This window comes from Streptomyces sp. NPDC025638 (genome assembly GCF_055558775.1).
Genome location: NZ_JBVHLX010000017.1, coordinates 1 through 55,953, shown reverse-complemented (window position 1 = coordinate 55,953; position 55,953 = coordinate 1). Strand labels below are relative to the sequence as shown.

The window sequence follows — 55,953 nt, the reverse complement described above, 5'->3', positions numbered from 1 at the left end:
ACTTGATGACGAAGTTGGCGCCGCTCTTCGAGGCCACCGTCGAGGAGCCCGCGTAGTACGCGTGCAGCGTGTGCTTGCCACGGCTCAGCTTCGGCAGGGTGATGGTCACCTTGCCGCCGCTCAGCGTGCCGGTGGCGATGACCTTGGTGCCCTCGTAGATGCGCACGGTGCCGGTCGGCGTGGTGCCGGTCGCGGTGACCTTCACGGTGACCTTGGCCCGGGCCGTGTGGCTGACCGAGGCGGGCGCCGTGGTGCTGATCGACGGGGCCGCCTTGGTGATCTTCAGGGAGGCGGTCGTCGACGAGGCGTTGAGCTTGGCGTTGCCCGCGTAGGAGACGGACAGCGTGTGCGTGGCGACCTTGAGGTGGTTCGACAGGCCGATGGTGACCTTGCCGGAGGCGTCCAGGGTGCCGGTGCCGAGGACGGTGGAGCCCTCCTTCACCGTGACCTTGCCGGTCGGGGCGGCACCGTGCGAGCCGGTGACGGTGACGACGACCTTGGGCGTCTTGCCGTACGCCGTCGTCGCGGCGGTCGCCGTGGTCTTGCTCACGTACTTGACGGAGCCGCTCCAGGTGGCGGCCGTGCCCGTGCCGGCGACGTTGGCGCCGGCGACCGTGGCGGTGTAGCTGCCGTTGGTCAGGCCGGTGAAGGTGTACGAGGTGGTGCCGGCCGGGAGGTCCTTGACGGCCACGACGGCGCCGTCCGAACCGGTCAGGGTGACCCGGTAGTCGGTGAGCGGCAGGGCGGTGGCGGCCGGGGCGGTCCAGGACAGCTTCAGGCTCGCGTCGCCGGGGGCGGCCTTGAGGGCGGGCGCGGCGGGCGTGGAGGTGTCGGCGCCCGTCCCCTCCAGGCCGCCCAGCTTGGCGTGCTTGGCCACGCTGATCGAGCCGTTGTACGACTCGTTCACGAAGCCGAAGGAGGCGATGACCTTCTCGGCGTCGTCCGAGGCCAGCTTGGCGGTGTGGCTGCCGCTGGTGACGAAGACGTCGTAGAGGTCCTTGTCGAAGAAGATGCTGGTCGGGTCGATCGCCCGGCTCGGGACGACGTTGTAGACGTCACGGCCGAAGGTGGCGTTCTCGTAGTAGGCGCTGACCGGGGCGATCTTGCCGTTGACCGTGGTCACCGGGCTGGTGGCACCCGTGTCGCCGGGCAGCTGGACCGACGCCAGGTGCCCGCCGGCCGTGACCGAGTCCTTGCTGTAGTCCGGGGCCACGCCGTTGTTCTGGGCGATCCAGCTGCCGACCGAGAACGGTACGAGCGCGCCGTCCTCGGTGAGCGCGGCGTTGCCCTGGTTCTCCTGGACGACCGGAATGTCCGCGGGGACGTCACCGGCGGCCACGCCGATCGCGTTGAGGAAGAAGTTGCGGGTGCCGGAGCCGCTCTGCGGGATCTTCGGGTGCACGGTGTGGCCGTTCACCTGGGTGAGGACGCCCGTGTAGATGTCGTGCAGCTGGGCCACGGTCAGGTTGTCGATGCCCGCGCCGCGCACCGCGACGCCGACGGCGTCCCGCGCCATCGGGATGTAGGTGAGCGCGGTGCCGGAGGCGGACGGGCCGCCGGAGGAGCGGGCGAAGTCGACCTGGCCCTTGGTGGAGACACCGTTGGAGTCCGGGAACTTGTCGCCGGTCAGCGACGCGCTCAGGGCGAAGCGGCCCTTGCCGGAGCCGTTCGGGCGCAGGAAGGACGGGCCGCCGGAGCGGGTGGTGATGGTGGAGGTGGTGGAGCCGGTGCCGGGCTCGATCGCGTCGTACGAGGCGATGCCCGCGCCGCTCGCGGACTTCACGGCGGTGGCGGAGTAGCCGGTGCCGTTGACGGTGTCGCCCGCGAGGGCGTTGAGCACGTCCTGGGTGGTGTCCGAGCCCACGCCGACCAGCTGGCGGAAGGTGCCCGCGGGGGTCGGGTCGGCGGACGCGGGGGAGGCGAGAGCCAGGCCGCCGGCCACCACGGCCGCGGCGACGAGCGCCGCAGAGTAGCGCGTTGTGCGCATCGAAGTTCTCCTGACGAGAGCTTGGAGGAGAGAGGGAACGGGAGGAATCTGGCAGGGTGGTGCAGGCCGTCCGCCCCGACTGCCTTTCGGGGCGGGCGGCCGTCTGTGGGGGCGCCCGGGTGGGCGCCCCGGTCTCAGGGGAGCCGCTTGCGAAGCCGCTCCGGGAGGGTGAACTCCGGCAGGACGGTCACCGTCCGCCCGCCGGGCAGCGGCACCCGCAGGGGAAGCCGCAGCCTGCGGCCGCCCGCGAAGGGCGCGCCCACACCGGCGACGGCGCCGAGCGCGGCCCCCACCGGGACGGCGTACCGCAGCGGGTTGGCCGGGTCGGCCGGGGTGTTCCCGGCGGCCGTGGTCTGCACGGCCTTTCCGCCGTCGAACGAGGCCTGGGCGCTGGGCTTGCCGCTGCCGCCGCCCGCTCCCGCGCCGCCGTCGCCCGACGGGCCGCCGGAGACGCCGCCCGAAGTGTCGCCGGTGCCGCCGGTTCCGGTGCCGCCCGTGCCGCCGTCGGTGCCGGTGCCGGTGCCCCCGCTGCCGGTGCCGCCGTCCGAGCCGGAGGAGGTAGGTCCGGTGTAGTGCAGCAGCGCGTCGGCGGCGCGCACCGCCTGCTTGCGCAGGCCCGCGGAGAGCGGGGCGTAACCGGCCGGCAGGCGGCCCGGGTCGGCGCCGCTGACCTGACCGGCACCGGCCGCGTACTTCAACAGCGCCGCGTAGTCCCTGCGGGCGTCCGCCTTCAGCGCGCCGGGCCGGACGGCCGCGTACACCAGGTGGGCCAGCGGATAGGCGCCCTTCGCCTTGTCGCCGCCCGGGGGGATCTCGGTGAGGTCCTTGCCGGCGGCGCCCTTGGCGGCCGTGCTCAGCGAGTCGGCGGTGGGGGCGACATAGCGGCCGGCGTTGTTGCGCAGGCTCGCGGTCTGCAGGCCGTAGCGGGCGGCGGAGGCCGCGTCGGTCACGGTGATGACGAAGCGGGAGCCGACCATCTGCGGGCCCGAGCCCTTGTAGGCGGGCGGGGTGGCCAGCGGGTCCCAGGTCGACTTCCACAGGGTGTCGGCACGGCGGGTGTGCAGGGCTCCGGCGTGCATGTCGTCGACGTACGGGTGGAAGTCCGTCATGCACTGCGGCTGGTCCTTGGGCGCGCCGGAGCTGGGCGTGACCGTGCACCAGGGGTCGTTCTTCGGGTACTCGTCCGTGTGCGCCGGATCGAAGGCCAGGCCGGCGGGGTTCACGTCCGCGTTGGTGCTGTAGTACGGGTTGACCCGCATGCCCCAGTCGTCGGAGACCCCGACGAGGAACCGCCGGGCGTCCTTGTCGGCGAGGATCCACTGCCACAGCGCGCGGGCGCTGTCGCTGTGGCCGAGGGAGGTCATCAGGTCGGTGTCGGTGTTGGGTGTCTCGGCGACCGAGAGATCCGCGAACTCCGGGTTGAGGGAGATGAATTCGGGGTCGGTCGCCAGGCCGGCCGGGTTGTTCTTCACCCAGTCGTAGCCCTTGGCCGCCTTACCGCTGAGCACCGAGCCCCACAGGGAGTTGCGGTACGACTCGGTGAGCAGCTTGGCGACCAGGCGGGCGTTCAGTTTCAGCGACTCGACCTTGGTGCCGGCGAGCCGCTCGACGCTCGCCGGGGCCCCGGCCCTGGGTCTGCGCTCGACGGTGAAGCCGATGACGGTGCCGCTGAGCGCCACGGGTGCGTAGGTGGTCGTCCCGGTCGGCGGGCTGCTGCCGTAGTCGGCGCCCAGGGCGCGGGTGGTGAAGCCCAGGCCCAGGGAACCGTCGTTGGTCAGCCGGGAGCGGGTGTCGGGCTCGCCCATCTCCGTGTAGCCGAAGACCTTGCCGCTCGGGCACAGGGCCGCCTGCCAGCTGGTCATGGCGTCGGCGGCGAGCTCGCTGCCGACGGTGGCGCGCTCCTTGGAGCCGAGGGCGCAGTTGCTGCCGACCGAGTTGAAGCGCAGCGGGATCGCGATGCGGTTCTGCCAGTTGGTGGAGGACACCGGGGAGCCCGCGTTGACCTGGCTGTGGTCCTGGTACGGCTTGCCGTCCAGGTCGAGGCGGCCCTGCGGGACGATCACCAGCCAGCAGGAGCGCGGCCTGCTGACGCCGTTCTCGTCGACCGGTGCGCCGCAGCCCAGGTGCGGGGCCTCGTTCGCGGTCTGTACCTCGAAGAACTCCTTGCCGGTGCCGTCGGCGCCGGTGCGGGCGAAGTCGACCTCGTTGGTGGTGTTGCGGTTGAAGAACGCGTTGTTCTGGGTGCCGGTGGTGATCGTCGTGCCGTCCACCGACTTGAAGGGCACCTCGCCGGGGGCGTTGGGGTTGGCCGCCCCGTAGCGGTTGTCCTGGCCGTAGTTGGTGGGATCGGCGCTGTAGAAGATCTGGCGGGTGTCGTCCAGCCCGTTGCCGGGCCAGTTGCCCCGGTCGGTGGTCGGGGAGGCGCCGAACTGGCACTGGGTGCGCGGCGGGCCGGGGTTGGCCGGGACGGTGCCGTCGTCGTCGCCCCAGCACTGCATGATCTGCACGAAGTCGGTGTTGAACTGGCTGCCCGCGAGGGCGGTGGGGGTGCCGCCCTTCCAGGAGACGGTGATCGCCTGGCTGGTGAGGTGGCTGGTCTGGTCGACCGTGAACCTCATGTCCTTGAACTCGCCGCGCCCGGAGACGGTGACGGCGGAATCGGTGGCGGGCGCTGCGGTGGCGGTCGGGGCCGCCTGGGCGACGGCGAGTCCGGCGAGGGCGCCGACGGTGGCGCCCGCGAGCAGGCGGACCAGGGCGTTGCGGATGCGGCTCATCGCGAACTCTCCTTCCCGGCGCCGTCGTTGTCCCGGGCGCCGGCCACGAGACGTGAGACGACCGAGGGGAGCAGGAGCAGGCCGAGGACCAGGAAGGCGGCCAGCAGCATCAGCGTCTGGGTGCTGGTCCAGCCGTGCTCCGCGGACACCGCGACGGGCTGGGCGAGGGCGACCGTGCCGTCGGCGGCCGTACCGCTGCCGCCGGAGCCGCTGCCCGAGCTGCCGCCCGGGGCGATGGTCTGCCCGGTGTCCGGGTCGATGGACGGCTGCCCGCCGCCACCGGTGCCGGAGCCCCCCGTACCGCTGCCGCCGGTGCCGCCACCGGTCGCGGAGCCGCCGGCCGCACCGCCGGCCGAGCCGCCCGAGGCACCGCCCGAACCGCCGGACCCGCTGCCGCCCTTGGCGCCGCCGCTGCCGGTGGTGCAGGGCGCGGCGCCCTTCTTGTCACAGGGCTTCGGGTAGGGCGCGGTGTCGGCGAGCTTGTTGTGCCCGTCGGGGGAGAACGTCGGGTTGTTGCAGCCCTTGATGTTGATGTTCTGTGCCTGCACGCCCGGGATCCGGCGGATCTGGTCGAAGCCCGCCTTGACGAGGTTGATCGGCAGCGGCGAGTAGCCGAGCTGGGGTGCCTGCTGCTGGCCCTGGCACATGAAGTAGTAGGAGAACGCGCCGAGCGTCTTGCCCTTGGCCTTGGTGAAGGTGCCCTGCACCTTCATCGGCAGGATCATGTACGAGTAGCTGGACAGCGGGTAGTTGCGCTTGTCGCTGTCGTTGTAGACGTCCTGCAGTTGCTGGGTGAGGTAGTCCGGCGAGCTCCTGTCGGTGTTGATCTTCGCCTTGAGCAGCGAGACCGCGACGTTCTGCGGGGTCGGCTCGGTGTAGTAGCCCGAGTGGTTGAGGACCTTGGCGACCGGGTAGTGCGCGTTGAGCGCGTACGAGTAGTTGACGTAGCCGATCGCGCCCTCGCCGTAGTTCTGGGCGACGTAACCGGCCACACCGAGGTCGCCGGACTGGGCGATCATCCCGGAGACGGTCGGGTAGTACGAGGTCTGCCCACAGGCGCCCGAGCGGCCGACGCGGCCGCAGTACGCCTGCCACAGCGACTTGTGCTGGTTGGCCATCCACATCGTGAACTGCGCCGTCGAACCCGAGCCGTCGGAGCGGACGACCGGGACGATGGTGCGGTGCGGGAGCTGGAGCCCCGGGTTGTCGGCCTTGATGACCGGGTCGTCCCAGGTCTTGATGACCCCGGTGAAGATCTTGGTGACCACGTCGCCCGACAGGCGCAGGTTGGTGACCCGCTTGCCGTTGACCGTCAGGTGGTACATGAAGACGGTGCCGCCGGCCACGATCGGCATGTAGGCGTACGACCCCGCGCCGGGCCGTTCCGCGGCGGAACCGTCGGTCGGGTGGGTCTGGAACGGGATGTCCGACACGGCGAAGTCGACGGTCCCGCTGAGGAACTGCCGGCGTCCGTCGGAGGATCCGGTACCGGCGTACGAGATCCGCATGCCGTACTGGTTCACGGCCCGGCGCCACTCGTCGACGGCGTTCTCCGCCCAGGTGGAACCCGCGCCGGCGATGGGTGTGTAGCTCTCGGCGGCGGCCGGCGCGGCCATGGGGCCCGCCAGCAGCCCGCAGAGCACGCCGAGCGTCGCGCCCAGCGTCCCCAGCGCCCGCAGGCGCCGGAGCCGTGTGGTGAGGTGACCGAGCATCAGACGTTGTCTCCGGTGGTCTCGCCGGGGTCTCCGGCGGCGGGGTCGGGGGCAGGAGGCGTGGACTTGCTGAGCGGCCCGGTGGCCGCGGGGGGTGTGCTTGCGGGCTCGGTGGGTGCCGCGCCCTCGAACAGGGACAGTCCCGGTGCGTGCAGTTCCGCGAAGCGGGCCGCGTCGCGGCGGGAGGCGCGGGCCGAGCGCCGGGCCTGGCGCTTGCTCTGGTGGCCGGGGCCGCGGCCGCCGATGATCCGGGCGATCGCGAAGAGCACCAGCACCAGGGCCATCAGCACGGCCGCCGCGCCGAAGCCGCGCGCGATCATCGTCGGCTCGGGCGACTTGACGAAGTTGAAGACGGCGAGCGGCAGCGAGATCATCGGCCCGCTCGCCGGGTTGGGGTTGAGCGCGGCCGTGAAGCCCGCGGTCAGCAGCACGGGTGAGGTCTCGCCGATGCCGCGCGCGGTGCCGAGGATGACGGCGGTCGCGAGGCCAGAACGGGCCGTGGGCAGGACGACGTGCCACACCGTCCGCCAGCGCGGGGCGCCCAGCGCCTCCGCGGCCTCGGTCAGCGTGCCCGGCACCAGCCGCAGCACCACGTCCGCCGCCCGGATCACGATCGGCAGCATCATCACGCTGATCGCGAAGCCCGCCGCGAGTCCCGACTTCTGCATGCCGAGGCCCAGGATCCAGGTGGCGTACACCATCAGACCGGCCACGACCGAGGGCAGCGCGGTCATCGCCTCGACGATGGTCCGTACGAACCGCGAGAAGCGGCCGGGGATCTGGTTGAGGTAGACCGCGCAGGCCAGCCCCAGCGGCACGGTGATCAGCAGCGCGATGGTGATCATGATGAGGCTGCCGAGCATCGCGTGGGCGATACCGCCGTTGCCGAGCGGGTCGAGCGGGCCCGCCGCCTGCATGTCCTGGGTGAAGAAGTTGCCGTGCGGCAGCGCCTCGCGGCCGCGCCAGGCGGTGAAGCCGACGACCAGGGCGAGCGCGGCGAACAGCAGCGCCGCCGCCGTCCACAGCACGACGCTCATCACCCGGTCGAGCACGGCCTGCCCGTTCTCCTCCAGGCCGGTCAGCACCGCGTAGACGACGAGGAAGGCGAGGTACGCGGTGACGGTGAAGCCCAGCACGCCGGAGAACGGCGCGAGTTCGCCGAACAGCAGCACGGCGACGCACAGCCCGGAGGCCGCGGCACCGCACAGCGACAGCACGCCCGACCGGGTGGGCCCGCCGATACGGCGCGGCACGTCGGGGACATCGGGGAGTCCGGCGGACGCGGAAGCCGGTGCGGGGACGGCCTCGACCGGTGCGGGAAGGGGCGCGGTCTCTTCTACGACGGTCATCTCATGCCTCGCTCTGCGCGCCGGACCGGGAGCGGGCCACGATGGAGGAGGCGGTGAAGTTGACCGCCAGGGTGAGCAGGAACAGCGCCAGGCCCGCCGCCATCAGCGCCGACATTCCGAAGGTCGAGGCATCGCCGTAGTGCAGGGCGATCAGGGAGGAGACGGAGTTCGAGCCGGTCTGCAGGATGTGCGGCTGGATGGTGAAGACCGGCGAGATGATCAGGTACACGGCGATGGTCTCGCCGAGCGCCCGGCCGAGCCCGAGCATCGTGCCGCCGATGATGCCGCCCTTGCCGTACGGCAGGACGACCGCGCGGATCATCCCCCAGCGGGTGGCGCCGAGCGCGTACGCGCCCTCCCGCTCACCGGCCGGGGCCTGTGCGAACACCTCGCGCATCACCGAGCACTGGATCGGCGCGACCATCAGCGCGACGACGATCCCGGCGACGAACGTGGACGCCGTGTAGACGCTGTCGGAGGCCAGCGGCTCGCCCGGCTGGGTGCCGTCCACCTTGAGGAACGGGATCCACCCGAACCAGTCGGAGAGCCACCGGGACAGCCCGATGACGTGCTGCTGGAGGAAGAAGAGCCCCCACAGGCCGTACACCACCGACGGCACGGCCGCCATCAGGTCGACCATGGTCACGAGGGTGCGGCGCAGCGGGCGCGGTGCCACGTCGGAGATGAACAGCGCGGTGCCCACGGCGAGCGGCACGGAGATCGTCACCGCCACGACGGCGATCAGCAGCGTGCCGGTGAGCACGGCCGCGATCCCGAAGTTGTGGACGTCCGGCTGCCACTCGGCGGTCGTCAGAAACGCCCAGACGCCCCTGGTGCGCAGCGCCTGCCCCGCCCTCAGGAGCAGGAACAGCCCGACGGCCGCCATGATCCCGAGGACCACGACACCCGTGGCCGTCAACTGGAACCGGAAGATCCGGTCACTGAGCCCGCTGGCCGCGTACGGCCGTCTGGGCACGGGTCTCGCGGGCTCCGGCCCGCCGAAGCCCTCTTGCGCGGACACCACGTGGGTCCCCCCAATACGGAAACGACTCTCCCCGCACGGCACCGACCGGTCGCCGCGCGTGGAGAGTCAATGGCCGGATCCTTGCGTTGCGACGCGTCGAACCTGGCCGAAGGGTGAACGGTCCATGCCATTTCGGTGGGAGAGATGTGCGCGACCGTGCCAGGCGGTGGCAGCGGGGGCTGCGGTGACGCCGCTCAGGCCCCGCTGCCCCGCGCGCCCCCGCCCGCGATCCCGCCGCCGACCGTGAACCCGATGACCGATCCGCCCCCCTCGCGCCGGAAGGCGAACGGTGCGCCGCCATGAGCCATGGCCACCTCACGGACGATGGACAGGCCGAGACCGGAGCCGGGCAGGGAGCGGGCGTCGGCCGCGCGGTAGAAGCGGTCGAAGATGCGCATCAGGTCGCCGTCGGCGATCCCGGACCCCCGGTCGAGGACCTCGACGCGGACCGTGCCGTGCCGGGCGGGCCCGGTGACGTTGACCTCGATGGGAGCCCCGCCGCCGCGGTCGAACTTCGCCGCGTTCTCGACGAGGTTGGAGATCGCGCGCTGGAGCATGGCGGGCCGGCCGTCGGTGGTCGTGTCGCCGCTCGCCCGCAGGACGATCTGCCGCCCGGTACGGCGCTTTGCGAGCCCCACGACGTCCTCGGCGATGTCGGCGAGGTCCACCCGCTGCGGGGGCTCGGTGTCGGACTGCCCGGCGGCGAGATCGACGAGTTCGTTGACCAGGTCGGTCAGCTCGCGCGCCTCCTGACCGAGGTCGGCGACGAGTTCTTCCCGGGTGGCGGGCGGAAGCTCGTCGATCCGCCGCAGCAGCGAGATGTTCGTGCGCAACGACGTCAGCGGGGTGCGCAGCTCGTGCCCCGCGTCCTGCACCAGCCGGCGCTGGTCCTCCTCCGACTGGGCCAGACGCCCCAGCATGCGGTCGAAGGCGCGGCCCAGGCGCCCCACCTCGTCGAGACCCGCGACGGGCACCTCGATGCCCAGCCGGCGGGTGCGGGCGACGTCCTCGGCGGCCGAGGTGAGGACGACCAGGCGCCGGGTGATACGGCGGGCCAGCCACCAGCCGAAGAGCCCCGCGGCGACCACGACGGCGGCCATGAGCATCAGCGTCCGCTGCTGCAGGGCCCGCAGCAGGTCCTCGGTGTCGCTGAACTCCTGCGCGACCTGCACCGCGCCCCGCCCGTCGCCGAGCGACACGGTGGCGATGCGGAAGAGGTCCTCGCCGACGCGGACGTCCTTGTACTGGACGGTCCGGCCGGCCTCGCCGGCGGTGGCCGTGGCCCGGTCGCGGGCGGTGACGGGGAGCACGGGACTCCCGTGGTCGACGATCTGCCCCTTCGCCCCGAGCACCTGTACATCGGTACGGGCGGGCCGCACCAGATCGTGCCCCGGCCGCGAGGAGCTGAAGTCCTCCGGCACCATCTCGTGCTGCCGCACCTCGTCCTGCACGTCCTGCACGACCTGGGTGAACACCGACTGCTGGTCCACCCGCACCAGCCGCGCGGCGGCGCCGTAGGACAGGATGCCCACGAGGATGGTGACGACCGCGGTGACGGCCGCGAAGGACACGGCGAAGGTGGTGCGCAGCGACACGAGCTTGGGCCGGCGCCGGGCCAGCAGCCGCCTGAGGCGGCCCACTCAGTCCTCCCGGAGCACGTAACCCACGCCCCGCACGGTGTGGATCAGCTGCGGCGCGCCGGGCTCGTCCAGCTTGCGGCGCAGGTAGCCGACGTAGACGGCCAGGTTCTTGGAGCCGGGCCCGAAGTCGTAGCCCCAGATCCGGTCGTAGATGGTGGAGTGGTCGAGGACGATCCCGGAGTTGCGGACCAGCAGTTCCAGCAGCTCGAACTCGGTGCGGGTGAGCTCCAGCTCCCGCTGGCCGCGCCAGGCCCGGCGGGCCTGGAGGTCCATGCGCAGCCCGGCGGCCTCGATCTGCCGGTCGGAGATCTGCGGCTCCCTGGCCAGATCGCTGCCGCCGCCGAGGCCGTTGCCGCTGACCGCGTTCACCGGGCTGGTGCGGCGCAGCAGGGCGCGGAGCCGGGCGAAGACCTCCTCGACATCGAAGGGCTTGACGACATAGTCGTCGGCCCCGGCGTCCAGGCCCGCGATGCGGTCGGCGGTCTCCACCAGCGCGGTGAGCATCAGGATCGGCGTGCGGTCGCCCTCGGCCCGCAGGACGCGGCACACCTGCAGCCCGTCGATGCCCGGCATCATCACATCGAGCACGAGCACGTCCGGCGGGGTGCGGTGGGCCTGCGCCAGTGCCTCCACGCCGTCGGCGACCGCCGTCACCTGGTAGCCCTCCAGGGTCAGGGCACGCTCCAGGGCATGACGGATGGCACGATCGTCTTCGGCGAGCAGCACAGTCTGGGGCACGGACCCAGTCTGCCAAGGCCGGTGCCGGTTCGGCCGGGGCGAGCGGGCCTACGATCACCCTTTTTACCTGGCTCTCACCCTCACAGAGGCAACCCGGGGCGGGCCCCTACCGTCCTCTCACCGTCGGCTCATGCACTGGCGAGCCGCGCGAGCCGATCCTCGAAGGGCACCACATCCATGGCGCCCTGGGCCTCCGGCCTGGCAGCCGACAGCCCGGTCATCAGCCGCGCCAGCTCCTCCGCCGCCCGCTCGATCCGCTCCGGCAGCCCTTCCGCGCCCCAGTCCTCCGAGGCGGCGTACACCCCGGTCGGGACGACCACGGCCCGCAGATGGGCGAACAGCGGGCGCAGGGCGTGCTCCAGCACCAGGGAGTGGCGGGCGGTGCCGCCGGTGGCGGCGATCAGCACCGGCTTGCCCGCGAGCGCGTCCTTGTCCAGCACGTCGAAGAAGGACTTGAACAGTCCGCTGTACGACGCCGAGAACACCGGCGTGACGACGATCAGCCCGTCCGCCTCCGTGACGGCGTCCAGGGCGGCGGACAGGCCGCGGCCCGGGAAGCCGTTGGTGAAGTTGTGCGCGATCTCCACGGCGAGCTCGCGCAGCTCGACCACCTGGATCTCCACCGGCGCCTGCCGGTCGACGGCGGCGGCCAGCCGGTCGGCGAGCAGCCGGGTGGAGGACGGGACGCTCAGTCCCGCCGAGACGACGACGAGCTTCATACGGCGGTCACCTCTTTCTTCTCGAGGAGGGATGCGTGGGTGGGGGCCTCGGGCACATCGGCCGGGCGGCCCTTGGCGAACTCCTCGCGCAGCACCGGTACGACCTCCTCGCCCAGCAGGTCCAGCTGCTCGAGGACGGTCTTCAGCGGCAGTCCGGCGTGGTCCATCAGGAACAGCTGGCGCTGGTAGTCACCGGCGTACTCGCGGAAGCCCAGCGTCTTCTCGATCACCTGCTGCGGCGAGCCGACGGTCAGCGGGGTCTGGTCGGTGAAGTCCTCCAGGGAGGGCCCGTGGCCGTAGACCGGCGCGTTGTCGAAGTACGGCCGGAACTCGCGCACCGCGTCCTGCGAGTTCTTCCGCATGAACACCTGGCCGCCGAGCCCGACGATCGCCTGCTCGGGCGTGCCGTGCCCGTAGTGCGCGAACCGCTTGCGGTAGAACTCGACCATTCGCCTGGTGTGGTCGGCGGGCCAGAAGATGTTGTTGTGGAAGAAGCCGTCGCCGTAGTAGGCGGCCTGCTCGGCGATCTCCGGGGAGCGGATGGAGCCGTGCCAGACGAACGGCGGCACGTCGTCCATCGGCCGCGGGGTGGAGGTGAAGCCCTGCAGCGGCGTGCGGAACTTGCCCTCCCAGTCGACGACGTCCTCGCGCCACAGCCGGCGCAGCAGGGCGTAGTTCTCGATGGCGAGGTTGATGCCCTCACGGATGTCCTGGCCGAACCACGGGTACACCGGCCCGGTGTTGCCGCGGCCCAGCATCAGGTCCACCCGTCCGTCGGCCAGGTGCTGGAGCATCGCGTAGTCCTCCGCGATCTTCACCGGGTCGTTGGTGGTGATGAGGGTCGTGGACGTGGAGAGGACCAGCTTCTCCGTCTTCGCGGCTATGTGGCCGAGCATCGTGGTCGGCGACGACGGCACGAACGGCGGGTTGTGGTGCTCGCCGGTCGCGAAGACGTCCAGGCCGACCTCCTCGGCCTTCAGCGCGATGGCGACCATGGCCTTGATGCGCTCGCGCTCGGTCGGCGTGCGGCCCGTGGTGGGGTCCGGGGTGACGTCGCCCACGCTGAAGATCCCGAACTGCATGGTCGCTCATCCTCCAAGTTGTTGACGATTCAACTATACCCCTCCAACCGTCACCCATGCCCCGGTATTCCGCCCCTTGTCAGTGCCCCGTCCTACGATCGCGACATGGCCGCCCCCCGCCGTGACACCCGAGGCATCGTCGACGCCGCGGAGCTCTTCGCGCGCGTGGACTTCCGCCGCCGTGAGCCCGCGGAGCCGCTCCGCCCCTACCTGGAGCACTACTGGCTGATCGACTGGGAGCTGACCCAGCCATACGCCTCCCATGTCGTCCCGCACCCGTCCGTGAACATCGTCTTCCAGCGGTTCGAGGGGCAGGAGCCCTTCGCCGAGGTCGCCGGGATCGGGCTCGGCCTGTTCACACAGAAGCTGGAGGGCAGGGGCCGGGTCTGCGGGATCCAGTTCCGGCCGGGCGGCTACCGCCCCTTCGCCCCCGACCACCCGGTCTCGCGGTGGACGGGCAAACGGATCCGCCTCCCCGACACCGACCCGGCCCCCGTCCTCACCCCCGACGACGAGGACGCCCGCGTAGCCGCCCTCGACGCGTACCTGCTCTCGCACGACCCCCGCCCCGACCCCCAGGCCGACCTGGCCATGACCCTGGTCGACCGCATCCGCACCGACCGCACGATCCGCCGCGTCACGGACTTCGCCCGGTCCGAGGGCATGTCCGTACGCCTCCTGCAGCGCCTCTTCGCCGCGTACGTCGGCGTGGGCCCGAAGTGGGTCATCCTCCGCTACCGCATCCACGAGGCCCTGGAACACGCCGAGACCGACCACACGGTGGCCTGGGCCACCCTGGCAGCCGACCTCGGCTACGCGGACCAGGCACACCTGGTCCGGGACTTCACAGCAACGGTGGGAGTACCCCCGACGGCCTACGCCACCAACCCGGCCACCTCCCGCACGACCCCCTGAGGAACCCCGGCCGGGTCACGGCAGGGGTGCCGCCCCGGCCCACGTCCCGGCCACCTCCGGCACGCGCCCCCCACGGAAACACCACCCCTACGGGACGAGCACCAACCGCCCCCGCACCCCGCCCTCCCCCAGCCGGGCGTGGGCCTTGGATGCCTCCTCCAGGGGGTAGGTCTCGGCCACCCGCAGGGTGAGTGCGCCCTCGTCCACCAGGTCGGCCAGTTCGGACAGGCGGGTGCCGTTCGGGCTCACCTCCACCGCGGTGGTCCGCACTCCGCGCACCGAGGCGGGCTGGGCGCCCGGGATGACGCCCACGAAGGCGCCCCCGTCGCGCACCCACTCCCGCGCCCGCTCGCCGAGGAGCGCCGCGTCCAGGACGGCGTCGACGCTGCCGGGTGCCACCTCTCCAGTGCTGAAGCGGGCCGCGCCCAGGGACCGTACGAGCTCCTCGTCGGCCTCGCGGGCGACCGCGGTCACCGAAATCCCACGGTGCGCGGCGAGCTGGACCGCGAACCCGCCGACCGCACCCGCCGCACCCGTCACCAGCAGTGACTGTCCCGGCTCCAGCTCCAGCAGATCCAGCGCCTGCGCGGCGGTCAGCGCGTTCAGCGGAAGGGTCGCCGCGTGCACGGCGTCCACCGTGGCCGGCGCCTTGGCCACCGCGTCCGTGTCCACGACGACGTACTCGGCATGCGTGCCCAGCGGCTTCACCATGCCGTAGTGCAGCGCCACCACCTCGTCGCCCACGTTCCACGGTCCCCCAAGCTCTCGGCTTCGCTCGAGCAGGGAGGTGCCCCCAGCGCCGCCCACCGCGTCGACCGTCCCGGCGACGTCCCAGCCGAGCCCGATCCCCTGGCCCGCCCCGCCGAACGCACCGGCCCGGACCCCCGCGTCCACCGGATTCAGCGCCGCCGCCGCGACCTTGATCCGCACTTGCCCCACCCCCGGCTCGGGCACCTCACTGTCCACGACCTCCACGGCCTCGGGCCCACCGAACGCCGTCACCACAGCAGCACGCATGACTCACAACTCCCCTTGTCGGGCTGATCGCCTCGGTATCTCCTCAGCTGCCGGCAACCCTAGGAAGAGCTACTATCCATCGGTAAGTAGTTACCTCAGAGTGCGTAGGTCCCCCGGAGGTGAGCCATGGCGACCATGACCGCGGCACAGCGACGCGAGCAGGCGCGCATCGAGTACGACGCGTTCATCCGCAGCTGCCCCACCAACCAGCTCCTCGGCCGCATCAGCGACAAGTGGGTCGGCCTCGTGGTCGCCGCCCTGTCCACGGGCCCCATGCGCTACAGCGACCTCGGCCGCAAGATCGCGGGCGTGAGCCCCAAGATGCTCACCCAGACCCTGCGCACCCTGGAACGCGACGGCATCCTCACCCGCACGGTCACCCCGTCCGTCCCGGTCCGCGTCGACTACGAGCTCACCCCGCTGGGCAGCAGCCTGGCCTGCCTGCTGACGGCCGTGAAGGACTGGGCGGAGAACCACTTCGACGAGGTGCGCGAGGCCCGCGACCAGTACGACACCGAGAACCAGGACGTACAAGGCAGGACCTAGCCCCGCTCCCCCCGCAGCCTGGCGATCTGCTCCGTACTGAACTCCACCGTCCGCCGCATGTGCCGCACGATCACGCCGAGTTCGACGTCGTCCAGGTCGGAGAAGAGCGCGGACCAGTCGCCGCCCAGCCGCTCCCACATCTGCCCGAACTCGGCGATCTTCTCCGGCACGGTCGCCACCAGCACCCGCCGCCGGTCGGCCGCGTCCCGCTCCCGGACCACGTACCCGGCCTTCTCCAGCCGGTCCACCAGCCGGGTCGCCGACCCGGTCGTCAGCCCCGTCAGCTCCGCGACCCGGCCCGTCGTCACCGGTCCCCGCTCCAGCGTGAGCAGGTTCAGGCACTGCAGGTCGGTGGGGTGCAGACCGATGCTGTCGGCGACGGCCTGGTTGAACAGGGCGTACGACGCCATATAGCGGCGGGAGACCGTGGACAGCTCGTCCAGCAGCCGCGACCGCGCGGTACCGGTCCCGTTCGCGCTCCCGGACATGCCCTGCTCCCTTTCGTCTGCGTCGTGCAGAGATCGTACGACGCACCGATCCCGCCCCCGGCCAAAACCTCCGGCCCCGGTCAGAAGGAGTACGCGTCTCCGGTGTTGAGCACCAGCACCCGCGCCCGGTCATTGCCCCGGTTGCGGTCCACCGTGCCACCGCTCCACTCCGTCTCGACCTCCAGCGTCACCTCCGGCGGACTGTCCCTCAGCACCACGCCGACGTCGGTCGCCTGTCCCAGCCCGTCCGCGGGCAGCGCACCCGTCCCGCACACCAGCTCCCGCTCCCCCGTGCGGGCACACCCGGCCGGCAGCCGCTGCCCGTCCGCGAGCGGCACCGACCAGGTCAGCCGCACGCTGGAGTCCGGAACGGCGGACGGCCCGTGGTTGGCCGGGGTGAGCCGGACGTACATCCGCTCCCCGGTCATCACCGCCGAACCGTGATACGACAGGTCGGCCTCCGGCACACCGCCCGCCCGCACGGGCCCGGCGACGGCGACCACGGCCGCGACCGCAAGAGCGGCCGGCACCGCACTGAACGCAGCAAACATCCTCGTCCTCACCATGTAGGGATGTATCCCACGCGAAGCCCTGAGCAGGCGCCATCCAACAGGTGACACGCACGTGCGAAGCTGCCCGCATGCTCATCCTCCGCTCCGCCGCCCTCTTCGTCGTCGCCGCGATCTTCGAGATCAGCGGCGCCTGGCTGATCTGGCAGGGCGTCCGCGAGCACCGCGGCTGGCTGTGGGTGGCCGGCGGGGTCCTCGCCCTCGGCGCCTACGGCTTCGTCGCCACCTTCCAGCCGGACGCCCACTTCGGCCGCATCCTCGCCGCGTACGGCGGGATCTTCGTCGCCGGTTCGATCCTGTGGGGCGTGGTCGCCGACGGCTACCGCCCCGACCGCTGGGACATCGCCGGGGCACTGATCTGTCTCGCCGGTATGGCCGTGATCATGTGGGCGCCGAGGAGCGGGAGCTGACCGCCGCCTACCCTGGTCGGAACGAACGTACGCACGCACGAGGACCCGAGGAGCAGCCCATGGCCCCCGCAGCACCGCCCGCCGCCTCCCGCATCGCCGTCGTCACCGGTGCGAGCAGCGGCATCGGCGCCGCCACGGCCCGGGGGCTCGCACAGGCCGGCTACCGGGTCGTCCTCACCGCCCGCCGCAAGGACCGCATCGAGGCGCTGGCGGAGGAGATCGAGGCGGCCGGCCACTCGGCGACGGCGTACCAGCTGGACGTCACCGACCGCGCGGCGGTCGACGAGTTCGCGACGGCCTTCAGGACCATCGGCGTCCTGGTCAACAACGCGGGCGGCGCTCTCGGCGCCGACCCGGTCGCCACCGGTGACCCGGCGCACTGGCGCGCGATGTACGAGACGAACGTCATCGGCACGCTGAACCTCACCCAGGCCCTGCTCCCGAAGCTGGTGGCGAGCGGGGACGGCACCGTGGTCGTGGTGTCCTCCACGGCCGGGCTCGGCACGTACGAGGGCGGCGCGGGCTATGTCGCCGCCAAGCACGGCGAGCACGTCCTGGCCGAGACCCTGCGTCTGGAGATCGTCGGGCAGCCGGTCCGCGTCATCGAGATCGCGCCCGGCATGGTCAAGACCGACGAGTTCGCGCTGACCCGCTTCGGCGGCGACGCGGACAGGGCGGAGAAGGTCTACGCGGGCGTCGCCGAGCCGCTCACCGCCGAGGACGTGGCGGAGACGATCACCTGGGCGGTGACCCGCCCCAGCCATGTCAACGTCGACCTTCTGGTGCTGCGGCCCCGCGCCCAGGCGTCCAACACCAAAGTCCACAGGGAGCTGTGATGAGCGAGCCTCAGGAGACGGGCCCGGAGCCGATCCAGGAGCCGGGCCGGGCCATGGACGCGTCCATGGAGAAGCGCCGTCTGGCCCAGGAGACGAAGAACGAACGCCAGGTCTGGTACTTCCTCGCGTACTTCCTCTTCGGCATTCACTTCGTGGCGTTCGTGATGATCTACGCCGTCCGCCATGCACACTGAGGCGTGGACCGACACATAGCCTTCGAAGACCTGCACAACTTCCGTGACCTGGGCGGCTATTCGACCCCGGACGGCCGTCGGCGCATCCGCCCGGGCCTGCTGTACCGGGCCGACTCCCTGGGCAAGCTGGCCGAGGGCACAAAGGACTGGGACCGCTTCCTGTCCCTGGGGACAGGCACGGTGCTGGATCTGCGCCACCCCTGGGAGGCCGAGGCCAGGGGCCGCGTCCCCGAGCACCCCTCCCTCGCGTACCACAACCTGAGCATCGAGCACCGCCCGTACGACCAGCCGTCCCTGTCCCCCGACACGGCCCCGGGCCCCTATCTCTCCGAGCGCTACCTGGAGGTGGCGCAGGACGGGACGAAGGAGATGGCCACGGCCCTGGAGCTGATCGCGGAATCGGCCGCCTCCGGCACTCCCCTGGTCTTCCACTGCGCCTCGGGCAAGGACCGCACGGGCCAACTGGCGGCGATGGTGCTGACGTTGCTCGGCATCGACGAGCCGACCATCATCGAGGACTTCACCCTCACGGAACTCGCCACCCCGGCTCTCCTTTCCGACTGGCGGCGCGGAAACGAGGGCCGCACCCCGAGATGGCCGTTCGTCGGCCGGGCCCCGGCATCCGTGATGCACCTGTTCCTGACGGCCATGCGGGAGCGCTACGGCTCGATCGACTCCTACGTCACCGACACCCTGGGCCTGGACGCAAAGGCACTGTCGGAATCCCTGCGCACAAGCCTCCTGGAACCGGCCCCCACGTCCTGGCCCCCGCTGACCTACCGCAGGGCGACACCGGCCGACACCGCCCTGCTGGTCCGCCTCCGCGACACGGCGGCCCTGTGGCAACTGGCCCGGGGCATCGACCAGTGGAAGCCGGGCGAGAAGGACGAGGCCCACTTCCGCACCCGGATGCGCGAGGGCGAGGTCTGGCTGGCGCACACGGGCGGCCACCTGGCGGGCGCCTGGGAACTCTGGTGGGACGACCCCGCGGCCTGGGGCCCCCGCCCGCCCGACGCCGGCTACATCCACCGCCTGATGACCACCCCGCACACGTCCCCACCCGCCACGGGCCGCCACATGCTGACGGAAGCGGAGTCCCGCATCACGGCAACGGGCCGCCCCTACGCCCGCCTCGACTGCCTGACCTCCAACCCCCGCCTGCGCGCCTACTACGAGTCGGCGGGCTACACGGTGGTCGGCGAACAGAGGGCCAAGGAGGACGGATCGGGCAGCCCGTACGCGGTGACACTGCTGGAGAAGCGGCTGTAGGGCAGGTCAGCCCTTCACACACACCACCTGCTTGAGCTTCGCCACGACCTCGACGAGGTCCCGCTGCTGGTCGATGACCTGCTCGATCGGCTTGTAGGCACCCGGGATCTCGTCGACGACGCCGGAGTCCTTGCGGCACTCCACGCCGCGGGTCTGCTCCTCCAGGTCCTTCGTCGAGAAGCGGCGCTTGGCCGCGTTGCGGCTCATGCGCCGACCGGCGCCGTGCGAGGCCGAGTTGAAGGACTTCTCGTTCCCGAGGCCCCGCACGATGTACGAACCCGTGCCCATCGAGCCCGGGATGATCCCGTACTCGCCGGAGCCCGCGCGGATCGCGCCCTTGCGGGTGACGAGCAGGTCCATGCCCTCGTAGCGTTCACGGCTCACATAGTTGTGGTGGCAACTCACCTCGGGCTCGAAGGTCACCTTGGCCTTCTTGAACTCCTTGCGGATCACGTCCTTCAGGAGCGCCATCATGATCGCCCGGTTGTACTTCGCGTACTCCTGGGCCCAGTAGAGGTCGTGCTCGTACGCCGCCATCTGCGGGGTGTCCGCGATGAAGACCGCGAGGTCACGGTCGATCAGGCCCTGGTTGTGCGACAGCTTCTGGGCCACACCGATGTGGTGCTCGGCGAGTTCCTTGCCGATGTTCCGGGAACCGGAGTGGAGCATGAGCCATACACAGCCGTCCGCATCCGTGCACAGTTCAATGAAATGATTTCCGGATCCAAGCGTTCCAATCTGCTTCTCGGCGCGATCGTGTCGGAATTTCACCGCTTCAGCGACCCCGTCGAACCGCCCCCAGAACGCGTCCCACCCGCCGACGGCGAACCCATGCAGTTGACCCAGGTCGACGGGCTCGTCATGCATCCCCCGCCCCACCGGAATCGCCTGCTCGATCTTCGACCGCAGACGGGACAGATCGCCCGGGAGGTCGTTCGCGGTCAGCGACGTCTTCACCGCCGACATTCCGCAGCCGATGTCCACCCCCACCGCCGCGGGGCACACCGCACCCCGCATCGCGATGACCGAGCCGACCGTGGCGCCCTTGCCGAAGTGCACGTCCGGCATCACGGCCAGGCCCTTGATCCACGGCAGGGTCGCCACATTGCGCAGCTGCTGCAGCGCGACGTCCTCGACCGTCGCGGGGTCGGTCCACATACGGATCGGGACCTTCGCGCCCGCCATTTCCACGTACGACATATCTTCCTCATTCCCCCGGATACCAAAGCAAAAGTCTTAATGACGGCAAAGCGCAAAAGCGGGGCCAAGGTCTACGAAACAGGACATGGGACCGGCGTCCACAGCAGTGCGTGCGATACACATTGTCTTCAGGGAGCGCCCCGCTGCGGCAAGCGATTAACCAGCGGGGACACTGGAGGACCCACCGTCGAGAGGAGCCTGCCCGTGCAGCGGAAGGCATACGTAACCGGCATCGCCGCCCTCCTGGCGGCTCTGCTGGCCGGCTGCACCGGAGGCTCGGACGGAAGCAGTCCGACGGACAACGCGAACCCCGGCGAGCCCGGCACGGCCACCGTCGCCGCCCAGCCCGGCAAGTACCGCACGCTTCCGGAGCCCTGCGGCGCTGTGAGCCACGACACGCTCGACTCCCTGCTGCCCGGCATCAAGCAGATCACGGACCCGGACCAGCGGGACCGCGCGTACCGGGGCGAGGCGACGCTGACGTACGACACCGACCGCAAGGTCGGCTGCCGCTGGAAGGTCGAGTCCGCCGACGCCACCGATCATCTGCTCGTCGACTTCGAGCGGGTCGTGTCCTACGACAACGCGATCAGCGACGACAACGAGGCCGAGCAGCTCTTCGCCACCAGGCAGACCGCGGCCGACCTGCCCGCACCCAGCGCGTCGACCTCCTCGCCGACACCCACGGCGTCGGCGTCGGCATCGGCATCGGGTTCGAGCGACCCCAGCCCGTCCTCGTCCTCGTCCTCGTCCGCCTCCACCGAGGCCGCCGCGGCCGACCTCCAGCCCCGCACCCTCGACGATCTCGGCGACGAGGCGTTCCTCGACGACCAGCTGAGCAGCTCCGGTTCGACGGCCGAACAGCGAACGGTGACTGTGGTGTTCCGCACGTCCAACGTGATCGTGACCATCCAGTGCGACGAGCAGCCGACGGCCCTCGGCACGGTCCCGGACAGCAAGGAAATGCAGGACAGGGCCCGGAATCTGGCCGGACGGCTGGACGACTCGCTCAACGGCTGACGGCCCCGCCGACCCCATCGGCGGCCGTCCGCAAAGCGCGTGAACCGGAACCGCACAGCTCACTCACCGCGTACCGTGGCCCCTCGGACCCGATCCGACCGCAGGAACCCCGAGCGTCATGAGTGAAGGAACCATGCAGCGAGCAGCCCAGCGAGACGACCGAGACGACCAGCGCGACCGGCGAGCGGGGCGACTCCGCCGCGTCCTTGTCTGCGCGGCCGCCGTCCCCGTGGTGTTCGTCGCCGCCGGCTGCTCCTCGGACTCCGGCTCCGACGGCAGCGGCAGTGGCAGCGCCGGGCAGAGCGCGAGCGCCGACAGCTCCGGCAAGGGCTCCGCGAGCGCCTCGCCGACCGTGCAGGCGGCCAGGTACCAGAAGCTGCCGAAGGCGTGTGACGCGCTCTCGAACAAGACTCTGGGCGAACTGGTACCGAAGGGCTCGAAGTCGGGCAAGGAGGGTACATCGGATGATGTGGACTCCCGTGCCAGCTGCTCCTGGAACAGCCTCGACAGCAACGGCGTGAAGGGCTCCCAGTTCCGCTGGCTCAACGTCTCCCTCCTCCGCTTCGGCTCCGATGTCAGCCGCGGCTCGGGCGAGAGCCAGGCCAAGGCGTACTACACCAAGCAGGTCCAGGGCGCCCAGGGCGTGACCGGCGCCAAGAACTCACAGTCGGTGCCGGTCTCCGGCGTGGGCAACGAGGCAATGGCGGTGCGCTACGACCTGAAGAAGAAGGAAGGCAGCTTCAAGCAGACGACGGTCGTGGCACGCGTCGAGAACGTCGTCGTCACCCTCGACTACAACGGCGCGGGCCTGGCCGGCGAGTCGACCCCCGACGCCGCCGACCTGACGAAGGACGCGGAGAAGGCGGCCAAGGAGGTCGTAGCCGCCGTGACCTCGGCGAACGGCACGGGCAGCGGCTCGGACGCGGGCACGACGAAGCCCTCGCCTTCCAAGTCGGCGTCGAAGCCGGCGGGCGGATCTTCGTCGAAGACCGCGAGCGCCTCTCCGTCGAAGTCAGCGTCCAAGAAGAGCTGACCGTCACACCTGGCACACAACTCCCAGCTCAGCCACGCTTTTTGCCGGAGCCCGGCCCCCTCGGGGACCGGGCTCCTGGCAGTCCGACAACGCGTTCGCCGCACTCATGTGCCACCCTGTTGCGCGCAACAACACGCAAGGGGAGGGGAGTAACGGGTGGCCGCGCCACTGCAGCTGACTCGGATGCACCGCGTTCTCATCGGCGTGGTCGTGTCCGGCGCCGTGATCATCGCCGGCATCGGCTTCGCCGGTTCGTACGCCGCCGTCCGCGAGCTGGCTCTCAAGAAGGGCTTCGGGAACTTCTCCTACGTCTTCCCGGTCGGCATCGACGCGGGCATCTGCGTCCTGCTCGCCCTCGACCTGCTCCTGACGTGGATCCGGATCCCCTTCCCGCTCCTGCGCCAGACGGCCTGGGTCCTGACGGCGGCCACGATCGCCTTCAACGGCGCGGCCGCCTGGCCGGACCCGCTGGGCGTGGGCATGCACGCGGTGATCCCGGTCCTGTTCGTGGTCGCCGTCGAGGCGGCCCGGCACGCGATCGGCCGGATCGCCGACATCACCGCCGACAAGCACATGGAGGGCGTCCGCCTCACCCGCTGGCTGCTCTCCCCGGTGCCCACCTTCCTGCTGTGGCGCCGTATGAAGCTGTGGGAGCTGCGCTCCTACGAGCAGGTCATCAAGCTGGAACAGGAACGCCTCGTCTACCAGGCCCGCCTCCAGGCCCGCTTCGGCCGGGCCTGGCGCCGCAAGGCCCCGGTCGAGTCCCTGATGCCCCTGCGCCTGGCCCGCTATGGCGTCCCCCTGGCGGACACGGCCCCGGCGGGCCTGGCGGCGGCGGGCATCGAACCGGCCCTGCTGCCTCCGGCGCCGGCGCAGTCCACCGGAGCGGGCGCACGGGAACTGGCGGCGGCGGACGCGGTCGACGCATCCGCCATAGCTGCGGGCAGTCGTGCCGCTGGGGCGGCGCCCGTCCCACAGAACGCGGCACCCTCCAGCGAGCAGCGCCCCGAGTTCGCCAACCGGAACGCCGGGCACCCGGAAACGCAGGCCGCCGACGACCAAAGCCCCTGGTTCCAGTCGGTCGACCCCCAGCAGATCCCCTACTACGGCGACTACGACCCGGCCTACGACCCGGACCAGCAGTACGCCCAGTGGTACGCGGAACAGCAGCAGGCCGAGCAGTACTACCAGGAACAGGGCCAGGAGCACGAGCCGCAGCAGTACCAGGAGCCCTCTGGGGAGGAGACCGGCAGCTTCCCCATCCCGGTGGGCCCGGGCCGCACCCGCGAACTCGGCGAGGGCGGCGGCTCCGAGCCGGACGAGGAGGCCTACTACCAGGTCTTCAAGCAGTCGATCAACGGCAGCTACCCGACCCCGCGCGAGTTCGGCGAGAACGTCGACGCGGAGTTCAGCATCGCCCTCCCGGTGGAGGAGGCCAAGCGCATGGTCAACCGCTTCACGAACCGCTACAACGCGGAGCTGGAAGAGGACCACATCGCGTAGGAAGCCGTACGAGCACAAGAAGCCGTACGACGACAAGAAGAGGGGCCCTCAGCCGAGGGCCCCTCTTCTTCACATCAGTACGCCGTCCTACTCCCCGAGCAGGGCCCGCACCCGGTCCTGCCCCACCGCCAGCAGCAGCGTGGGCAGCCGCGGACCGGTGTCACGGCCGACGAGCAGGTGGTACAGCAGCGCGAAGAACGTCCGCTGGGCGGTCTTGATCTCCGGCGGCAGCTCCTTGGGCGTGGCGTCGGCGGCGAACCCGGCCTGGACCTTGGGCACGCCGTACACGAGATGGGTCAGCCCGTCCAGGGACCAGTGCTCGGCGAGCCCGTCGAGCAGCAGCCGCAGCGACTGCTGGGAGGCCTCGTCGAGGGACTTCAGCAGCTCGACGTCCGGCTCCTCGCGCACGATGGTCCGCTGGTCGGCGGGCACGTGCGTGTTGATCCAGGCCTCGGCCCTGTCGTACCGCGGCCGCGCCTCGTCCAGCGAGCCGAGCGGGTCGGCCGGGTCGAGCTCGGACAGGATGCGCAGCGCCTGGTCCTGGTGGCCGGCGGTGATGTCGGCGACGGAGGCCAGCGTCCGGTACGGCAGCGGGTGCGCCGTCTTCGGCAGCTCGCCGCCCGCCGTACGCACCGCGCGCGAGTGCGCGGCGATGTCGGCCGGGAGGGCGGAGCCGTCGGCGACCTTGCCCTCCAGCTTGTCCCACTCGTCGTAGAGCCGCTGGATCTCCTGGTCGAAGGCGATCTTGAACGACTGGTTGGGCCGACGACGGGCGTACAACCAGCGCAGCAGCTGCGGCTCCATGATCTTCAGCGCGTCGGCCGGGGTCGGCACCCCACCGCGGGACGAGGACATCTTGGCCATGCCGGAGATGCCCACGAACGCGTACATCGGGCCGATCGGCTGCTTGCCGTCGAAGATCCCGACGATCTGGCCGCCGACCTGGAAGCTGGAGCCGGGCGAGGAGTGGTCGACACCGGAGGGCTCGAACACGACCCCTTCGTACGCCCACCGCATCGGCCAGTCGACCTTCCAGACCAGCTTGCCGCGGTTGAACTCGCTGAGCCGGACGGTCTCCGAGAAGCCGCACTCGTTGCAGGTGTAGGCCAGCTCGGTGGTGTCGTCGTCGTACGAGGTGACCGTGGTCAGGTCCTTCCCGCAGTTGCCGCAGTACGGCTTGTACGGGAAGTACCCGGCGGCGCCGGAGCTGCCGTCGTCCTCGCTCGCCGCGCCGGAGCCCTCCTCGGCCTCCAGTTCGGCCTCGTCGACGGGCTTCTGGCCCTGCTTCTTGGCCTTCGGCTTGGTCCGGTACTGGCCGAGGATCGCGTCGATGTCACCGCGGTGCTTCATCGCGTGCAGGATCTGCTCGCGGTAGACACCGGAGGTGTACTGCGCGGTCTGGCTGATCCCGTCGAACTCCACGCCCAGCTCGGCCAGCGACTCGACCATGGCGGCCTTGAAGTGCTCGGCCCAGTTCGGGTACGCGGAGCCCTTCGGGGCGGGCACGGAGGTCAGCGGCTTGCCGATGTGCTCGGCCCAGGACTCGTCGACACCGGCGATGCCCGCGGGCACCTTGCGGTAGCGGTCGTAGTCGTCCCAGGAGATGAGGTGGCGCACCTGGTACCCGCGGCGCCGGATCTCGTCGGCGACGAGGTGCGGGGTCATGACCTCGCGCAGGTTCCCCAGGTGGATGGGGCCCGAGGGCGACAGCCCGGAGGCGACGACGACCGGTTTGCCCGGGGCCCGACGCTCCGACTCCTCGATGACCTCATCCGCGAAACGGGAGACCCAGTCGGTGGTCTCGGTGCTCTGAGCCACGTTCGGCACGTCCTCTTGTCCTGGAACTCTTGATGGACCTCCATACTCCCAGACCGACCCGTGACCGGGAAAACCGCTTTACCTCCCATGGGATACTGGCTGGGTCTATCCATCCCCACGAGGAGAACGGCACCCATACCTATGGCCCCGGTCACGTCCCTCAGCGACTCAGTCCAGCAGCACCTCGCGACGGCACTCTCGGCAGCCCTGCCGGACGCCGGCTCCGCGGACCCGCTGCTGCGACGAAGCGACCGGGCCGACTTCCAGGCCAACGGCATCCTGGCGCTGGCCAAGAAGGCGAAGGCGAACCCGAGGGAGCTGGCCACGCAGGTCGTCTCCCAGGTCGTCACAGGTGACGTGATCAAGGACATCGAGGTCTCCGGCCCCGGCTTCCTGAACATCACGATCGGCGACAGGGCGATCATCGAGACCCTGGCCGCGCGGTACGCGGACACGGACCGCCTGGGCGTGCCGTACGCGGAGCAGCCGGGCACCACGGTGATCGACTACGCCCAGCCGAACGTGGCCAAGGAGATGCACGTCGGCCATCTGCGCTCCGCCGTGATCGGCGACGCGGTGGTCCACCTCCTGGAGTTCACCGGGGAAACCGTCGTCCGCCGGCACCACATCGGCGACTGGGGCACCCAGTTCGGCATGCTCATCCAGTATCTGGACGAGCACCCGCACGAGCTGGACCACAAGGCCGACGACGTGAGCGGCGAGGAGGCGATGTCCAACCTCAACCGCCTCTACAAGGCCGCGCGGGGTGTCTTCGACTCCGACGAGGAGTTCAAGACGCGCGCCCGCCGCAGGGTGGTCGACCTCCAGGCCGGCGAGCCGCGGACGCTGGCCATGTGGCAGAAGTTCGTGGACGAGTCGAAGATCTACTTCTACTCCGTCTTCGAGAAGCTGGACATGGAGATCCGGGACCCGGACATCGTCGGCGAGTCGGGCTACAACGACATGCTCGCCGAGACCTGCCGCCTGCTGGAGGAGTCGGGCGTCGCGGTCCGCTCCGAGGGCGCCCTGTGCGTCTTCTTCGAGGACATCAAGGGCCCGGACGGCAAGCCGGTCCCGCTGATCGTCCAGAAGTCGGACGGCGGCTACGGCTACGCGGCCACCGACCTCTCGGCCATCCGGGACCGCGTCTTCAACCACAAGGCCAGCACGCTGCTGTACGTGGTCGACGTCCGCCAGTCGCTGCACTTCCGCATGGTCTTCGAGACGGCACGCAGGGCGGGCTGGCTGAACGACGGCGTGACGACGCACCAGCTGGCCTTCGGCACGGTCCTCGGCAAGGACGGCAAGCCGTTCAAGACGCGTGAGGGCGAGACGGTCCGGCTGGAGGACCTCCTCGACGAGGCGGTCGAGCGCGCGACGACCGTGGTCCGGGAGAAGGCCGAGAAGGTGGGCCTGTCCGAGCAGGAGATCGTCGAGAACGGCCGGTACGTCGGCATCGGCGCGGTGAAGTACGCCGACCTGTCGACCTCCGCGGTGCGGGACTACAAGTTCGACCTGGACCAGATGGTGTCGCTGAGCGGCGACACGTCCGTCTACCTCCAGTACGCGTACGCCCGTATCCAGTCGATCCTCCGCAAGGCCGGCGAAGCCCGCCCCGCCGCCCACCCGGAGCTGGAACTGGCGCCCGCCGAGCGTGCCCTGGGCCTGCACCTGGACCACTTCGCGGAGACGGTCCTGGAGGTGGCGTCGGCGTACGAGCCGCACAAGCTGGCGGCGTACCTGTACGAGCTGGCGACGCACCTGACGAAGTTCTACGACCAGTGCCAGGTGCTGAGCACCGAGAACGCGCCGGAGGTCGTGGAGAACCGCCTCTTCCTGGTCGACCTGACCGCACGCACCCTGCACCGGGGCATGGCACTGCTGGGCATCCGGACACCCGAGCGCCTCTGAGGCGACGCACGAAGTCGACGGCCCCGACGGTCACTGGTGACCGTCGGGGCCGCGGTCATTTGCGAACTCCGCCCACACCAGTTTCCCCAAGTCCCGCTCCCCCACGCCCCACTTGTCGGAGAGCGCCGCCACGAGCAGCAGCCCACGCCCGCCCTCGTCCGCCTCGTCGGCGACCCTCGGCACGCCGGGCCCGCTGTCGTGCACCTCGACGCGCAGGACCTCCCCGTCGTACCGGAGCCGCAGCAGGAAGCCCCGCCCGGCCGGTACCCCGTGCACCAGCGCGTTGGTCGCCAGCTCGCTCACGCACAGCGACACGTCCTCGGCGCGTTCCCAGTCGTCGAGTCCCCAGTACTTCAACGACCACCAGGCGAACCGCCTGGCCGCGGGCACGGATCGGCGGTCACGGCCGTAGAACTGGTCGCGCTGGTGGGGAAGTTCGGTTTCGACGTTCACGAGACGAAGGTCGCGCAGAGTGACTAGCGTGGATCACCGAGTGAGCCCGTACAGATTATTTGTACGGGTTCGTACGGGGTCGCGTAAGGGCAGGCGTGGGGAGTTGGACCCGCATGAACTCCAGGAAGCTTCCGCGGAAGAAGAACCTCTCGGCCATGAAGATGCTGGGCGCGCAGCTCGCCACGGCGCGCCGGGCGGCCGGTTTCACGCAACGCGCGCTCGCCGAGCGGCTCATGGTGGACGAGGAGACGATCGCGTCGATCGAGCAGGGCCGACGACCACTGAAACGGGACCTCGCCGAGCTGCTGGACGAACTACTCGACACCAAGGGCTTGTTGAGCGCCGGAGTGGACAACCTGCCGGAGATCGACCAGTTCCCGCTGTACGCCGAGCAGTACATGGCGCACGAACGGGAGGCCATCTCCCTGTCCTGGTACGACGCGCTGGTCGTCCCGGGCTTGCTCCAGACCCGCGAGTACGCCCGCGCGGTGCTGTGCGAGCGGGTACCGGCGTACGACGAGGACGAACTCGCCACCAAGACGGAAGCCCGAGTGGCACGGCAGGAGATCCTGCAGCGCAAGTGCCCGCCGACGATGAGCTTCGTGGTGTGGGAGCCGGTGCTGTATCTCGGCTTCGGATGCGAGAAGGTACGCAAGGACCAGCTCCGATGGCTGCGCCAATGCGCCGAACTCCCCGGGCTGTCATTACAGTTCCTGTCGCGCACCTCCGCGCACGCGGGAGTGAACGGGCCCTTCACCCTGCTGGAGACACCCGATCACCAGCACCTCGCCTACACGGAGGGCCAGCGCGGCAGCCAGTGGGTTTCTGACCCGGATGAGGTGTCCATCCTGGCGCGCAAGTATGCGATGCTGCGGTCACAGGCCATGTCCCCTCAAGAGTCGAAGGGCCTGCTCAACCGCCTGCTAGGAGACACATGAGCACCGCACTTGAGTGGTTCAAGTCGAGCTATAGCGGCGATGAGGGCGGTCAGTGCCTCGAAGTCGCGTACGCGTGGCGGAAGTCGAGCTACAGCGGCAGCGAGGGCGGCCAGTGTCTCGAAGTCGCCCCCACCCCCCACACCATCCACATCCGCGACTCCAAGAACCCCCCCGAAACCGGCCCAACCCTCCAGGTCAGCCCAACCAGTTGGACCGCCTTCACCACGTCCCTCAAGTAGCCCCCGGGGCCACTGTCAGTGCCTGCGCCTACAGTCACTGGCATGGCGACTCTTCCCAACCCGCTGCCCACACTGGCGACCGACCCGAGCGGCCGCTCGCTGGGGCTTCAACTCCCGCCTGGGCGTGTGATCGACGAGCTGTTGTGGTACGCCGACGGCCCCGCGGCGCTCAGCGGCTGGGCCGCGCTCCAGCGTGCCCCACGGAAGGCCGGACTCCTCCCGCTGCTCATAGACGCCGGTGGTGAGTTGGGCGGCCCGGAGAACTGGGAGCTGCTCCCCGAGGAGACGTCGTACCCGGGGGACCACGACGCGGAGGAGGTGCTGGCCGAGGCGTGGGACGAGTGGCCAGGACTCGCGCCGGCCGGGACGCACGGGGTGGACCCGGAGGCGCGGGCGGCCGAGGCGGTGGCGGCTCTGTTGGAGGCGGCTCCCAGGTCGGCGGACCACCGGCTGGCCCTCGTCCCGGCGCGCCGTTCCGCCGATGTCCCGGCGGCCTTCGGCTGGACCGGCCCCCTCAACTACGAGCCCGACGTGGCCCGCCTCTGTGCCGTACTGCGCTCCTGGGAGGACCGCTTCGGCACACGTGTCATAGCGCTCTCCTACGCCCGGCTGACCGTCTCGGTCGCGGCGCCGCCCACCACACCGGCCGAGGCGGAGGCACTCGCGGTCGAGCACTTCGCGTTCTGCCCGGACGAGTCCGGCGAGGACCTCCAGGCCTACGCCAAGCGCCTGGTCGGCGCCCACACCTGGTCCTTCTGGTGGGACTGACCCGCCGGTGAGCCGCCCGCGGCTTCAGATGCCCAGGCCCCTGGCCAGTCTCCGCAGGCCCTCGCCGATTTCCTCGGGAGTCTGGGTCACGAAGCACAGGCGCAGGGTCGAGGGGTCGGGGGCCGCGGCGTAGAAGGGTGCGCCCGGGACGTATGCCACGTCCTGCTTCACCACCTGGGGGAGCAGGGCCGTGGTGTCGTACGAGTCCGGGAGGCGGGCCCAGAGGAACATGCCGCCCTCGGGGCGGTTCCAGGACGAGCCGTCCGGGAGGGCTTCGGGGAGTCCGGCGAGCATGGCGTCCCGGCGTTCGCCGTAGACCGCCCGGACCTTCGCCACATGGGCGTCCAGCACGTCCAAGTAGCGTGCCGCGGCGAGCTGGTTGAGTGTCGGGGTGTGCAGGTCCGCCGCCTGCTTGGCGACCGCGCAGGCGCGCAGCAGTTCGGCGGGGGCGCGTAGCCAGCCGAGGCGCAGGCCCGGTGCCATGACCTTGGAGAAGGAGCCCAGGAGGACTGTGCGGTCCTCGGCGCCGGGGTGGGTGGCGATCCACGGCACCCGCTCGCCCTCGTAGCGCAGTTCGCCGTACGGGTCGTCCTCGACGATCCACAGGCCGTGCCGGGCTGCCGCCGAGGCCACGGCCGCGCGGCGGGCGGTGGGCATGGTGCGGCCGGTGGGGTTCTGGAAGGTCGGGACGAGGTAGAGCAGCTTGGGCCGCTCGCGCCGTATCAGTTCCTCCAGCGCCGCCGGGTCCACTCCGTCGTCGTCGCCCGGCACGGCCACCACCCGCGCGCCCGCCAGTCCGAACACCTGAAGTGCCGCCAGATAGCAGGGGCTTTCGACCAGGACCGTGTCCCCGGGGTCGAGCAGGGCCGTCGAGAGGAGCGAGAGTGCCTGTTGCGAGCCGGTGGTGATCAGCAGGTCGTCGGGGGTGGTGGGCAGCCCCTGTGTGGAGATGCGGGTCGCGAGTCCCGCGCGCAGCGTCGGTTCGCCCTCCGTCGTGGAGTACTGGAGCGCCCGCTCCGGGACCTGGGCCAGGACCTGGTGGAACGCGGCCGCGATCCCCTCGCGGTCGAACAGTTCCGGTGCCGGCAGACCGCCCGCGAAGTTGATCACCTCGGGGCGGGCGGTGACCGCGAGGATGTCCCGCACCGGCGAGCCGCCGACCGTACGGGCCCGCGCGGCGAGCGGCGGGACGGGGACGGTGGAGGAGGCGGCGGGCTCGGTGACGGTCATGGCAATGGCTCCTTCGGCAGGCTGCGCGTATGGGTCCGTGCCCGCAGCCTAGGAAGGTAGCTGCTTCCTACACCCTTGATTCCGCGATCCGGACACGTCCGCACGTCCCGGAACGCCGTCCCAGAGGTATTCGTTTCCGCAGGTCAGACGCGTGGTCCCGGTTCAGGCGTCCCGAATCCCCCGCGGAAGGTGGCGAACGGCCCGGATCTCCTCGCAGGCTGGGGGCACACCGAGCGCCGTTCCGCATACGCCCCCCCTCGCGCCCAGGAGCCCCCCATGCCCCCACGCCCCCTCGCCGCCGCAGCACTCGCGCTGGTCGCCGTGTTCACGCTCTCGGCCTGCCAGGACGGCCAGGGCATACGCGACGAGGGACCCTCCTCCTCGGCCTCCCGGCACGCTCCGGCGCACACCGGAACGTCCTCTCAGAACTTGGTCGTCCCCTCGTCGACCCAGCCCGAGCCGCCCAGCGGGAACTCGTAGGCGGGCCGCCCGTTGTTGCCGCTCGTGCGGAACGGCCTGCCGTGGTCGTCGATCCGCAGCGTGCCGTGGCGGGCGCCGCTGGACCATTTCAGCTCCAGGTACCAACTCACGTCGTACGCCGAGGCGTCGGCCCTGATGTAGTAGACCTCCGGGTCCGACTCGCTCACCTTGAACGGGAAGTTCCGGTGCCCCGCCTCCGGGACGACGGCGGGGCGCGCCGCGTCCAGGGCGACGGTGAAGGAGCGGGTCGGGACGCCACCGCCGCAGCCGACGCCCGGATAGCCCATCGCGTAGTCGTTCCAGGCGAGGGGCGAGCGCTTGTCGCTGCGAACGGTCAGACTCTCGACGACCACGGTCTCCTTGCCGGTGCCCTGCACGGTGAGCGTGACGTACTGCTCCCCCGAGGAGACGGCACCGTGCGCGGCCACCCAGGCCGTCGCGTCGTTCTCGGTCGGCGGCGGGGCGACCTTCGTCGGCGGCCGGTCGATCAAGTAGCGCTGGTCGCAGGGGCTTTCCCAGGTGTAGGGGTGGGTGGCGACGGTGAGGGGCGGCGCGGTGGCGGTCTCACCGGCCCCGGCCTTGCCGCGGGCGCCCGGCTGATCCCGCTCGTCCGTCGCGGAGGAGGAGGCGGAGGCAGAGCGCGAGGGTGAGGCGGACCCGGTGGCCGACTCGGACGGCGAGGCGGTGCCGCCCGGTGTCTTCGCGGAGTGTGCGCCGTCCGCGGTCCCGCCCTGTGCCGAGGCCGCCGCGACGGGACCGCCGTGCGCGCCGTCCGAACCGTCCGACGAGAACTTCACCGCCAGCGTGACCGCACCGAGAACGGCGGCGACCGCGATACCGGCGACGAGGGCGGTGCGGGTACGACGACGGGTGTCCGTACGGACCGAGGTCACCGGTTCCCGGAACTCCTCGGGCCTGTCCGGCTCCTCCGCCCCCTCTGCCCCCTTCGGCTTCTCCGGCTCCCGCGCCTCCTCCGCCTCCTCCGGCACGGAGCCCGCCGGAGCCGCCTCCCCCTTCCGCCCCCGCATCGCATCCGCCAGCACCCAACGCCGGTGCAGCTCGACCAGTTCCTCGGGCGCGGCCTTGCAGAGGCGGGCCAGCCGTTCCACGGGGGCGTAGTCCGCCGGTACGGCATCCCCGTTGCAGTAGCGGTGCAGCGTCGACGTACTCATGTGGAGCCGCTTGGCCAGCACGCCGTAGCTGAGCCCCGAACGGTCCTTCAACTCCCGCAGCAGCTCGGCGAAGCCGCCGCCGACAGTGCTGTCCGGCACTGTTCCTCCATCCCCGGTGTCCCACTCCCGCGTTCCAGAGAAGGACTGTTTGCGCAGGTCAGAGCCTGTATGGCCATTCCAGCGTCCCTGATCGGCCGCCGGGTGTGGCAGGTGGGACGGATCGCCCCGCAGGCTCTGGTCATCCAAGCACGACACCACCCTCCGCTCGAAAGAGGACTTGCCATGCGTACCCGCCGTACCCCGCTGCTCGCCGTCACCGGAGCCACCCTCGCCGCCCTCGCCCTCACGGCGTGCAACGGCGGTGACGGGATCAAGGACGAAGGCGCGTCGCGGACCTCCACCACGGCGGCCACGACCGCGGGCGGCAAGGGCGCCGCGACACCCACCGCCGACACCACGAAGGGTTCGGGCTCCGCCTCGGGCTCCACTTCGGGCTCCGCGTCGGGCTCGTCCGGATCGGCCAAGGGGTCCTCGTCCTCGGGCTCGTCCGGGTCCGCCAAGGGCTCCTCGGGCGGCGGCTCCTCGGAACCGTGGGACCCGAAGAACCGCGTCCTGTGCAACGGCTCCAACACCAAGGTCACCGCGCAGCCGGTCCCCCGCCCGCTCAACCACATGCTCATCACGGTCAAGAACACCGGGTCGAAGTACTGCGACCTGACGTACTACCCGGTGCTCCGCTTCGACGAGATGCAGTGGGTGCCGCAGGCCGCCGAGGAGACCCACCCGCAGGCCGTGACGACCCTCGCGCCCGGCGAGTCCGGTTACGCGGGCGTCCTGCTGTCCGCCGCCGACGGCAGCGGGGAGGGCGGCACGACGGGGCACAAGCTGACCGTCGCCTTCCAGGGCAAGACGCCCAACAGCAGCGGCGGCGCGTCCGCGACCCCGTCGCTGCCGGCCAAGGGCGTGTACTACGACAGCTCGCTGAAGGTGACGTACTGGCAGCAGGACGCGGACGACGCCCTCAACTGGTGAGCCGCGTCAGAGCAGCCGCTGGGCGACCTCGGTGGCCCAGTAGGTGAGGATGTTCCGGGCGCCGGCCCGCTTGATGCCCGTCAGCGTCTCCAGGATGGCGCGGTCGCGGTCGACCCAGCCCTTCTCGGCGGCGGCCTCGATCATCGAGTACTCGCCGGAGATCTGGTACGCGGCGACGGGCACGTCGACGGCGTCCGCGACCCTCGCCAGGATGTCGAGGTAGGGTCCGGCGGGCTTCACCATCACCATGTCGGCCCCCTCCTCCAGGTCGAGGGCCAACTCCCGCAGGGACTCCCGCCAGTTGGCGGGGTCCTGCTGGTAGGTCTTGCGGTCGCCCTTGAGCGAGGAGGCGACGGCCTCGCGGAAGGGGCCGTAGAACGCGGAGGAGTACTTGGCGGTGTAGGCGAGGATGGCGACGTCCTCGCGGCCGATCTGGTCGAGCGCGTCGCGGACGACCCCGATCTGCCCGTCCATCATTCCGCTGGGCCCGACGACATGGGCACCGGCGTCGGCCTGCACCTGCGCCATCTCGGCGTACCGCTCCAGGGTGGCGTCGTTGTCCACGCGGCCGTGCTCGTCGAGCACCCCGCAGTGCCCGTGATCGGTGGTCTCGTCGAGGCACAGGTCGGACATGACCAGCAGGTCGTCCCCGACCTCGGCCCGCACATCGCGGATGGCGACCTGCAGAATCCCGTCCGGATCCGTCCCGGGAGTGCCGAAGGCGTCCTTCTTCCCCTCCTCGGGCACGCCGAAGAGCATGATCCCGGAGATCCCCGCCTCGACCGCCTCCGCGGCCGCCTTCTTCAGGCTGTCCCGCGTGTGCTGTACGACGCCGGGCATGGCGGCGATCGGCACCGGCTCACCGACTCCCTCGCGCACGAAGGCGGGGAGGATGAGGTCGGCGGGGTGCAGCCGGGTCTCGGCGACCATGCGACGCATCACGGGGGACGTCCGCAGTCGCCGGGGCCGCGAACCGGGGAAGGAGCCGTACTTCGTCATGCGCTCTACGCTACGCCTGGCTCAGGGGCCCCTTTGCCGACGCCCTGTCGGCCCCCGGTGTCACGGCGTGAGATAGGTGTGGAAGACATTCTCCGGGTCGTACGCGGCCTTCAGCGCCCGCAGCCGCTCCCAGCCGGCCGGGGTGTACGACCGCCGGGCCCGGGACGGATCGGCGGTGAGGTCGGCCTCGGCGATGTAGTGGCCGGTTCCGTACGGCTCGACGATCCGCATCGTGTCCCGCAGCCAGCGCACATTGTCGGCGTCCGCGGCCGGGTCGTCCCAGGTCGCGAAGGGGGCCAGATAGGTCTCGCCCAGGACCGGGAAGGCCATGTCGCGCGAGAGGGAGCGGTCCCGCGAGACCGGCCACAGGGGCGCCAGGACGAGCGACTGCTCGGAGGGGGCCGCGGCGACGGAGGCGGCAAGCGCGGGCAGCAGGGTCTCGTGCCCGGTGTCCGACCACAGGGTGTCCACGACATTGCGGTGGCCCCGGGGCCAGAAGCGGGACGACGTGTCGTAGAGGTCCTCGAAGGTCCTGGGCTCGTCCACCCTGCGGAACAGGGCGCGGTCGGCCAGGGGGCAGTCCCGCAGCGGCTCCAGGCAGGCGACGGCCTCCTCATGCGTGCGGGCGAAGGCGGTGCCGGTGAAGCCGATCACCTTGGGCCTCGGCGTCGCCGTCGCGTAGTCCGGGGAGGCGGTCGCGAGCATGAAGGACGCCTCGACGTTGGGCGGCAGCCGCTTGGCCGCCGTGGTGGCCCAGCGGGTCACCGGTTCGACGTCGGCCAGGGGGAATGCGTAGGTGGTCTCGGCGACCGCCGTCGGCAGGTCGTACAGCGCCAGATGGAAGCGGGTGGCGACGGCGAAGAAGCCGGGGCCCGCGCCACGGGCGGCCCAGAAGAGGTCGGGGTGCTCGTCCTTGCTGCAGGTGAGAGTGGAGCCGTCCGCCGTGACCACCTCGACCGCCCGCACGCTTGCGGCGGCCGGCCCGAGGACGCCCGCGTTCCAGCCGAGGCCACCGCTGAGCAGATAGCCACCGAGGGCGACGGGTCCGCAGTGCCCGGCCGGGAAGGCGAGGCCGTGCGGGGCGAGCGCGGCGACGAACTCGCGCCCGGTGAGCGCCGGCTGCACGGTGGCGGTGCACGAAGCCGGGTCTATCTCGCATGCGTTGAGCGCGGAGAGGTCGATGAGCATGCCGCCGTCACGCAGCGGTGAGCCGCACCAGCTGTGTCCTTGGGAGCGCAGGGCGATCCGGTGCCCCTCGGCGCGGGCCAGCCGGACGGCGGCCGGGACGTCGCGCTCGGTGGCGGCCCGGACGATCAGATCGGGAAAGCGCTGCGGCTTGAGCTCATTCCACAGCATGGCCGACCAGGTGCTGTTGTAGGCGGCGTCGCCCCGTCGGACGATGTGTCCCTCGAACTCTTCACTCATGCCGGCTCCTCAGCCGCTTGTGAGCCCGAAAATCAGGATGCACAGCGCCCAGCCCAGCATCACGAGGGCCGCCCCCGCCACATGGGTGCGCACGGAACGCGCCCGCTGGGGCACCAGCCAGAAGGCGAAGATGCGGTTCACCAGGGGCATCATGAACCAGGTCAGGATGGAGACGCTCAGCACGTTCGAGATGAACAGGCTGAGGTAGCCGGGCACTCGGAGGTCGGTCAGCACACGACCGACCGTCAGGTTCAGGACCATCACGGTGGGATAGAGCCCCAGCACCACGGACATGGCCTGTTTCCAGTTGGGCGGGACCGCGTTGTCCTCGCCCGCGCCGAAGCGGAACCAGCCGCTGAAGGCCGACCCCACCTTGTGCACGTCGTAGCCGGAGAAGTAGCGCTCGCCCTCTTCCAGGAGCCTTTGGCGGGTGTCCGACGCGAGCCATTCGTCGAGGTGTTGACGGGTGTCGAAGCGGAAGACGACGACCCAGTTGTCCTGGATTCCCTCAACGGGCCTGAACAGTTCGTTGCCCATGAAACCCGGGTACTTCGCCTGGGCCTTGAAGGCCTTGGCCTGCCACCGTGCGAAGTCCTCCTCGCGGCCGGGGCGCACATGATGGGAGATGACCGCCGTGACGGCCTCCTCCTTGGCCTGCGGTGGCGTACCGCCGGCCAGGACTTCCTGTGTCGGCGTCCCGTCGAACAGCGGGCGGGCCTCGGCCAGCAGTTCCCGGCGCTCGCTGGAGTCCAGCCATGCGGTCAGCTGGTCGAGACGGGAGAAACGGAAGACCACCACCCAGGCGCGCTCGTCACCGGCGCCCGGGGGATACATTTCCGTCCCCTCGAATCCGTCAAATGCGCGCACGGCCCGGTTGGTCCGCTCCTGCCAGCGCTGATAGTCGTCTTCGCAGCCTTCCCGCACCTTTTGGGAGGTCACAACGGTCGCACCGTCTCCGGCCGGGGCATGGATTGCACGTGAACCCATACGGAGTAGTGTAGTTCAAAGGGTAGTTATCGAACAAACGGGGAAAGGCAGGGCATTTTTTCTCGGCAGTGCTGAGTGGAGGTCCGACATGGGTCACAAAGAGTTCCTGGCCGAAGCGGTACGGCTGGCCACAGAATCCGTCGTGAGGGGCTGGGGCGGGCCGTTCGGCGCCGTGCTCACCCGGGACGGCGAAATCGTGGCCACGGGACAGAACCGTGTACTGCTCACCGGCGATCCCACCGCGCACGCCGAAATGGAGAGCATCCGCAAGGCCATACAGCGCCTGAACCCCGCGGCGCCGTCGATATCGCCGGAACACCAGAACGAGAGCACACTCGAATACGTTCCGCGCCCCGAAGGCTCCCCCGACCCGGTGCCGGAGCGGGCCAGGATGCTCCAGGGCTGCTCGATCTACATCAGCGGCGCGCCCTGCCCGATGTGCATGAGCGCCATCTACTGGTCGCGGATCGACGACGTCTACTACAGCTGCGATCTGACGGCCACTCGGGAAATCGGCTTCGACGACTCGTTCCAGTACGAGGACTTCCGGCGCCCCCTCGACCAGCGCCGCATCCACGTCGAACAGATCCTCCCCGAACTCGGCGCCGAGGCCTACGAAGCCTGGACCCACAAGGCCGACCGACACGCCTACTGACGCACAGAGAGCGCCCCGCCATGGACCGACACCGCCGCGCCCCGGCCGACGCTCACTCGCCCTCCTCCTACCCGCACCAATGACGAACGCCCCCGCCTCCCGCAGGAGACGGGCGCAAGCACGTCACACCGGGCGCGGAGCCGCTACGTCGTCGACCGACGCCGCCACCCCCGGCCGCGCAACGGGATCCCCCGCCCCGAGCGCCGCAGGCCGGCGGCGCAGGCCGAAGTCGGCCGGTCCCTCCGCGAACTCGACGCCCACCCGCTACCCGCACCAATCGCGAACGCCCCCGCCTCCCGCAGGAGAGGGGGGCGTTGCACTTCAGCGCACGCGCGGGATCCGGCTAAGTCGTCGACCGACGCCGCCGCGCCCCCGGCCGGCGCTCGCTCGGCCGTGTGACGGGGTCGCCGGCCTCCAGGGCCGCGGCCCTGCGCCTCAGGCCGAAGTCGGCCAGGGCCTCCGCCAGCTTGTGGACGGACGGCTCGGGAGCCATGACGTCGACGCGCAGGCCGTGCTCCTCCGCCGTCTTCGCCGTCGCCGGGCCGATGCACGCGATCACCGTCACGTTGTGCGGCTTGCCAGCGATGCCGACCAGGTTCCGGACCGTCGACGACGAGGTGAACAGGACCGCGTCGAAGCCACCGCCCTTGATCGCCTCCCGCGTCTCCGCCGGCGGCGGTGACGCCCGCACGGTGCGGTACGCCGTGACGTCGTCGACCTCCCAGCCCAGCTCGATCAGCCCGGCGACAAGGGTCTCCGTGGCGATGTCCGCCCGGGGCAGGAACACCCGGTCGATGGGGTCGAAGACGGGGTCGTACGGCGGCCAGTCCTCCAGCAGGCCCGCCGCGGACTGCTCGCCGCTCGGCATCAGGTCCGGCTTCACGCCGAAGGCGATCAGCGCCTTCGCCGTCTGCTCGCCGACCGCGGCCACCTTGATGCCCGCGAAGGCGCGCGCGTCGAGGCCGTACTCCTCGAACTTCTCCCGGACCGCCTTCACGGCATTGACCGAGGTGAAGGCGATCCACTCGTAACGGCCGGTCACCAGGCCCTTCACCGCGCGCTCCATCTGCTGGGGCGTCCGCGGCGGCTCGACGGCGATCGTCGGCACCTCGTGCGGCACGGCCCCGTACGACCGCAGCTGGTCGGAGAGCGACGCCGCCTGCTCCTTCGTACGCGGTACGAGCACCCTCCAGCCGAACAGCGGCTTGGACTCGAACCACGACAACTGGTCGCGCTGGGCGGCCGCGAAGCGCTCACCGACCACGGCTATCACCGGCCGGCCGCCCTCCGGGGACGGCAGCACCTTCGCCTGCTTCAGGGTCTGCGCGATCGTGCCGAGCGTGGCGGTCCAGGTGCGCTGACGCGTCGTAGTACCCGCGACGGTGACCGTCAACGGAGTGTCCGGCTTGCGGCCGGCGGCCACCAACTCGCCCGCGGCCGCCGCCACGGAGTCCAGCGTCGTCGAGACGACGACCGTGCCGTCCGACGCGCCCACCTCCGTCCAGCACCGGTCCGACGCCGTACGGGCGTCCACGAACCGGACGTCCGCGCCCTGCGCGTCCCGCAGCGGCACACCGGCGTACGCGGGCACACCGACCGCGGCCGCGACACCGGGGACCACCTCGAAGGGCACCCCGGCGCCGGCGCACGCCAGCATCTCCTCGGCGGCGTACGCGTCGAGCCCGGGGTCCCCGGACACCGCACGCACGACCCGCCTGCCGCCCCGCGCGGCCTCCATGACAAGATGAGCCGCATCCCGCACCGACGGGACCCCAGCGGTTGTTGACGCGCCGTCAACAACCGCCAGTTGAGGCGTGCCCTTGCCCGGATACGTATCCAAAGAGGAATCCGTGTCCGTCGGCACGACGGAGACACCCTGTCGGGCGTGCGTCCGGATGACGTCGAGCACGTCGTGCTCGGCGATCAGGACGTCCGCGTTCGACAGTGCCTCCACGGCGCGCAGAGTCAGCAGTCCCGGATCCCCGGGTCCGGCACCGAGGAAGGTGACGTGCCCGTGTTCCGGACCGGCGGCGGGAAGGGTGGTGGGGCTCAATGTGCTCGCTCCCCCATCAGACCGGCCGCGCCCTGGGCAAGCATCTCGGTGGCGAGTTCGCGACCGAGCGCCACTGCCTGCTCGTACGTCTCGGGCACGGGACCGGTGGTGGACAGCTGCACCGTGCGGGAGCCGTCGGTCGTACCGACGACAGCGCGCAGGCGCATTTCCTTGACAATCTGCCCGTCGGCCAGCAAGTCGGCCAGCGCGCCCACGGGGGCGCTGCAGCCGGCCTCCAGGGCGGCGAGCAGTGACCGCTCGGCGGTCACGGCGGCCCGCGTGAACGGGTCGTCGAGCCTGCCGAGCGCCGCGATCAGGTCCGCGTTGTCCGCGGCACACTCGATCGCCAGGGCCCCCTGGCCGGGGGCGGGCAAAACCGTGTCGACCGACAGGAAGTCGGTCACCTCCTCGATCCGGCCCATGCGGCTGAGGCCGGCCGCGGCCAGCACGACCGCGTCCAGCTCGCCGTCCCGGACGAATCCGATGCGGGTGTCGACGTTGCCCCGGATCGGGACCGTCTCTATGTCCAGCCCATGGCTGCGCGCGTACGCGTTCAGCATCGCCATGCGGCGCGGCGAACCCGTGCCGATGCGGGCGCCCCGCGGGAGGTCGGTGAACTTCAGCGCGTCCCGGGCGACGATCACGTCACGCGGGTCCTCGCGCTCGGGAACGGCGGCCAGCACCAGCTCGGCGGGCTGCCCGGTCGGGAGGTCCTTCAGCGAGTGAACCGCGAAGTCGACCTCACCGCGCAGCAGCGCGTCACGCAGCGCTGTGACGAACACACCCGTGCCGCCGATCTGCGCGAGGTGCTCACGGGACCGGTCGCCGTACGTGGTGATCTCGACGAGCTCGACGGGCCGTCCGGTCACCTGGCGTACGGCGTCCGCCACCTGCCCCGACTGGGCCATGGCGAGTTTGCTTCGCCTGGTCCCCAGTCTCAGTGCCTTGGTACTCATGCTGGCCCTCGGTTCTTGGCCTGGTTCTCGGTGCTGTCCTCGGCGCGGGAGACGGAGGCCACCGTCTCGGGGTCGAGGTCGAACAGGGTGCGCAGCGCGTCCGCGTACCCGGCGCCGCCGGGCTCGGCCGCGAGCTGCTTGACCCGTACGGTCGGCGCGTGCAGCAGCTTGTCGACGACTCGGTGCACGGCCTGCCGGATCTCGCCGCGCTGGCGTTCGTCCAGGTCGGGGAGGCGTCCGTCGAGCCGGGCGATCTCGCCCGCGACGACATCGGCGGCCATGGTGCGCAGCGCGATCACCGTGGGCGTGATGTGCGCGGCCCGCTGGGCCGCCCCGAAGGCCGCCACCTCGTCGGAGACGATACGCCGGACCTCGTCCACGTCGGCCGCCATCGGCGCGTCCGCCGCCGCCTCGGCCAGCGACTCGATGTCCACCAGCCGCACCCCGGCCAGCCGGTGCACGGCCGCGTCGATGTCGCGGGGCATGGCGAGGTCGAGGAGGAAGAGCGCGGGGGCCGGGCGCGGTATCTCGGCCACCGGTTCGGGCCTGCGGCGCTCGGGGATGCGGCCGACCAGCGCCACGGCGGCGGCCAGGGCGGCGATCGCCTCGGCGTCCTCGGCCGGGTCGAGCGCGATGACGGCACCTGGCGCGGCGGATGTACGCCGGTCGCGGCCGGGGGCGTCCGGGGCGCCGTTGTCCACCCAGGCCGCGTGCTGCTCCAGCTCGGCGGCGGCCATTCCGGCGACGGCGGCCTCGCCGAGCACGGAGAAGCCGGCGGTGCCCTGTACGGCGGGGAGGTCGAGGGGGCAGTTCTCCTCGGTGCCGACGCTGGTGGGCGGCAGCGGAGCCGTTCGTACGTCCGTCTGCACCGCCGTACGGGAACCGTCCTCGGCCCCGGCGGCGGGCTCGCCGGTACGGCCCGTGACGGCCTGCGCGACCGCGTCCGCCGTGAGTACCAGGCCCGTCGCTCCCGTGCAGGACACGGCGACGTCGGCACGTGTCAGCTCGAACGGCACCGATTCCATCGGTACCGCGCGGGCTGTCACGTCCGTCTCGGCGCTCTCGGTGAGAAGCTGCGCGAGGCGCTCGGCGCGCTCCAGGGTGCGGTTGGCGACGACGACCTCGGCGATCCCGGCGCGCGCAAGCGTCGCGGCGGCCAGCGAGGACATCGAGCCGGCGCCGATGACCAGGGCCTTCTTGCCCTTGGCCCAGGTCTGCACCTCGGTGCCCGCGGCCAGCTGCTCCATGCCGAAGGTGACCAGGGACTGGCCCGCGCGGTCGATGCCGGTCTCGGAGTGGGCGCGCTTGCCGACCCGCAGGGACTGCTGGAACAGGTCGTTCAGCAGCCGGCCGGCGGAGTGCAGCTCCTGCGCCTTGGCCAGGGAGTCCTTGATCTGGCCGAGGATCTGCCCCTCGCCGACGACCATCGAGTCCAGTCCGCAGGCCACCGAGAAGAAGTGGTGGACGGCCCGGTCCTCGTAGTGCACGTAGAGGTAGGGGGTGAGCTCCTCCAGGCCGACGCCGCTGTGCAGGGCGAGCAGCGTGGACAGCTCGGCGACACCGGCGTGGAACTTGTCCACGTCGGCGTACAGCTCGATGCGGTTGCAGGTGGCGAGCACCGCGGCCTCGGTGGCCGGTTCGGCGGCGACCGTGTCCTGGAGCAGCTTGACCTGGGCGTCCGTGGAGAGCGCGGCGCGTTCCAGCACGCTGACCGGAGCGCTGCGGTGGCTCAGTCCGACGACGAGGAGACTCATGCCGGCATCACGGCGGGTACGTCCCCGTCGGGCCCCTGGTCGGCGGAGTCCTTGCGGTCTGCGACGGCTGGGGCCCCGCCGTCGGGGGTGGCCTCCTCGCCGGCCTTGCGCTGCTCGTGGAAGGCGAGGATCTGCAGCTCGATGGAGAGGTCGACCTTGCGCACGTCGACGCCGTCCGGGACGGTCAGCACGGTCGGCGCGAAGTTGAGGATGGAGGTGACGCCGGCGGCCACGAGCCGTTCGCAGACCTGCTGGGCGGCGCCGGCCGGGGTGGCGATGACGCCGATGGAGACCCCGTTGTCCTTGATGATCTTCTCAAGCTCGTCGGTGTGCTGGACCGGGATGCCGGCGACGGGCTTGCCCGCCATGGCCGGGTCGGCGTCGATGAGCGCGGCGACCCTGAAGCCACGGGAGGCGAAGCCGCCGTAGTTGGCGAGGGCGGCGCCGAGGTTACCGATACCGACGATGACAACCGGCCAGTCCTGGGTCAGGCCCAGTTCGCGGGAGATCTGGTAGACGAGATACTCGACGTCGTAGCCGACACCGCGCGTTCCGTAGGAGCCCAGGTAGGAGAAGTCCTTGCGCAGCTTGGCGGAGTTGACCCCCGCCGCGGCCGCAAGCTCCTCGGAGGAGACCGTGGGTACCGAGCGCTCGGACAGTGCCGTCAGGGCTCGGAGGTACAGCGGAAGCCTGGCGACGGTGGCCTCGGGAATCCCTCGGCTGCGGGTCGCCGGTCGGTGTGTTCGGCCAGTTGCCACGGTGCTCCTGCGGGTAGAGCGGGGCTGCGGGCGGTCACACGTACCCAGACCGCCCCGTCGACAGCAGGCTATGTCTTTGTGAACGCGTGCACAAAGATGGTGTCCGATTTGCCCGGCCAACGTGACCGGGGTCACGCGCTTCTCTCCTGGGGGCAAAACCGCACACTTCCTCGTCAATCCCGCCCCCAAGACCAAGTCGCCGTCGATCCTAAGCGACCATCCGTGGAACTTTGAACTAGTCGGTCAGTGCTTTGCGCAACCGTTCTTCGTTCACACGCCAGAACGTGTGCTGTTCACCGTCGACCAGGACGACCGGAATCTGCTCCCAGTACTGGTCGTGCAGTTGCGGATCCTGAGTGATGTCCTTCTGTTCCCAGGCCACACCGAGATCACCGCACACCTTCTCCACCACGAGTTGTGCGTCATCACACAGATGACAGCCGGGCTTGCGGACGAGAGTGACGAGCCGGTCCTGCCGGGCCGGTGCCTTACGGCGGAAGAGGGGACTCATGTCGGCCATTGTCCCGCCTCTTTAACGGCATGGTCGCGGAGAGTTCACGGGGTTCAAACCTCCGGACTCCGGAACCACCGAACAAACTGGCTATGCTCACGCCATGGCCGCTCTCGGATGGCTCACTCCCCGTAGGCGCTCCGCCACGGCGCGGAGCGTGTTGGCAGGCGAGGCCTCGGCGGAGGCAGCGCGCAAGTCCTCGCAGGACGCCGCCGGTGTTCCCGACGAGGAAGAGCCCGACTTCCCGGTGCTCGGCGACGACAAGGCCGCCGCGTTCTTCGACCTGGACAACACCGTGATGCAGGGTGCCGCGCTGTTCCACTTCGGCCGGGGCCTGTACAAGCGGAAGTTCTTCGAGACCCGCGACCTGGCGAAGTTCGCCTGGCAGCAGGCGTGGTTCAGGCTGGCCGGGGTCGAGGACCCCGAGCACATGCAGGACGCCCGCGACTCCGCGCTGTCGATCGTGCAGGGGCACCGCGTCGCCGAGCTCCAGTCGATCGGCGAGGAGATCTACGACGAGTACATGGCCGAGCGCATCTGGCCGGGCACCCGGGCGCTGGCCCAGGCCCACCTGGACGCGGGCCAGCGGGTGTGGCTGGTCACCGCGGCTCCCGTGGAGATCGCCGGGGTCATCGCCGGGCGCCTCGGCCTGACCGGCGCCCTGGGCACGGTCGCCGAGTCCGTCGACGGTGTGTACACGGGCAAGCTGGTCGGCGAGCCGCTGCACGGCCCCGCGAAGGCGGAGGCGGTCCGCGCACTGGCCTTCGCGGAGGGCCTGGACCTCTCCCGCTGCGCCGCCTACAGCGACTCCCACAACGACATCCCGATGCTCTCGCTCGTGGGCCACCCGTACGCGATCAACCCGGACACCAAGCTGCGCAGACACGCCCGTGAGAAGGACTGGCGGCTGCGCGACTACCGCACCGGCCGCAAGGCGGCGAAGGTCGGCATCCCCGCGGCGGCGGGGGTCGGAGCGGTCGCCGGCGGCACCGCGGCCGCGATCGCCCTGCACCGACGCCGTCGGTAGACGCTTTCGGTCACCACTTCTGTCACCACCACAAACCCCCCGGTCGGCCGCACTCAGGTGCCGGATTATGCCGTCCGGCGTCTCAACACGCCCTCGCTCCGTAGGAACTCGCACTATTCCGATCAACAAGCGTTCACTCTATGGCACTTGAAGTGGCGTCAAACGGTTACCGAAGCGACGCAATCGATGATTTGAGCAACTGGGTGTAGCAGCGCCTGCACGAAGCGTTATTCTCCTGGGACGCACACCGGTACCTCTCCGTCGCTACGACGGGTGAACGGTTCCGCACTGCACGTGATGGAAGCTCTGCCTCTGGGAGTCCCGTGTACCCACACGTCGGGGTTGACGCCTCGGGCCTGGCTACGCTGCGCGCAACGGTCGCGACGGCCCAGCAGCTGTTGCGCGGCTACGTCCCCACCGCGTCCGCCGTCCCCGCCTTCGCCACCGCCGCGCCCGTGGGCCCGTGCTACGCACTGGCCGACGGCGGCGCCGCGGTCGGCAGACGTGGCCGCTCGGCCGGTGCGGCCACCGCCCGCCGACCGGCCGCGGACAGCGACAGCGCGCGGATGATGGACCTCGTCGAGCGCGCGCAGTCCGGCGAGGCCGAGGCCTTCGGCCGCCTGTACGACCAGTACAGCGACACGGTGTACCGCTACATCTACTACCGCGTCGGCGGCAAGGCGACCGCCGAGGACCTCACGAGTGAGACGTTCCTGCGCGCCCTGCGCCGCATCGGCACCTTCACCTGGCAGGGCCGCGACTTCGGGGCCTGGCTGGTCACCATCGCCCGCAACCTGGTCGCCGACCACTTCAAGTCGAGCCGTTTCCGCCTCGAAGTGACGACCGGTGAGATGCTCGACGCCAACGAGGTCGAGCGCTCCCCGGAGGACTCGGTCCTGGAGTCACTCTCGAACGCCGCTCTGCTCGACGCCGTACGGCGGCTCAACCCGCAGCAGCAGGAGTGCGTGACGCTGCGCTTCCTCCAGGGCCTCTCCGTCGCGGAGACGGCCCGGGTGATGGGCAAGAACGAGGGCGCCATCAAGACCCTCCAGTACCGGGCCGTGCGCACCCTCGCCCGGCTCCTGCCCGACGACGCACGCTGACTCGCACCGCCGCCCGGACACGGTAGGCAACGACCAACTCACGTTCCGTGACGACCTGTTGTCTTTCTGATCCATTCATCTGTCGTCCGTAACCCAAGTGCCGCGCCAGTCGTTGTGCGGGATACAGGCTCCCTGTGGTCACGTCCGGGCCGACCCTGATCACCAGATCGTGTGGAAGTGCTCGGGGGCGTGCAACCCTCAGGACCCCCTGGGGAGTCGACCGTCATGACGAGAGGAGGTGCCGCCAGTGATCGCGAACGTATCGGCGCACCGGCGGGCGAACGCCTTCGCCCAGGCCCTGGAGGAGCAGTCCGACCGGGACACGGCGGCCACGCAGTCCGAGAGTCCGGGAGCATCGCCACCGCTCCCCGCGACTGCGGAACGGACCGAGCAGGGCGAGCTGTTGGCCCTCGCGGCCGGTCTGGGCGCGCTGCCCAGACCGGAGCTCGACCCGGAGGTCAAGGTCGTCCAACGGGCCCAGCTCGTGGCCGCGATGGAGGCCATGCTGCGGGAGGGCACCGTGGGCGGGGCGGCGGATCCTTCGGTGCCCGAGCAGCGTTCCCACCGGGCCAAGGGCGCCCATCGGGCCGGCCCGATGGGGAAGTTGCGACCGCGTTCACGGCTGACCAAGGGCCTCGCGGCCGGCGGACTCAGCGTCGGGGTGGCCGCCGGGGCCTTCGGCGGAGTGGCCGCCGCGAGTTCCGACGCGCTGCCCGGTGACTCGCTCTACGGCCTCAAGCGCGGCATCGAGGACTTCAAGCTCAACTACCTGAGCGACGGGGAGGACGAGCGCGGCCAGACGTATCTCGACCAGGCCTCGACGAGGCTGAGCGAGGCCAGACGGCTGATGGAGCGCGGGCGCAGCGGCCAGCTGGACCACGAGTCCATCGGCGAGATCCGCCACACGCTGTCCGGTATGCAGCACGACGTCTCGGAGGGCCACCGCCTGCTGCACGCGGCCTACGAGCGCGACCCGGACTCCCTGGGCCCCATCCAGGCCCTCTCCGCCTTCTCGCGGTCCCACCGTGAGGCCTGGGGCGCGCTCCGCGACAAGCTGCCCGTCCAGCTCGGGGACGTCAGTGACCAGGTCTCGTCGGTGTTCGACGCCATAGACGAAGAGGTCGCGCCGCTCCAGTCCCTGCTCCCGCAGACGCCCTCGCAGACCGCGGACGGCAAGCGGCAGGGCACCGGCTCGGCGTCCCCCGGTTCCTCCGGCACACACCGGTCGACCACGCCCTCCACGGGCAGCTCCGCCTCCGGCCGGAGCTCAAGCACGGGCAGCCCCAGCGGCTCGGCGTCCGGCAGCGAGAGCGACGGCCTGCTCGGCGGCACCACGGGCGGCCTGTTCGACCCGCCGAAGAGCAGCGGCAGCGCCTCCCCGTCCACCAGCAAGACCCCGACCGCACAGCCGGACGTCACCTTGCCACCCCTCCTCCCGGGCCTCCTCCCGGGCCTGGGAATCGACAGCAACGACGCCAACTAGCCCACGGACCAACCCGACGGGGGCGCCCCTCCAGGAAGGGGCGCCCCCGTCGCCGTACACCGACCGAGACAACGAAGCAGAAGAAAGAATCAGAAGAAAACGGACCGCCGCTGCACCAACAGCTTGTAAAGCGTGTGCTGGATCTGTTCCCGTACCTGGTCCGTCAGGTTGAACATCAGCATCGGGTCCTCCGCCGCCTCCGGCGGATAACCGTCCGTCGGAATCGGCTCACCGAACTGGATCGTCCACTTCGTGGGAAGAGGGATCGCCCCGAGCGGGCCCAGCCACGGGAAGGTGGGAGTGAGCGGGAAGTACGGGAAGCCGAGGAGCCGTGCGAGCGTCTTCGCGTTGCCGATCATCGGGTAGATCTCCTCCGCCCCGACGATCGAGCACGGAATGATCGGCGTGCCCTTGCGCAGCGCCGTGGAGACGAAGCCGCCCCGGCCGAACCGCTGGAGCTTGTAGCGCTCGCCGAAGGGCTTCCCGATGCCTTTGAAGCCCTCCGGCATCACCCCGACCAGCTCACCCTGGCCCAGCAGCCGCTCGGCGTCCTCCGTGCACGCCAGGGTGTGCCCCAGCTTGCGCGCCAGCTCGTTCACCACCGGCAGCACGAAGACCAGGTCCGCCGCGAGCAGCCGCAGATGCCGGCCCGCCGGATGGTGGTCGTGCACGGCGACCTGCATCATCAGGCCGTCCAGCGGCAGCGTCCCGGAGTGGTTGGCCACGATCAGCGCGCCGCCCTCGGCCGGGATGTTCTCGATGCCCTTCACCTCGACCCGGAAGTACTTCTCGTACACCGGCCGCAGCAGGGACATCAGGACCTGGTCGGTGAGCTCCTCGTCGTAGCCGAAGTCGTCGACGTCGTAGTTCCCCGTGAGCCGCCGCCGCAGAAAGGCAAGGCCGCTCGCCACGCGCTGTTCCAGACCGCCGTCCTGCGTCCGCTTCGGCTCGGGCGGCAGCTCTTCCTCACGGGTCACGGGAACATCATCCTGCGCGGGCGCCCTGCTGGGCAGGGGCTGTACCTCACGGACCAGTGCGGACTCGCCGCCCTTGCGCCGGTTCCCCGCGCTCCGGCGCCGCGGCGGCCGCTGTACGGCGCTCCCGCGGGTCCGGTCGTCGTCGAACGGAATGACCTTGGCATCCGCCATCGTTGATGCGCTCCTCAGTTGGCGCTCTGCGTCGGAGGGTGGCCGCTGTCCCGCAGGGACAGCGCGGCGATCCGGTCGACGGCTCGCGCGAGGTCCTCCGGCGGCAGCAGGCCCGGGCCCTGGCTGCGGACGAAGTCCGCGAACGTCTCCGCGGTCGTGTACTTCGGCTTGAATCCCAGCGTCTCGCGCATCTGATCCGTTGCCACGACCCGGCCGTGGGTCAGCAACCGGATCTGCTCGGGCGAGAAGTCCGTCATGCCCAGCGTGCGGACCAGGGACCCGGCCCAGGTGACCGCGGGCAGCAGCAGCGGCACCGTGGGGCGCCCCAGGCGCCTGGAGCACTGCGAGAGCAGCAGGACGCCGTCGCCGGCGATATTGAACGTGCCGCTGTTGAGCGTGCCCCGCTCCGGCTCGTGCGAGGCGATCCGCAGCACCTCGATCACATCGTCCTCGTGCACGAACTGCAGCCGCGGGTCGTAGCCGAACACGGTCGGCAGCACGGGCAGCGCGAAGTACGAGGCGAGCGGCGTGTCCGCGGTCGGCCCGAGGATGTTCGCGAACCGCAGCACGCACACGGCGACATCGGGCCGCCGCCGGGCGAACCCGCGCACATACCCCTCGACCTCCACCGTGTCCTTCGCGAAGCCTCCGCTGGGCAGCGACTTGGCCGGGGTGGTCTCGGTGAAGACGGCCGGATCCCGCGGCGCGGACCCGTAGACGTTCGTACTGGACTTCACCACCAGCCGCTTCACGGTCGGGGACTTCTGACAGGCCCCGAGCAGCTGCATGGTGCCGATGACGTTGGTCTCCTTGACCGTCGTACGGCTCCCGCTGCCCAGCGCTGTGCCCGTCACGTCCATATGCACGACGGTATCCGCGGACGTCTCGGCCAGCACTCGCGCGATGGTGGGCTGGCGGATGTCGGCCTGGATGAAGTCCGCCCCGCCCAGATGATGCTCGGGTGGCACCGCGTCCACGGCGACCACCCGGTCCACCTGTGGGTCACGCTGGATCCGTCGTACGAACCGGCCCCCCAGCTGACGGGCCACTCCGGTCACGAGCACGACCTTCCCCAAGATCAGCGCCTTCCTTCCGCCCTCGGCGTTGTGCCGCTCCTGCCGCGTTCCCCGTGCTCGCCAACTTAGCGGGTCGGTGTTGCGCTGTGATGACCTCCCGATGCACGAAGTGACGAGATTCGCCCGGTCCGCATATGACGGCGGCCCCCCACCAGCAACGGTGAGGGGCCACGCGAACACGCTTTCGCGGCGTCGCTTACTTCTTGTTACGACGCTGAACGCGCGTGCGCTTGAGCAGCTTGCGGTGCTTCTTCTTGGCCATCCGCTTGCGCCGCTTCTTGATAACAGAGCCCACGACTACCCTCGCTCACTTCTCATCACTCGGTGTTTGGGCGCCATGGGCCCATACGACCTACGAGGGGCCAGCCTACCCGTCCGAGCGCTGAGGTCGTAATCGAGGGGTTCGTCAGGCTGTCTCCACCCCCACATAGCTCTCGCGGAGGTACTCGTGTACCGCTTGCTCCGGGACACGGAACGACCGCCCGACCCGGATCGCGGGCAGATGACCGCTGTGCACCAACCGGTACACGGTCATCTTCGACACTCGCATCACCGAGGCAACCTCCGCCACGGTAAGGAACTGAACCTCGTTCAGAGGCCTCTCGCCACCTGCAGCCATGACACACCTGAACCTTCCGCACTCGACGGCCACCGGCTTCCCCTTCCGGTGACTCTTCGTCGTTGCGTGCTCACTCCCCAATGTAGGGGCGGGTGATGCGAGTGGGGAAGAGGTGCACCCATCGGCGGCCTACTGTGACAGACACGCTCGATTGAGTACGTAGCGGGTAAGCGGGCGGTAGTAATCAGACCGCACAGCGTCATCAACCGGAACGACGACGGACACGACCCCCTCCGCCTCCCCCACAAAGAGCGCAGGGTCATCCGTATCCGCCAGACCCATGGCTTCAAACCCCAACTGACCTGCTCCGCAGACCCAGCCATGATCGCCGATCACCAGCTCGGGCAGCGGCCCGCCGCCCTCCGCCGCCGCGGCCAGCACGGTACGAACCGGGAGCGGTGAATGCGTGTGTGCGCCGGGCTCACAACCGGGGCGTTCGGTGCCGGCCGCCCGGGCCAGCGCGACACCTCGTACGTAATCAAGGTTGTGCGTACGTAGACCGAACCGGGTCGTTATGTCGACACAGCGACCCTGCGCGGGGGTGAGGACCTCACATCCCGCCGCCGACAAAGCGTCTGCCAAGTCGGCGTAGAAACCGAGCAGCCGATGCGGGTGCCCGGTACCGAACAGCACCGGCGCCCCACGCCGGGCGACCTCGGCGAGCCGCTCCGCGAAGGCATCCAGCGCGGCCAGGGTCAGCTCCGGGTCGATCACATCATGCCCGGATGTATGCGCAGGGTCGGCCGAAACGCCACACCTTTCCGCCATGAGCCCGATCAAATCCCGCATCCCCCAGCCCCGTTCGGGATCGATACCGATCATCACCCGAGGATCACGAGCGGCGAAGAGCCGATAGCTCCGCAGACTCTCCTCCCGCGTAGTAGCCACACTCCCGGCAAGCCGAGCACCGAGAAGATGCGCCCGAACGACTCCACTGCTCAACACGGGAGCGATGGTGACGGACGGGGGGCGGGGGACGGGGCGGGATCGGGGGAAGACCGCACGGTTGGCGTAACGGTTCACTTTTCGGAGAGGGGCAGCAGAACCAGCCCGTCCGGCGCTTGAGGACGAGGCCGTCCAGGCCGAAGCGGGGGGTCTGGGGGCGCAGCCCCCGGGCCGGGAAGCGGGGGGTCTGGGGGCGCAGCCCCCGGGCCGGGAAGCGGGGGGTCTGGGGGCGCAGCCCCCGGGCGGGGTCGAAGGGGCGGCAGCCCCTGGGGATGGGACGGGTAGGGGCGGCGGGGGCGAGAAAACCCACCCGCACCACCCACCCCCTACGCCAGCATCCCCCGCAACGGAAACACCGCCCGCCGCGTAGCCAACACGGCCTGATCCAAGCGATCAGCGGGGTCGTACCCCAACCCCCAGTCCGCCCAGGACACAGGCCACCGCCCATCCGTCATCCGCGCCGGCGCCAACTGCCGCGTACGAGCGAACACTTCCTGCCGCCACCCATCGGGAATCACCGTCTCGGGCGCGATCTCCCGGCCACCCGCGATCCCCACCAGATGCGTCCACGACCGCGGCACGACCTCCACCACCGCGTATCCACCCCCACCCAGCGCGATCCACTTCCCGTCCGCGTACTCGTGCGCCAGGTCATGACACGCCACCTGCACCGCCCGCTGCGCATCCAGCGAAACGGCCAGATGAGCAAGCGGATCCTCGAAGTGCGTATCCGCCCCGTGCTGCGTCACCAGCACCTGCGGACGAAAGTCCGCCAGCAGCTCGGGCACCACGGCGTGAAACGCCCGCACCCACCCCGTATCCCCGGTCCCCGCCGGCAACGCCACGTTCACGGCAGACCCCTCCGCCGCCTCCGCCCCGGTCTCCTCCGGCCACCCGGTCTGCGGGAACAACGTACGAGGATGCTCATGCAGCGAGATCGTCAGAACCCGCGGATCCTCCCAGAACGCCGCCTGCACACCATCCCCGTGATGCACGTCGACGTCCACATAGGCCACCCGTTCGGCCCCGAGCTCCAGCAACCGCGCGATCGCCAGCGCGGCGTCGTTGTAGACGCAGAACCCCGACGCACTGCCCGGCATCGCATGGTGCAGCCCGCCCGCGAAGTTCACCGCGTGCAGCGCGTCCCCCCGCCACACCGCCTCCGCGGCCCCCACCGACTGCCCGGCGATCAGCGCGGACACCTCGTGCATCCCGGCGAAGGCAGGATCGTCCATCGTTCCGAGCCCGTACGCCCCGTTCGCCGACCCCGGATCCGCCGACGCGGCCTTGACCGCCTCGATGTAGTCCTCCCGGTGGACGAGCCGCAGCGTCGACTCCCCCGCCGGCTTGGCCGAGACGACCTCCAGTTCCCGGTCGAGCCCGAAGGCACCCACCAGTTTCCGGGTCAGCTCCAGCCGGACCGGATCCATCGGATGGTCCGGACCGAAGTCATAGCCCGTTACTGCCTCGTCCCACATCAGCTGTGCGCGGCCGCTCATGCCCGCCACCGTATCGGTCAGGTTGAGCGGCGAACGACCGGGCGTAGGCCAGTGTCACCAGCACCAACACCATCGGCACGAGCATGGCCCCGCGGTAGCTCCAGGCATCCCCCAGCGCCCCCACCAAGGGCGAACCGACCAGGAAACCGACGTAGTTGAAGATGTTGAGCCGCGCGATGGCGGCGTCCGACGCCCCCGGGAACAGCCTCCCCGCCGCCGCGAAGGTCTGCGGCACGAGCACACACAGCCCCAGCCCCAGCAGGGTGAATCCGAGCATCCCGACCCAGGCACCCGGCGCCACGGACACCACGGCGAACCCGAGCGCCGCCACCAGCGCGCCCACCCGTACGACCGCCACGGCCCCGAACCGCCGTACCCCGAAGTCCCCGATGGCCCGCCCCAGCAGCGTGGTCACCATGTACACGTTGTACGGAACCGTCGCCAACTGCTCCGAGCTGCCCAGCACGTCCTGCAGATACTTCGCACTCCAGTTGGAGACGGTCGAGTCCCCGATGTAGGCGAAGGTCATCACCAGACACAGCGGCAGGAGCAGCTTGAAGACAACACCCCCGCCCGCTGCCACCCGCTGCGCCTCCTCGACGGGCTCCGCATCCCCGTCGACGTACCACCGGCTCCCCAGGAACGCTGCGGGCAGCAGCACCGCCACCACCGGCAGATACGACACCCACAGCGCCAGATGCCAGTGCGCCCCGACCCAGGCCAGCGAGGCCCCCACGATCCCGCCCAGGCTGTACACGGCGTGGAAGCTGAGCATGATGCTCCGCCCGTACGTCCGCTGCAGACTCACCCCGAGCATGTTCATCGAGGCGTCCAGCGCACCGACGGCGAGCCCGAAGGCCGCCAGGGCCAGCGCCAGCTCGGCCATCTGCCCGCCCGCGCCGACCCCGAGCAGCGCCAGCAGCACCACCGGCTGGGACCAGCGCAGCAGCCTGCTGGGCCGTATTCGCTTCACCAGCTGCTCGGTCGTCACGCTGCCGACCCCGGCGAGGATCGGCACGGCGGCCAGGAAGACGGGCAGCAGCGCGTCGGAAACGCCGTACCGGTCCTGAATGGCCGGAATGCGCGTCACGAGCAGCGCAAAGGTGGCGCCTTGAGCGAAGAAGCTGAACGCCAACGAGGCCCTACCGCGCCGCAGCACATCTGTCATGGCGGCGAGCGTAGGGCCCCGGGGTACCCGTGGGTAGATCCAGCCAAAGATGAATTTCCCTCAGCTTTACCGAACGGAGGCTCAGGCGGCGACAGCAACCTCGGGCGTCCCGACCTCGCCGACCTCGGCCGCCCCGCCTTCGACCGCTCCGGCCTCGGCCTCGGCCGCCTCGGCCTCGGCGGCCAGCATCCCCTCCATCGGCCCGGCGGCCAGGCCGCCACTGACGACGAAGCCGATCGCCATCGCGACGATCATGATGACCGTGCCGAGCCACACCATGGTGTCCACGGGGACGGTGTACGCACCCACGACCCGCACGACGCACTCGGCGAGCAGCACCACACCCCAGACGACGGAGAACGCCCGCTCCTTGCGGAGGAAGTCCGCGGACCCGGCCGCGCTCCCGGACATCAGCCGCTGCCAGGCGGCCTCCTTGGCCGAGTCCCCCTTCACCAGGAAGGGCTTCATGCCGGCGGTCATCATCGGCTTCCCGAGCGCGACGGAGACCAGGATCCCGATGGCGATCGTGCTGCTGATCCCGCTGTCCTTGGCGAGCATCAGCCGCGGGTCACCGGAGACGAAGCTCAGCAGCAGGGAGACCACGTTCACGACGAGGATGAGCCCGGCCAAGCCGTTGGTCTTCCGCTCCTGGACCAGGCCCCACACGGTCCGCACCGCCGGCACCACACTGCTCCAGGCGAGCGCCGCGAAGGTGCTCACCCCGAGGCCGTCCTTGAACAGGTAGTACGAACCGAGAGGCACCGCCACGTCCACGATCAGCGGGGCGAAGGGGTTCTTCTTGCTCGTCTTCGTCGTCATGCCCTCAGCTTCGCGGAGGGGACGGGTACTCCAGTAGAAACGATCGTCCAGGGCTCGGCATGACATTTGTCAGACCAGCAGGGCAGCCAACTCTCCCATGTCCGAGAAAAGTTGACCGGCGCCCGAGAGCTTCGCCGCGGGGGTCATCGCGGTGAACCCATAGACGTCCATCCCGGCCGCCACCGCCGCCTGTACGCCCAGCGGGCTGTCCTCCACGACCACACACCGCTCAGGTGCGACCCCCATCCGCTCGGCCGCGTACAGGAACAGATCGGGCGCCGGCTTGCCCCGCCCCACATCCTGCGAACTGAAAATCCTCGACTCCTCGAACCACCGGTCGAGCCCGGTCGTCCGATGCCCCACCCGGATCCGCTCATGACTCCCGGAGGAGGCCACGCAGTACGGCACCCCGTCCACCGCCAGCTTCTCCAGCACGTCGGCAACGCCGGCCACCGGCTTCAACTCCCGCTCGAACGCGGCGAACACCCTGCGATGGAAGACATCGTCGAAGTCGTCCGGCAACCGACGCCCCGCCCGCTCCTGGATGAGCTCATGGATCCGGTGCATCGCGGATCCCATGTAGTCGCGGATGGAGTCCTCGTACGAGGTCGGATGCCCGAGCTCGGTGAGATGGGCGGCCAGAATCCGGTTGGAGATCGGCTCACTGTCGACGAGGACGCCGTCGTTGTCGAAGATGACGAGTTCATAGCGATAGCGCATGCCTTCGAGCCTAAACGCACCTGAACACCCCGAACGCCCCTGAATGCAGAAAACCCCCGCACCGGAAGGTGCGGGGGTTTTCCCAAGAATTGTTCGGCGGTGTCCTACTCTCCCACAGGGTCCCCCCTGCAGTACCATCGGCGCTGTGAGGCTTAGCTTCCGGGTTCGGAATGTAACCGGGC

General features: G+C 70.5%; 52 protein-coding genes and 1 rRNA gene (1 of these 53 only partly in view). 18 read left to right on the top strand and 35 right to left on the bottom strand.

Features of this window, described 5'->3' with window-relative positions; all coding sequences use genetic code 11:
- From ACZ4EG_RS35800 to ACZ4EG_RS35760, 9 genes are all read right to left on the bottom strand, one after another.
- On the bottom strand, nt 1-1,987 hold the 5' portion of the coding sequence (locus ACZ4EG_RS35800) for an Ig-like domain repeat protein (RefSeq protein ID WP_467793553.1). 8 nt of this gene lie to the left of the window's left edge; the window shows 1,987 of its 1,995 coding nt (coding positions 1-1,987); its start codon is at nt 1,985-1,987; its stop codon lies off the left edge, out of view.
- 134 nt (nt 1,988-2,121) lie between these two features.
- Nucleotides 2,122-4,761: a hypothetical protein gene (locus tag ACZ4EG_RS35795; RefSeq protein WP_467793552.1), complete on the bottom strand. Its 2,640-nt coding sequence runs from the start codon at nt 4,759-4,761 to the stop codon at nt 2,122-2,124.
- A complete protein-coding gene (pstS, locus tag ACZ4EG_RS35790; protein WP_453559353.1) occupies nt 4,758-6,473 on the bottom strand; it encodes a phosphate ABC transporter substrate-binding protein PstS in 1,716 nt (571 codons plus the stop codon). The genes ACZ4EG_RS35795 and pstS overlap by 4 nt, the downstream gene beginning before the upstream one ends.
- Nucleotides 6,473-7,822 carry a phosphate ABC transporter permease PstA gene (pstA, locus tag ACZ4EG_RS35785; RefSeq protein ID WP_467793551.1) on the bottom strand — a complete coding sequence of 450 codons (1,350 nt, stop codon included), beginning with the start codon at nt 7,820-7,822 and terminating at the stop codon, nt 6,473-6,475. Before pstA ends, pstS begins: the two co-directional genes overlap by 1 nt.
- A 1-nt stretch (nt 7,823) precedes the next feature.
- Nucleotides 7,824-8,798, bottom strand: coding sequence for a phosphate ABC transporter permease subunit PstC (pstC, locus tag ACZ4EG_RS35780; protein ID WP_453559347.1), 975 nt, complete (start codon nt 8,796-8,798; stop codon nt 7,824-7,826).
- A 242-nt stretch (nt 8,799-9,040) separates the two neighbouring features.
- The gene (locus ACZ4EG_RS35775) at nt 9,041-10,486 is read right to left on the bottom strand and encodes a sensor histidine kinase (RefSeq protein WP_467793550.1); all 1,446 of its coding nucleotides are present in this window, start codon (nt 10,484-10,486) and stop codon (nt 9,041-9,043) included.
- A complete protein-coding gene (locus ACZ4EG_RS35770; RefSeq protein ID WP_453559466.1) occupies nt 10,487-11,212 on the bottom strand; it encodes a response regulator transcription factor in 726 nt (241 codons plus the stop codon). It abuts the gene before it with no gap.
- 140 nt (nt 11,213-11,352) lie between these two features.
- Nucleotides 11,353-11,943: an FMN reductase gene (locus tag ACZ4EG_RS35765; RefSeq protein WP_467793549.1), complete on the bottom strand. Its 591-nt coding sequence runs from the start codon at nt 11,941-11,943 to the stop codon at nt 11,353-11,355.
- Nucleotides 11,940-13,025, bottom strand: coding sequence for an LLM class flavin-dependent oxidoreductase (locus tag ACZ4EG_RS35760; RefSeq protein ID WP_467793548.1), 1,086 nt, complete (start codon nt 13,023-13,025; stop codon nt 11,940-11,942). The genes ACZ4EG_RS35765 and ACZ4EG_RS35760 overlap by 4 nt, the downstream gene beginning before the upstream one ends.
- A gap of 105 nt (nt 13,026-13,130) precedes the next feature.
- On the opposite strand from ACZ4EG_RS35760, the gene ACZ4EG_RS35755 reads away from it, so the two are divergent.
- Nucleotides 13,131-13,940, top strand: coding sequence for a DUF6597 domain-containing transcriptional factor (locus ACZ4EG_RS35755; RefSeq protein WP_467793547.1), 810 nt, complete (start codon nt 13,131-13,133; stop codon nt 13,938-13,940).
- A gap of 87 nt (nt 13,941-14,027) precedes the next feature.
- On the opposite strand, the gene ACZ4EG_RS35750 is transcribed toward ACZ4EG_RS35755, so the two are convergent.
- Nucleotides 14,028-14,957, bottom strand: a complete 930-nt coding sequence (locus ACZ4EG_RS35750; RefSeq protein WP_467793546.1) for an NADP-dependent oxidoreductase — start codon at nt 14,955-14,957, stop codon at nt 14,028-14,030.
- Between the two features lie 126 nt (nt 14,958-15,083).
- On the opposite strand from ACZ4EG_RS35750, the gene ACZ4EG_RS35745 reads away from it, so the two are divergent.
- Nucleotides 15,084-15,503, top strand: coding sequence for a winged helix-turn-helix transcriptional regulator (locus ACZ4EG_RS35745; RefSeq protein WP_467793545.1), 420 nt, complete (start codon nt 15,084-15,086; stop codon nt 15,501-15,503).
- On the opposite strand, the gene ACZ4EG_RS35740 is transcribed toward ACZ4EG_RS35745, so the two are convergent.
- Complete coding sequence (locus ACZ4EG_RS35740) at nt 15,500-15,991, bottom strand: MarR family winged helix-turn-helix transcriptional regulator (protein ID WP_453559327.1); 492 nt, start codon at nt 15,989-15,991, stop codon at nt 15,500-15,502. The genes ACZ4EG_RS35745 and ACZ4EG_RS35740 overlap by 4 nt on opposite strands.
- 80 nt (nt 15,992-16,071) lie before the next feature.
- The gene (locus ACZ4EG_RS35735) at nt 16,072-16,542 is read right to left on the bottom strand and encodes a hypothetical protein (protein WP_467793544.1); all 471 of its coding nucleotides are present in this window, start codon (nt 16,540-16,542) and stop codon (nt 16,072-16,074) included.
- Between the two features lie 89 nt (nt 16,543-16,631).
- Between ACZ4EG_RS35735 and ACZ4EG_RS35730 the strand changes: the two genes are divergently transcribed.
- From ACZ4EG_RS35730 to ACZ4EG_RS35715, 4 genes are read left to right on the top strand one after another with little or no spacing between them, the layout of a single operon-like run.
- Nucleotides 16,632-16,970, top strand: coding sequence for a YnfA family protein (locus ACZ4EG_RS35730; RefSeq protein ID WP_467793543.1), 339 nt, complete (start codon nt 16,632-16,634; stop codon nt 16,968-16,970).
- Nucleotides 16,971-17,029: 59 nt separating this feature from the next.
- Nucleotides 17,030-17,806, top strand: coding sequence for an SDR family NAD(P)-dependent oxidoreductase (locus ACZ4EG_RS35725; protein ID WP_390711459.1), 777 nt, complete (start codon nt 17,030-17,032; stop codon nt 17,804-17,806).
- Complete coding sequence (locus ACZ4EG_RS35720) at nt 17,806-18,000, top strand: hypothetical protein (RefSeq protein WP_453559480.1); 195 nt, start codon at nt 17,806-17,808, stop codon at nt 17,998-18,000. The genes ACZ4EG_RS35725 and ACZ4EG_RS35720 overlap by 1 nt, the downstream gene beginning before the upstream one ends.
- Nucleotides 18,001-18,003: 3 nt before the next feature.
- Nucleotides 18,004-19,269, top strand: a complete 1,266-nt coding sequence (locus ACZ4EG_RS35715; RefSeq protein ID WP_467793542.1) for a tyrosine-protein phosphatase — start codon at nt 18,004-18,006, stop codon at nt 19,267-19,269.
- Nucleotides 19,270-19,275: 6 nt separating this feature from the next.
- Here the strand turns inward: ACZ4EG_RS35715 and ACZ4EG_RS35710 are convergent, their stop codons facing one another.
- Nucleotides 19,276-20,469 carry an RtcB family protein gene (locus ACZ4EG_RS35710; RefSeq protein ID WP_467793541.1) on the bottom strand — a complete coding sequence of 398 codons (1,194 nt, stop codon included), beginning with the start codon at nt 20,467-20,469 and terminating at the stop codon, nt 19,276-19,278.
- Nucleotides 20,470-20,673: 204 nt separating this feature from the next.
- Between ACZ4EG_RS35710 and ACZ4EG_RS35705 the strand changes: the two genes are divergently transcribed.
- The 3 genes from ACZ4EG_RS35705 (at nt 20,674) to ACZ4EG_RS35695 (ending at nt 24,025) form a co-directional block, all read left to right on the top strand.
- Nucleotides 20,674-21,489, top strand: coding sequence for a DUF3558 domain-containing protein (locus ACZ4EG_RS35705; RefSeq protein ID WP_467793540.1), 816 nt, complete (start codon nt 20,674-20,676; stop codon nt 21,487-21,489).
- A 118-nt stretch (nt 21,490-21,607) separates the two neighbouring features.
- A complete protein-coding gene (locus tag ACZ4EG_RS35700; protein WP_453559312.1) occupies nt 21,608-22,522 on the top strand; it encodes a DUF3558 family protein in 915 nt (304 codons plus the stop codon).
- Between the two features lie 183 nt (nt 22,523-22,705).
- On the top strand, nt 22,706-24,025 hold the full coding sequence (locus ACZ4EG_RS35695) for a DUF2637 domain-containing protein (RefSeq protein ID WP_467793637.1): 1,320 nt from the start codon (nt 22,706-22,708) through the stop codon (nt 24,023-24,025).
- 87 nt (nt 24,026-24,112) lie between these two features.
- Here the strand turns inward: ACZ4EG_RS35695 and lysS are convergent, their stop codons facing one another.
- The gene (lysS, locus tag ACZ4EG_RS35690) at nt 24,113-25,852 is read right to left on the bottom strand and encodes a lysine--tRNA ligase (RefSeq protein WP_467793539.1); all 1,740 of its coding nucleotides are present in this window, start codon (nt 25,850-25,852) and stop codon (nt 24,113-24,115) included.
- 132 nt (nt 25,853-25,984) lie between these two features.
- On the opposite strand from lysS, the gene argS reads away from it, so the two are divergent.
- A complete protein-coding gene (gene argS / locus ACZ4EG_RS35685; RefSeq protein WP_453559306.1) occupies nt 25,985-27,754 on the top strand; it encodes an arginine--tRNA ligase in 1,770 nt (589 codons plus the stop codon).
- Nucleotides 27,755-27,784: 30 nt separating this feature from the next.
- Here the strand turns inward: argS and ACZ4EG_RS35680 are convergent, their stop codons facing one another.
- Nucleotides 27,785-28,207 carry an ATP-binding protein gene (locus tag ACZ4EG_RS35680; protein ID WP_467793538.1) on the bottom strand — a complete coding sequence of 141 codons (423 nt, stop codon included), beginning with the start codon at nt 28,205-28,207 and terminating at the stop codon, nt 27,785-27,787.
- Between the two features lie 113 nt (nt 28,208-28,320).
- On the opposite strand from ACZ4EG_RS35680, the gene ACZ4EG_RS35675 reads away from it, so the two are divergent.
- From ACZ4EG_RS35675 to ACZ4EG_RS35665, 3 genes are read left to right on the top strand one after another with little or no spacing between them, the layout of a single operon-like run.
- Complete coding sequence (locus ACZ4EG_RS35675) at nt 28,321-29,145, top strand: helix-turn-helix domain-containing protein (RefSeq protein WP_467793537.1); 825 nt, start codon at nt 28,321-28,323, stop codon at nt 29,143-29,145.
- Nucleotides 29,142-29,384 (top strand): DUF397 domain-containing protein, encoded by a 243-nt coding sequence (locus ACZ4EG_RS35670; RefSeq protein WP_467793536.1) that lies wholly within the window; start codon nt 29,142-29,144, stop codon nt 29,382-29,384. Before ACZ4EG_RS35675 ends, ACZ4EG_RS35670 begins: the two co-directional genes overlap by 4 nt.
- A 42-nt stretch (nt 29,385-29,426) precedes the next feature.
- Nucleotides 29,427-30,152: a DUF4253 domain-containing protein gene (locus ACZ4EG_RS35665; RefSeq protein ID WP_453559298.1), complete on the top strand. Its 726-nt coding sequence runs from the start codon at nt 29,427-29,429 to the stop codon at nt 30,150-30,152.
- Nucleotides 30,153-30,176: 24 nt separating this feature from the next.
- Here ACZ4EG_RS35665 and ACZ4EG_RS35660 read toward each other — a convergent pair whose 3' ends face one another.
- On the bottom strand, nt 30,177-31,382 hold the full coding sequence (locus ACZ4EG_RS35660; RefSeq protein WP_467793535.1) for an aminotransferase-like domain-containing protein: 1,206 nt from the start codon (nt 31,380-31,382) through the stop codon (nt 30,177-30,179).
- A 422-nt stretch (nt 31,383-31,804) separates the two neighbouring features.
- Entirely contained in the window at nt 31,805-33,133 is a 1,329-nt protein-coding gene (locus tag ACZ4EG_RS35655) for a helix-turn-helix domain-containing protein (protein ID WP_467793534.1), read from the bottom strand.
- 183 nt (nt 33,134-33,316) lie between these two features.
- On the opposite strand from ACZ4EG_RS35655, the gene ACZ4EG_RS35650 reads away from it, so the two are divergent.
- The gene (locus tag ACZ4EG_RS35650; protein ID WP_467793533.1) at nt 33,317-34,066 is read left to right on the top strand and encodes a DUF4232 domain-containing protein; all 750 of its coding nucleotides are present in this window, start codon (nt 33,317-33,319) and stop codon (nt 34,064-34,066) included.
- Nucleotides 34,067-34,072: 6 nt separating this feature from the next.
- Here ACZ4EG_RS35650 and hemB read toward each other — a convergent pair whose 3' ends face one another.
- Genes hemB through ACZ4EG_RS35635 form a run of 3 tightly spaced genes read right to left on the bottom strand, consistent with a single transcriptional unit; the run spans nt 34,073 to nt 37,477 of the window.
- On the bottom strand, nt 34,073-35,065 hold the full coding sequence (hemB, locus tag ACZ4EG_RS35645) for a porphobilinogen synthase (RefSeq protein WP_467793532.1): 993 nt from the start codon (nt 35,063-35,065) through the stop codon (nt 34,073-34,075).
- Nucleotides 35,066-35,125: 60 nt separating this feature from the next.
- Nucleotides 35,126-36,490: an FAD-binding oxidoreductase gene (locus ACZ4EG_RS35640; protein ID WP_467793531.1), complete on the bottom strand. Its 1,365-nt coding sequence runs from the start codon at nt 36,488-36,490 to the stop codon at nt 35,126-35,128.
- A gap of 9 nt (nt 36,491-36,499) precedes the next feature.
- Nucleotides 36,500-37,477 carry an antibiotic biosynthesis monooxygenase gene (locus ACZ4EG_RS35635; protein ID WP_467793530.1) on the bottom strand — a complete coding sequence of 326 codons (978 nt, stop codon included), beginning with the start codon at nt 37,475-37,477 and terminating at the stop codon, nt 36,500-36,502.
- 88 nt (nt 37,478-37,565) lie between these two features.
- On the opposite strand from ACZ4EG_RS35635, the gene ACZ4EG_RS35630 reads away from it, so the two are divergent.
- Nucleotides 37,566-38,132, top strand: a complete 567-nt coding sequence (locus tag ACZ4EG_RS35630; RefSeq protein ID WP_467793529.1) for a nucleoside deaminase — start codon at nt 37,566-37,568, stop codon at nt 38,130-38,132.
- A gap of 343 nt (nt 38,133-38,475) precedes the next feature.
- Here the strand turns inward: ACZ4EG_RS35630 and ACZ4EG_RS35625 are convergent, their stop codons facing one another.
- From ACZ4EG_RS35625 to ACZ4EG_RS35605, 5 genes are all read right to left on the bottom strand, one after another.
- Entirely contained in the window at nt 38,476-40,185 is a 1,710-nt protein-coding gene (locus tag ACZ4EG_RS35625; protein WP_467793528.1) for a bifunctional uroporphyrinogen-III C-methyltransferase/uroporphyrinogen-III synthase, read from the bottom strand.
- On the bottom strand, nt 40,182-41,141 hold the full coding sequence (hemC, locus tag ACZ4EG_RS35620) for a hydroxymethylbilane synthase (protein ID WP_467793527.1): 960 nt from the start codon (nt 41,139-41,141) through the stop codon (nt 40,182-40,184). Before hemC ends, ACZ4EG_RS35625 begins: the two co-directional genes overlap by 4 nt.
- On the bottom strand, nt 41,138-42,895 hold the full coding sequence (locus ACZ4EG_RS35615) for a glutamyl-tRNA reductase (protein WP_467793526.1): 1,758 nt from the start codon (nt 42,893-42,895) through the stop codon (nt 41,138-41,140). The genes hemC and ACZ4EG_RS35615 overlap by 4 nt, the downstream gene beginning before the upstream one ends.
- A complete protein-coding gene (locus tag ACZ4EG_RS35610) occupies nt 42,892-43,653 on the bottom strand; it encodes a redox-sensing transcriptional repressor Rex (protein ID WP_453559271.1) in 762 nt (253 codons plus the stop codon). Before ACZ4EG_RS35610 ends, ACZ4EG_RS35615 begins: the two co-directional genes overlap by 4 nt.
- Nucleotides 43,654-43,888: 235 nt before the next feature.
- On the bottom strand, nt 43,889-44,164 hold the full coding sequence (locus ACZ4EG_RS35605; protein ID WP_453559268.1) for a glutaredoxin family protein: 276 nt from the start codon (nt 44,162-44,164) through the stop codon (nt 43,889-43,891).
- Between the two features lie 103 nt (nt 44,165-44,267).
- On the opposite strand from ACZ4EG_RS35605, the gene ACZ4EG_RS35600 reads away from it, so the two are divergent.
- From ACZ4EG_RS35600 to ACZ4EG_RS35590, 3 genes are all read left to right on the top strand, one after another.
- Nucleotides 44,268-45,191, top strand: coding sequence for an HAD family hydrolase (locus ACZ4EG_RS35600; protein ID WP_453559265.1), 924 nt, complete (start codon nt 44,268-44,270; stop codon nt 45,189-45,191).
- A gap of 323 nt (nt 45,192-45,514) precedes the next feature.
- Entirely contained in the window at nt 45,515-46,294 is a 780-nt protein-coding gene (locus ACZ4EG_RS35595; protein WP_263211187.1) for an ECF subfamily RNA polymerase sigma factor, BldN family, read from the top strand.
- 247 nt (nt 46,295-46,541) lie between these two features.
- Nucleotides 46,542-47,777: a DUF5667 domain-containing protein gene (locus ACZ4EG_RS35590; protein ID WP_467793525.1), complete on the top strand. Its 1,236-nt coding sequence runs from the start codon at nt 46,542-46,544 to the stop codon at nt 47,775-47,777.
- Between the two features lie 89 nt (nt 47,778-47,866).
- On the opposite strand, the gene ACZ4EG_RS35585 is transcribed toward ACZ4EG_RS35590, so the two are convergent.
- The 10 genes from ACZ4EG_RS35585 to rrf form a co-directional block, all read right to left on the bottom strand.
- Nucleotides 47,867-48,925 (bottom strand): lysophospholipid acyltransferase family protein, encoded by a 1,059-nt coding sequence (locus ACZ4EG_RS35585; RefSeq protein ID WP_453559259.1) that lies wholly within the window; start codon nt 48,923-48,925, stop codon nt 47,867-47,869.
- Between the two features lie 14 nt (nt 48,926-48,939).
- Nucleotides 48,940-50,001, bottom strand: a complete 1,062-nt coding sequence (locus ACZ4EG_RS35580; RefSeq protein WP_316758918.1) for an NAD-dependent epimerase/dehydratase family protein — start codon at nt 49,999-50,001, stop codon at nt 48,940-48,942.
- A 196-nt stretch (nt 50,002-50,197) separates the two neighbouring features.
- The gene (locus ACZ4EG_RS35575; protein ID WP_003948845.1) at nt 50,198-50,296 is read right to left on the bottom strand and encodes a 30S ribosomal protein bS22; all 99 of its coding nucleotides are present in this window, start codon (nt 50,294-50,296) and stop codon (nt 50,198-50,200) included.
- Between the two features lie 111 nt (nt 50,297-50,407).
- Nucleotides 50,408-50,620: a helix-turn-helix domain-containing protein gene (locus ACZ4EG_RS35570; RefSeq protein ID WP_263216600.1), complete on the bottom strand. Its 213-nt coding sequence runs from the start codon at nt 50,618-50,620 to the stop codon at nt 50,408-50,410.
- Between the two features lie 129 nt (nt 50,621-50,749).
- Complete coding sequence (locus ACZ4EG_RS35565) at nt 50,750-51,565, bottom strand: phosphatase (RefSeq protein ID WP_453559256.1); 816 nt, start codon at nt 51,563-51,565, stop codon at nt 50,750-50,752.
- A gap of 326 nt (nt 51,566-51,891) precedes the next feature.
- A complete protein-coding gene (locus ACZ4EG_RS35560) occupies nt 51,892-53,064 on the bottom strand; it encodes an acetoin utilization protein AcuC (protein ID WP_453559253.1) in 1,173 nt (390 codons plus the stop codon).
- Nucleotides 53,015-54,232, bottom strand: a complete 1,218-nt coding sequence (locus tag ACZ4EG_RS35555) for an MFS transporter (protein ID WP_467793524.1) — start codon at nt 54,230-54,232, stop codon at nt 53,015-53,017. The genes ACZ4EG_RS35560 and ACZ4EG_RS35555 overlap by 50 nt, the downstream gene beginning before the upstream one ends.
- An 81-nt stretch (nt 54,233-54,313) precedes the next feature.
- Nucleotides 54,314-55,051: a VC0807 family protein gene (locus tag ACZ4EG_RS35550; protein WP_467793523.1), complete on the bottom strand. Its 738-nt coding sequence runs from the start codon at nt 55,049-55,051 to the stop codon at nt 54,314-54,316.
- A 69-nt stretch (nt 55,052-55,120) separates the two neighbouring features.
- Nucleotides 55,121-55,771 carry an HAD family hydrolase gene (locus ACZ4EG_RS35545; RefSeq protein WP_467793522.1) on the bottom strand — a complete coding sequence of 217 codons (651 nt, stop codon included), beginning with the start codon at nt 55,769-55,771 and terminating at the stop codon, nt 55,121-55,123.
- 91 nt (nt 55,772-55,862) lie between these two features.
- Nucleotides 55,863-55,953 (bottom strand): 5S ribosomal RNA (gene rrf, locus ACZ4EG_RS35540); the annotation flags it as partial.

Coding starts and splice junctions, on each gene's coding strand:
- ACZ4EG_RS35710 (WP_467793541.1), bottom strand. CDS start 20,469: ATGTCGTACGTGGAAATGGCGGGCGCGAAGGTCCCGATCCGTATGTGG.
- ACZ4EG_RS35660 (WP_467793535.1), bottom strand. CDS start 31,382: ATGACCGTCACCGAGCCCGCCGCCTCCTCCACCGTCCCCGTCCCGCCG.
- ACZ4EG_RS35585 (WP_453559259.1), bottom strand. CDS start 48,925: ATGGCGGATGCCAAGGTCATTCCGTTCGACGACGACCGGACCCGCGGG.
- ACZ4EG_RS35740 (WP_453559327.1), bottom strand. CDS start 15,991: ATGTCCGGGAGCGCGAACGGGACCGGTACCGCGCGGTCGCGGCTGCTG.
- ACZ4EG_RS35765 (WP_467793549.1), bottom strand. CDS start 11,943: ATGAAGCTCGTCGTCGTCTCGGCGGGACTGAGCGTCCCGTCCTCCACC.
- ACZ4EG_RS35555 (WP_467793524.1), bottom strand. CDS start 54,232: ATGACAGATGTGCTGCGGCGCGGTAGGGCCTCGTTGGCGTTCAGCTTC.
- ACZ4EG_RS35635 (WP_467793530.1), bottom strand. CDS start 37,477: ATGGGTTCACGTGCAATCCATGCCCCGGCCGGAGACGGTGCGACCGTT.
- ACZ4EG_RS35670 (WP_467793536.1), top strand. CDS start 29,142: ATGAGCACCGCACTTGAGTGGTTCAAGTCGAGCTATAGCGGCGATGAG.
- ACZ4EG_RS35760 (WP_467793548.1), bottom strand. CDS start 13,025: ATGCAGTTCGGGATCTTCAGCGTGGGCGACGTCACCCCGGACCCCACC.
- ACZ4EG_RS35665 (WP_453559298.1), top strand. CDS start 29,427: ATGGCGACTCTTCCCAACCCGCTGCCCACACTGGCGACCGACCCGAGC.
- ACZ4EG_RS35695 (WP_467793637.1), top strand. CDS start 22,706: ATGCACCGCGTTCTCATCGGCGTGGTCGTGTCCGGCGCCGTGATCATC.
- ACZ4EG_RS35755 (WP_467793547.1), top strand. CDS start 13,131: ATGGCCGCCCCCCGCCGTGACACCCGAGGCATCGTCGACGCCGCGGAG.
- ACZ4EG_RS35570 (WP_263216600.1), bottom strand. CDS start 50,620: ATGGCTGCAGGTGGCGAGAGGCCTCTGAACGAGGTTCAGTTCCTTACC.
- hemC (WP_467793527.1), bottom strand. CDS start 41,141: ATGAGTACCAAGGCACTGAGACTGGGGACCAGGCGAAGCAAACTCGCC.
- ACZ4EG_RS35600 (WP_453559265.1), top strand. CDS start 44,268: ATGGCCGCTCTCGGATGGCTCACTCCCCGTAGGCGCTCCGCCACGGCG.
- ACZ4EG_RS35750 (WP_467793546.1), bottom strand. CDS start 14,957: ATGCGTGCTGCTGTGGTGACGGCGTTCGGTGGGCCCGAGGCCGTGGAG.
- ACZ4EG_RS35560 (WP_453559253.1), bottom strand. CDS start 53,064: ATGAGCGGCCGCGCACAGCTGATGTGGGACGAGGCAGTAACGGGCTAT.
- pstS (WP_453559353.1), bottom strand. CDS start 6,473: ATGCTCGGTCACCTCACCACACGGCTCCGGCGCCTGCGGGCGCTGGGG.
- ACZ4EG_RS35640 (WP_467793531.1), bottom strand. CDS start 36,490: ATGAGTGAAGAGTTCGAGGGACACATCGTCCGACGGGGCGACGCCGCC.
- pstA (WP_467793551.1), bottom strand. CDS start 7,822: ATGACCGTCGTAGAAGAGACCGCGCCCCTTCCCGCACCGGTCGAGGCC.
- ACZ4EG_RS35725 (WP_390711459.1), top strand. CDS start 17,030: ATGGCCCCCGCAGCACCGCCCGCCGCCTCCCGCATCGCCGTCGTCACC.
- ACZ4EG_RS35675 (WP_467793537.1), top strand. CDS start 28,321: ATGAACTCCAGGAAGCTTCCGCGGAAGAAGAACCTCTCGGCCATGAAG.
- ACZ4EG_RS35730 (WP_467793543.1), top strand. CDS start 16,632: ATGCTCATCCTCCGCTCCGCCGCCCTCTTCGTCGTCGCCGCGATCTTC.
- ACZ4EG_RS35545 (WP_467793522.1), bottom strand. CDS start 55,771: ATGCGCTATCGCTATGAACTCGTCATCTTCGACAACGACGGCGTCCTC.
- ACZ4EG_RS35700 (WP_453559312.1), top strand. CDS start 21,608: ATGAGTGAAGGAACCATGCAGCGAGCAGCCCAGCGAGACGACCGAGAC.
- ACZ4EG_RS35720 (WP_453559480.1), top strand. CDS start 17,806: ATGAGCGAGCCTCAGGAGACGGGCCCGGAGCCGATCCAGGAGCCGGGC.
- ACZ4EG_RS35605 (WP_453559268.1), bottom strand. CDS start 44,164: ATGAGTCCCCTCTTCCGCCGTAAGGCACCGGCCCGGCAGGACCGGCTC.
- ACZ4EG_RS35745 (WP_467793545.1), top strand. CDS start 15,084: ATGGCGACCATGACCGCGGCACAGCGACGCGAGCAGGCGCGCATCGAG.
- ACZ4EG_RS35650 (WP_467793533.1), top strand. CDS start 33,317: ATGCGTACCCGCCGTACCCCGCTGCTCGCCGTCACCGGAGCCACCCTC.
- hemB (WP_467793532.1), bottom strand. CDS start 35,065: ATGACGAAGTACGGCTCCTTCCCCGGTTCGCGGCCCCGGCGACTGCGG.
- ACZ4EG_RS35630 (WP_467793529.1), top strand. CDS start 37,566: ATGGGTCACAAAGAGTTCCTGGCCGAAGCGGTACGGCTGGCCACAGAA.
- ACZ4EG_RS35615 (WP_467793526.1), bottom strand. CDS start 42,895: ATGAGTCTCCTCGTCGTCGGACTGAGCCACCGCAGCGCTCCGGTCAGC.
- ACZ4EG_RS35550 (WP_467793523.1), bottom strand. CDS start 55,051: ATGACGACGAAGACGAGCAAGAAGAACCCCTTCGCCCCGCTGATCGTG.
- ACZ4EG_RS35795 (WP_467793552.1), bottom strand. CDS start 4,761: ATGAGCCGCATCCGCAACGCCCTGGTCCGCCTGCTCGCGGGCGCCACC.
- argS (WP_453559306.1), top strand. CDS start 25,985: ATGGCCCCGGTCACGTCCCTCAGCGACTCAGTCCAGCAGCACCTCGCG.
- ACZ4EG_RS35735 (WP_467793544.1), bottom strand. CDS start 16,542: ATGTTTGCTGCGTTCAGTGCGGTGCCGGCCGCTCTTGCGGTCGCGGCC.